Source organism: Pseudomonas sp. NFACC24-1, assembly GCF_900115235.1.
Taxonomy (GTDB): domain Bacteria; phylum Pseudomonadota; class Gammaproteobacteria; order Pseudomonadales; family Pseudomonadaceae; genus Aquipseudomonas; species Aquipseudomonas fluorescens_AA.
Genome location: NZ_FOVS01000025.1, coordinates 54,184 through 95,559 on the forward strand (window position 1 = coordinate 54,184; position 41,376 = coordinate 95,559).

Sequence of the window (41,376 nt, forward strand, 5' to 3'; positions counted from 1 at the left end):
AAGCTCGCCATGAGCCTGGATGGCCGCACCGCCATGGAAAGCGGCGAAAGCCAGTGGATCACCGGCCCGGCCGCACGTTCGGCGGTCCAACGCCTGCGCGCCCAGGCCAGTGTGGTGCTGACCGGTGCCGATACGGTACTGGCGGACAACGCCCGGCTGACCGTGCGCGCCGATGAACTCGGGCTGGATGCCGAGCAGACTGCGTTGGTCATGAGCCGTCCGCCGCTGCGGGTACTGGTGGACGGACGCCTGCGGGTGCCACTGGATGCGCCGTTCTTCAAGGCCGGCCCGGCGCTGGTCGCTACCTGCATGGCGGTGGAAGAACAATACGCCAACGGTCCCGAATGCATGATCGTGGCGGGCGATGACGGTCAGGTCGATCTGCGTCGGCTGCTGGTGGCGCTGGCTGCCCGGGATGTCAATGAAGTACTGGTGGAGGCCGGTCCGCGCCTGGCGGGGGCTTTCGCCCGACTGGGGTTGGTGGACGAGTTCCAGATTTTCATCGCCGGCAAGTTCCTCGGTTCTTCGGCGCGGCCACTGCTGGACTGGCCGCTGGCGCAGATGAAGGACGCTCCCCAGCTGAAAATCACCGAAATCCGCGCCGTGGGCGATGACTGGCGAGTCATCGCCGTTCCCGTGCCACCGGCCAGCGTATAATTCCCGGCTTTCGCTCACGCGGCGGCCCGTTCTCGAGGAGGACTCCATGTTTACCGGCATCATCGAATCCATCGGCAGCATCCGTGCACTCACCCCCAAGGGCGGCGATGTGCGGGTCTATGTCGAAACCGGCAAGCTCGACCTGAGCGACGTCAAGCTGGGCGACAGCATCGCGGTAAACGGCGTTTGCCTGACCGCCGTTGAACTGCCAGGCAACGGCTTCCTGGCGGACGTCAGCCGCGAAACCCTCGACTGCACGGCCATGAACGACCTCAAGAGCGGCAGCCCGGTCAACCTGGAAAAAGCCCTGACCCCCACCACTCGCCTGGGCGGGCATCTGGTCAGCGGCCACGTGGACGGCGTCGGCGAAGTGGTTTCGCGCACGGATAACGCCCGGGCCGTGGAGTTTCGTATCCGCGCCCCGAAGGAGCTGGCCAAGTACATCGCCCATAAAGGCTCGATCACTGTCGACGGCACCAGCCTGACGGTCAACGCGGTGGATGGCGCCGAATTCCTGCTGACGATCATTCCCCACACGTTGAGCGAAACCATCATGGCTTCGTACCGGCCAGGTCGCCGGGTCAACCTGGAAGTCGACTTGCTGGCCCGTTACCTGGAACGCCTGCTTATGGGAGACAAGGCCGCAGAGCCTGACTCTTCACAGCGGCGGGCCGGTAACATCACCGAAAGTTTTCTGGCCGCCAACGGCTACCTCAAATCCTGACCCAAGGGGGTGCCGCGTGGCGCTCAATAGCATCGAAGAACTGGTTGAAGACATCCGCCAAGGCAAGATGGTCATCCTCATGGATGACGAAGACCGCGAGAATGAAGGCGACCTGATCATGGCCGCCGAGTGCTGCAAGGCCGAACACATCAACTTCATGGCCAAGCACGCCCGTGGGCTGATCTGCATGCCGATGACCCGCGAGCGCTGCGAACTGCTGAAGCTGCCGCTGATGGCGCCACGCAACGGTTCGGGCTTCGGCACCAAGTTCACCGTGTCCATCGAGGCCGCCGAAGGCGTGACCACCGGGATCTCCGCCGCTGATCGCGCGCGCACCGTACAGGCTGCCGCCGCCCGGGACGCCAAGGCCGAAGATATCGTCAGCCCCGGCCACATCTTCCCGCTGATGGCCCAGGCCGGTGGCACCCTGGCCCGCGCCGGCCACACCGAAGCGGCGTGCGACCTGGCACGCATGGCCGGCTTCGAACCCAGTGGCGTGATCTGCGAAGTGATGAACGACGACGGCACCATGTCCCGTCGCGCGGAGCTGGAAACCTTCGCCGCCGAACACAACATCAAGATCGGCACCATCGCCGACCTGATCCACTACCGGATGATCCACGAACGTACCGTTCAGCGGATTGCCGAGCAGCCGCTGGACAGCGAACTGGGCCAGTTCAACCTGGTGACCTACCGCGACTCGGTGGAAGGCGACGTGCACATGGCGCTGACCCTGGGCACCGTATGCGCCGAAGAGCCGACCCTGGTGCGCGTGCACAACATGGACCCGCTGCGCGACCTGCTGATGGTCAAGCAACCCGGCCGCTGGAGCCTGCGGGCCGCCATGGCCGCGGTGGCTGAGGCCGGCAGCGGCGTGGTGTTGTTGCTCGGTCACCCACTCGATGGCGACGTGCTGCTGGCGCACATTCGTGAAACCGGCGATCAGGCAGTGGTGAAAAAACCGACCACCTACAGCATCGTCGGTGCCGGTTCGCAGATCCTTCGTGACCTGGGCGTGCGTAAAATGCGCCTGATGAGCGCGCCGATGAAATTTAATGCGATATCCGGTTTCGATCTGGAAGTTGTAGAATACGTGCCCTCCGAATAATGGCCCGGGGTTCCGGCATTATTGTTCACTTGAGGGATTCATGTGTGGCGAGGGGATTTATCCCCGCTGGACTGCGCAGCAGTCCCAAAAAAGGGGCCGCTTCGCAGCCCAGCGGGGATAAATCCCCTCACCACAAAGATGCGCAAGTGAGCGGCAATGCGGGATCTGCGAGTGCTGTAATTCGTGGCTAATATCACTGAAGGAGCGCGTATAGAACGCGCTCTGGCTCTTTAAGAGATCTGACGAATGACCCTGAAGACCATCGAAGGTACCTTCATCGCCCCTAAAGGCCGCTACGCTCTGGTAGTGGGCCGTTTCAACAGTTTCGTGGTCGAGAGCCTGGTTGGCGGTGCGGTCGATGCCCTGGTTCGCCATGGCGTGAGCGAAAGCGACATCACCATCATCCGTGCCCCTGGCGCCTTCGAAATTCCGCTGGTTGCGCAGAAAGTCGCTCAAAAGGGCGAATATGCGGCGATCATCGCCCTGGGCGCGGTCATTCGTGGCGGTACTCCGCACTTCGAATACGTGGCTGGCGAATGCACCAAGGGCCTGGCCCAGGTGTCCATGGAATTCGGCGTGCCGGTCGCTTTTGGCGTGCTGACCGTTGATTCCATCGAACAAGCCATCGAGCGTTCCGGCACCAAGGCCGGTAACAAAGGTGCCGAAGCTGCCCTGTCCGCCCTGGAAATGGTCAGCCTGCTGGCGCAGTTGGAGGCCAAGTGATTAGCGACGAAAGCGATCGTTTCAACCCGCGCGATCCAAAGCCTGCGGACGCCGGCAAGCCGTCGAAAAGCGCCAAGCGTCGCGAAGCCCGTCAGCTCGCGACCCAGGCGCTGTATCAATGGCACATGGCCAAGCAATCGCTGAACGAGATCGAAGCGCAGTTTCGGGTCGATAACGATTTCAGTGATGTCGACGGTGCTTATTTCCGCGAGATCCTGCACGGGGTCCCGCAGTTCAAGACCGAAATCGACACCGCGCTCACGCCTTGCCTGGACTTGACCATCGAAGAGCTGGATCCGGTTGAACTGGCGGTTCTGCGTCTGTCCACCTGGGAACTGCTCAAGCGCGTCGACGTGCCGTACCGCGTGGTGATCAACGAAGGGATCGAACTGGCGAAAGTCTTCGGTTCCACCGATGGCCACAAGTTCGTCAACGGTGTGCTCGACAAGCTCGCCCCGCGCCTGCGTGAAGCTGAAGTGAAGGCGTTCAAGCGCTGATTGGCGCTTGTTATCCCAATGGGTGAGTTTGAGCTGATCCGTAACTACTTCGCCGCCGCGCCTTGCGCGCAGGGCGGCGAGGGCGTTGCGCTGGGGATCGGCGACGACTGCGCCTTGCTGGCCGTTCCTCCCGGGGAACAGCTGGCGGTCTCCACCGACACGCTCGTGGCCGGTGTGCATTTTCCAGACTCTTGCGAGCCATTCCTGCTCGGCCAGCGCTCGCTGGCCGTGGCGGTCAGCGACCTGGCCGCCATGGGCGCCAAGCCTTTGGCCTTTACCCTTGCCCTGACCTTGCCGACGGTGACCACCGATTGGCTGCAAGCCTATGCCCGCGGTTTGAACCAGATGGCCCTGGCCTGTGGCGTGGCGCTGGTGGGAGGGGACACCACGCGTGGGCCGTTGAGCCTGACCATGACCGTGTTCGGCCACGTGCCTTCCGGCCAGGCCCTGACCCGCAGCGGCGCGCGGCCCGGCGACCTGCTGTGTGTCGGCGGCGAACTGGGCAATGCCGCCGGCGCCTTGCCGTTGGTGCTTGGCCAGCGTCGCGCCGAGCCTGTGATTGCCGAGCCACTGCTGGCTCATTATTGGTCGCCCCGACCGCAGATCGACTTGGGCCTGGCGTTGCGGGGAAAGGCCAGCGCGGCGATGGATATTTCCGATGGCCTGCTGGCCGATTGCGGGCATATCGCCCTGGCGTCCGGGGTAGCCTTGCAGGTTGAACGGGACCGACTGCCGCTGTCCAACGCTCTGGTAGCGTTTCTTGGTGGAGCCGATGCCGCGCAGGCCGCCCTGAGTGGCGGTGACGATTATGTGCTGCTGTTCGCCCTGCCACCGGGCCGATTGCCGGCGTTGCAGGCCGCAGGCTGGCCGATCCATGTGATCGGCAGCGTCCTGGCCGGGCAAGGCGTCACGCTGGTGGACAGCGACGGGCACGACATCACCCCGCACGTACGGGGCTATCAACATTTTCGGGAGACACCGTGACAGATCATCCCAACCAGGTCCCGGCAGAGTTCGTTCCGCCTTCGGTCTGGCGCAATCCCTGGCATTTCCTCGCATTTGGCTTTGGATCGGGCACTTTACCCAAGGCGCCGGGCACCTGGGGCTCGCTGGTTGCGCTACCCTTCATACCGTTGTGGCAGATGTTGCCGGACTGGGGCTACTGGTTGATGCTCGGCATCACCATGCTGTTTGGCTTCTGGCTGTGTGGCAAGGTGGCGGACGACCTGCGGGTGCACGACCATGAAGGCATCGTCTGGGACGAAATGGTCGGCATGTGGATCACCTTGTGGCTCGTGCCGGAAGGCTGGTATTGGTTGCTGACGGGATTTCTGGTGTTCCGCTTCTTCGATATCCTCAAGCCGTGGCCGATCCGCTGGATCGATCGACATGTGCACGGAGGCGTCGGGATCATGCTCGACGATGTATTGGCCGGGGTTTTCGCCTGGCTGGCAATGCAAGGATTGGTGTGGTGTTTCACCTGAAGGAGCCAGGCATGGGCGTAAGCCGCGCACTACTGCTGTTGCTGTGTCTAGGCGCCTGTGCGGGTGTGAGGGTGGCCGAGTCGGCACCGCTGCCTGACAAGGTCCGCGCGGCCAGCGAGGAGTGGGCCGATTACACCCAGGCCGATGGCCAGGGCATGGGCTGGGACATCTTGCGCGCGGTGTTCGAACCTGAAGGCGTCAAGCTGGAAATCCGCAGCGTGCCCTACACCCGTTCGATAGGGCTGGTGCAGCGCGGCGAGGTCGATGTGCAGGTCGGCGCCTATCGGGATGAATCCGAAGGCGTGCTTTACCCGAAGTGGCACTACGACGTCGATCACATCTATGCCTTGGGGTTGGCCTCCAAGCCGACGCCCACCCTGGCGACGATTGGCAACTATCGGCTGGTATGGATGCGCGGGTACGAATACAACAACTACCTGCCCAACATCCGGCGTTTCAATGAGATCCACCGGGCGGTGGGTATCTTGCCGATGCTGATCCATGAGCGAGCGGATTTTTACATCGATGCGTCGATGGAAATCGAAGAAGTGCTCGCCAAGGCCGATAACCCGAAGCAGTTCAAACGCTCGCCGCTGATCAATTTGCCCCTCTACCTGGGCTTTGCCAACAACGCCAATGGACGAGCATTGAGCGAGCTGTTCGACCGGCGGATGGAAGTGCTGGTGAAAACCGGCCAGCTCAAGCCGATTTTCGAACATTGGAAGCAACCTTATCCTTTCGACGAGAATGGCAAGCCACCGAAGCCGTAATCAAACTTTTCGATGGTTATGGGCGACAATTCAGCCTAAGCGTCGGTCGGGACGTGCTGTTACAATGCCCGCCTCTGCGAAACTCCAGTACTAGATCAGGAGCACACCGGTGCCTGTCGTTTTTGTTGCCGCTTCCAAGCTGCCAACGCCCTTTGCGCAATTCACCATGCATGGTTTTCTCGATGAAGCCACCGGCCGCGAGCATGTCGTGCTCAGCCTGGGTGATTTCGCCGACGGTTCTGCGGTGCTGGGTCGCCTGCATTCCGAATGCCTGACCGGCGACGCCCTGTTCAGCCAGCGCTGCGATTGCGGTTCGCAACTCGAGGCCGCGCTGCAGGCCATCGCCCGCGAAGGCCGTGGCGTGCTGCTGTACCTGCGCCAGGAAGGCCGTGGCATTGGCCTGTTGAACAAGATCCGCGCCTATGAACTGCAAGATGGCGGCGCCGATACCGTGGAAGCCAACGAGCGCCTGGGCTTTGCCGCCGACATGCGCGACTACAGCATCTGCCTGCCGATGCTGGAGCATCTGGGCGTGAAGTCGCTGCGCTTGATGACCAACAACCCGCGCAAGGTCAAGGCATTGACCGACATGGGCATCGTGGTGGCCGAGCGTGTGCCGCTGCACACCGGTCACAATCCCCACAACAAGCTCTACCTGGCAACCAAGGCCAGCAAGCTCGACCACATGATGGGCAACGAGCACCAAGGCGAGGTTGACCGGGCGTGACGCGCGGTCAGGTTCGGCGGCGGCTGTCGGTCAATTGGTGGAAATACCTGGCCCTGGCCTTGCTGCCACTGTTTGTGATCAATGCGGTGTTCGGCCAGGGCGAAGGGATTCTGCCGGTGCTGGCGATGCCGTTGTTCATTGCCGGCCTGGCGTCGATGTTTGTCAGCCTGCGATTCTTCGGGCCGTACAAGCAAGCCCTGGTCGCCACCCAGAAAGCCCTCGACACACCCGAAGAGCCCCAGGCCTGGATCGACCTGGCGGCCCGTCGCCGCGCCGCCTTCCTGGTGGCCGGGCTACCGGCCTGGATCGGCGCCCTGGCGGTGTTCGTGGGCCTGGAAGCGGTGCCGCTGATGCTGCTGGCCTTGTCGACCGCCGTGTTGTTCTACCTGTACCGCATCCCGCGTCAACTCGGCTGATGAGCCGCTGGCTGGCGGTGTTGCTGCTGGCCGTCAGCGCCTCGACGATGGCTGCCTCGCGGGTCGTCAGCCTGGCGCCATCGCTGTCGGAAATCGTCGTTGAACTGGGCTCCGCCGACCTGTTGGTGGGCGTGCTGGATGGCGGGGATCGCCCGCCGGCGCTCAAGGACGTGCCCTCGGTAGGCCGTTACGGGCAACTGGACATGGAGCGCTTGCTCAGCCTCAAGCCCGATCTGCTCCTGCTCTGGCCTGGCAGTGTCGGCCCGGCCCAGCGCGAGCAGCTCAAGGGCCTGGGCATCCCCATCCATGTCGCCGAGCCCCGCAGCCTCGACCAACTCATCACGCAAATCGAAGTCATCGCCCAGCAGATCGGCCGCCCGGAGCGGGGTGTGCAGCGGGCAGCGCAGTTGCGCGTGCGTCTCGAGGCGCTACGCCAGCGCTATCGACGAGACCCGCCGTTGCCGGTGTTCTACCAGGTCTGGGACCGGCCGCTGTACACCGTTGGTGGCGGGCAGATCATCAGTGATGCGCTGAGCGTATGCGGTGCCCACAACGTTTTTGCCGAGCTGAGCGTGCCGGCGCCGCAGGTGAGTGTGGAAGCGGTGCTGCAACGTAATCCGCAAGTCATCCTGGCCACGGAACAGACGCAGCTCGATGCCTGGAAAACCTGGCCGGTGGTGGCGCAGGGGCGGTTGTTGTTGGTCAATGACAAAGGCCTGGAACGGCCCAGTGGGCAGATGATCGAGGCGACGGCGCGGCTATGTGAGTTGATTGCGCCAGACCGATAGACCGCGGCGCGGCCTTCGCGAGCAAGCCCGCTCCCACAGTTGACCGCGTCCTAGCCGGCAACATCGATCAACTGTGGGAGCGGGCTTGCCCGCGAAGAGGCCAGTCCAAGCACCACAAGCTCTGGATCAGAGTGACGGTGTCCACGTCACCCCAAACAACCACGCCCGACCGTCCTCCCGATACCCATACTGCCCCCCATCGTGGCTATACAGCGCCCGGCTGTAACCCTTGTCCAGCAGGTTATCCACCTTCATCTCCAGCTTCACCTCCCGGGTCAGCGCCCAACTGCCGCGCAACCCGAGCAGGGCATAGCCGCCCAGGGCGTTGCGGTTGTCTTCATCGTCATAGCTGCCGCTCACCGCTTGCCAGGTGGCGCCCAGGCCGAGGCGGTCGAATTGCCGGTCCAGGTCCAGGCTCAAGGTCCGTCGAGCGCGGCGAGCCAGGGTGTGACCGCTGTCGCGGTCGCGCGGGTCGATGATGGCCAGGGCCAGATTGCCCTGCCAGCCGAATACATCCTGCAGATAGGCCATTTCAAAGCCGTTGATCCGCGCCGAGGCGACGTTCTGCGGGCGTGAGTCGCGACCAAAAATGATCGCGTCTTCCAGGTCGGTGCGGTACAGCGAGGTTTCCAGGCGGGCGCTGTCGCTCAGTTGGCTGCGCCATTGCAGCTCGTAGCTCTTGGCCGTCTCGGGCTTCAGGCCGGGGTTGCTGAAGTCTGGGTAGTAGAGGTCGTTGAAGGTTGGTGCGCGGAAGCTCTCGCTGTAGGTCAGCAACAGGTCGTTGGCCGGATCGACCGGCAGGGTGAAGGTGCCGCTCCAACTGTTCTGGCCGCCAAACTGTTGGTTCTGGTCGCGACGCAGGCCCAGTTCAGTCGAGAACGTTTCGGCCTGGAAGCGGTGCTGGATGAACGCTGCGCGGTTCCAGCGGCTGTCTTCGTCGAACGGCGTGCTGCTGTTGACCCGGTCCTGATACCAGTCGCCGCCGACGATCAGGCTGTTGCGCTCGTCCAGCGTCACATCGTTCTGCCAGGTCACCGAATCGCGGTAGGTGTTGAAGACTTCGCGGACATCGCTGAGCTTGTCGAAGGTCTTTTCGCGGTTCTCGCTGTGGCCCAGTTCCAGGCGGGATTTCCAGGCGTCGTTGATGCGCCCGTCCACATAGGTGCTGAAGCTGCTCACCGCGAACTCGCTGTAGGGTTGTTGGGGCAGGGACTCGAACGTGCTCGGGTCGAAGCGGCCGAACGGGTTGTCGTATTCGCTTTTGCCGCGGTTATCCAGCAGGTTCAGGCCAACTTCCAGGTCATCGCTGGCCGCATGGCTCAGGCTCAGGCTGAAGGACTGGTTGCGGTTGGCATCGTCGTCGCGGTCGCTGGCGTAGGACTCGTGGGTCCGGTTGCTACCGTCACTGTCGTCGAGGCTGGCACCGAGGTTGAAACGGGTTTGCTCGTCGCCGCCGGACAGGCCCAGGCTGCGCTCCCAGGTCTGGTGGCTGCCGACCCCCATATGCAGGCGCGGTTGCAGGCCTTGAGTGTTGCCGCGCCGGGTGAAAATCTGGATCACCCCGCCCACCGCGTCGGCGCCGTAGATCACCGAACGCGAACCGCGCAGCACTTCCACGCGCTCGATCTGGTTGATGTTCAGGCGTTGCAGGTTGCTGTCACCGGAGGTGGCGTTGCCGATGCGCTGGCCGTCCACCAGCACCAGGCTCTGGGCCGATTTGGTCCCGCGGATGTAAATCCCCGGCAGGCTGCCGCGCCCACCCAGCGGCGCCACTTGCACCCCCGGCACGCGGCTGAGCAAGTCCGTGACACTGGCCGGTTGCAAGCGCTCGATGTCGTCGCGGGTGAACACGGTGTTGGCGGCACTGCTGTCGTTGCGGGCCTCGACCTGGCGGTTGGCGCTGATCACGATGTCGGGCAGCTTCAAGGCCTGGTCGCGTTCGAAGGTGTCGGCCAGCAGGTCTGGGGTTGGCAGTAGGGACAGGGTTAGGGCGAGGCGGAGTTTCATGGGGGTTCCGATCATGTGTGCTTCACGCAAGCCAATGTGGGAGCGGGCTTGCTCGCGAAAGCCCGCTCCCACAGGGTTCTGTATTGTTTGAAAGTTACAGGCCCAACAGCTGCAACCGCTGGCGCACCGCCGCTTCGATCCCCGCCTCGTCCAGCCCGCATTCGGCGAGCATCTGCGCCGGCTTGGCGTGTTCGACGTAGCTGTCCGGCAGGCCCAGGTGCAGCACCGACTTGAGGATGTTCTCCCGGGCCAGGAACTCGCTGACCGCCGCGCCGGCACCGCCCATGATGGCGTTTTCCTCGATGGTCACCAGCAGGTCATGGCTGCCGGCCATTTCGCGCACCAGGGCTTCATCCAGGGGTTTGACGAAACGCATGTCCACCACGGTAGCGTCCAAGGTCTCGGCGACTTTCAAGGCCTCGGCCAGTTGCACGCCGAACACCAGCAGGGCGGTTTGCTTGCCCTGGCGACGAATCACGCCCTTGCCGATCTCGATGGGTTCGAGGTCGGTCGAGAGGGTCGCGTTCGGGCCGGTGCCACGAGGGTAGCGCACCGCCGCCGGGCCATCGAACAGGTGGCCGGTGGTGAGCATCTTGCGCAGCTCGTTTTCATCGCTCGGGGTCATCACCAGCATGCCGGGGATGCAGCGCAGGAACGACAGGTCGAAGCTGCCGGCGTGGGTCGGGCCGTCTTCGCCCACCAGGCCGGCACGGTCGATGGCGAACAGCACGTCGAGGTTCTGCACCGCGACGTCATGAATCAACTGGTCGTAGGCCCGTTGCAGGAAGGTCGAATAGATCGCCACCACCGGCTTGGCGCCTTCGCAGGCCATGCCGGCGGCGAGGGTCACGGCGTGCTGCTCGGCAATCGCCACGTCGAAATAGCGCTGTGGGTAGCGTTCGCTGAACGCCACCAGGTCCGAGCCTTCCTTCATCGCCGGGGTGATGCCCACCAGGCGTGGATCGGCGGCGGCCATGTCGCACAGCCATTGGCCGAAAACGCTGGAGTACTTCGGTCCACTGGCTTTTTTCGGCGCGGCGGCCGGGGCGTCCAGGGGTTCGAGCTTGGTGATGGCGTGGTAGCCGATCGGGTCGACTTCCGCCGGGGCGAAGCCTTTGCCTTTCTTGGTGACCACGTGCAGGAACTGCGGGCCCTTGAGGTCGCGCATGTTGCGCAGGGTGGCGATCAGGGTGGGCAGGTCGTGGCCGTCGATGGGGCCGATGTAGTTCCAGCCCAGTTCTTCGAACAGCGTGCCGGGCACCAGCATGCCCTTGGCGTATTCTTCGGTGCGGCGGGCGATTTCCCAGGCACCGGGCAGGCGCGACAAGACCTTCTTGCTGCCTTCGCGCATGCTGGCGTAGGTGCGGCTGGAGAGGATCTTCGCCAGGTAGTTGGACAACCCGCCGACATTGCGCGAGATCGACATGTCGTTGTCGTTGAGGATCACCAGCATGTTGGCGTTGACTTCCGGCGCATGGTTCAGCGCCTCGAAAGCCATGCCCGCGGTCAGTGCGCCGTCGCCGATCACGGCAATGGCCTTGCGCTCGCTGTTTTGCAGGCGGGCGGCAATCGCCATGCCCAGGGCGGCGCTGATGGACGTGCTGGAATGGCCGACGCCAAAGGTGTCGTATTCGCTCTCGGAACGGCGCGGGAAGGCGGCGATGCCGTCCTTCTGGCGCAGCGTGCCCATGCGCTCGCGACGGCCGGTCAGGATCTTGTGCGGATAGGCCTGGTGCCCGACGTCCCACACCAGCCGGTCGTCCGGGGTGTCGAACACGTAATGCAGCGCGATCGTCAGCTCGATGACGCCCAGGCCGGCACCGAAGTGCCCACCGGTCTGGCCGACTGTATAGAGCAGTTCCAGGCGCAACTCATCGGCCAGGGTTTCCAGCTCGGCTTCACCCAGGCGACGCAGGCCGTCCGGCGTGTTGGCGCGGTCCAGCAGGGGCGTGGTCGGGCGCTTGCGGGGAATCTCTTGAAACGTCGTGGGCATCAGGCGAATCGTTATAGGTATAGAAAGAGGCGGCAGTTTACCTTATGCATCGCAAGCTGCCCACGCGTAGGCCGGAACTTGGCCGATACGCACTTATGAATGGGTTGACCCTGTATCAGCTGCGTCGTTCGACGATATAGCGCGCCAAGTCGCGCAACGGCTCGGCCGCCGCGTCAAAGGGTCGCAGCGCGGCCAAGGCCTGGTCGCGCAACTCCAGGGCGTAGACCTTGGCCGCGTCGAGGCCGAGCAGGGCCGGGTAGGTCGGCTTGTCCCGGGCGATATCGGCGCCCTGGCGTTTGCCGAGGGTCTGGGTATCGCTTTCAACGTCGAGGATGTCGTCCTGCACCTGGAACGCCAGGCCAATGGCCCGGGCGTAGGTCTGCAAGGCTTGCAACTGCTCGGGGATGGCCCGGCCGCTGGCCAGGGCACCGAGCTGGACGCTGGCCTCGATCAGCGCGCCGGTCTTGTGCCGGTGCATGTATTCCAGGGCGCTCTGGTCCAGCTTCAGGCCCACCGAACCCAAGTCGATGGCCTGGCCGCCGACCATTCCTGCGGGGCCCGCCGCCAGCGCCAAGGCGCTGACCATGTCCAGGCGAATCTGCGCCGGGCAGTCGCTCAGGGCCGGGTCCAGCAGGGCGCTGAACGCCAGGCTCTGCAAGCCGTCGCCGGCCAGGATCGCGCAGGCTTCGTCGAATTGCTTGTGGGTGGTCGGCTGGCCGCGGCGCAGGTCATCATCGTCCATGGCCGGCAAGTCGTCGTGCACCAGCGAATACGCGTGGATCAGCTCCACCGCGCAGGCCGCGCCATTGGCCTGTTCGGCCTGGCCGCCCAAGGCTTCGCACGCGGCATAGGCCAACAGCGGCCGCACACGCTTGCCGCCGTTCATCACGCTGTAGCGCATGGCTTCGTACAGGCGCGCCAGTTCCGGGCTCGGGGCGCTGAACAACGTATCCAGTGCAGCATTGACCCGGGCCTGGCTGCTGGCCTGATAGGCACCGATCATTCAGGTTGTTCCGCGTCGAAAGGCTCTTCGGTCAGCTCACCGTCGCGCTCGAGCAGCAATTGCACCTTCTGCTCGGCCTGGGCCAGCGCCGCCTGGCAGTCGCGAGTCAAGCCGATACCCTGCTCGAAGGCGGTCAGCGAGTCTTCCAGCGACAATTCGCCGTTCTCCAGCCGTTCCACCAGCGTTTGCAGGTCGGCCAGAGATTGTTCGAAATCCAGTGCAGCTTTTTTGCGGGCCATGGCGGCTATTCCGGTTGACTGTTAAACCGGCGCGACACTAGCAGACATGGGGTTTTGGGGCAAATCAGGGCAGGCGGGCTGGCCTTATATCGGCTAGGAAGGCAGAACCGCTTGGACGGGGCATGATGGACCTGTGGCGAGGGGATTTATCCCCGCTGGGTTGCGAAGCGACCCCCTCGCTCATCTGCCTCGATGCTTCAGGCGAACTTTCTTCAAGCTTTATTGGGGCTGCTTCGCAACCCAACGGGGATAAATCCCCTCGCCACAGGTGATCTTATGTGTCTGGATAACTGACCCGATACCGGGTACTGCGTCCACCGCCAGGCATTCGTTCCAGGCAGCCTTTCTCCAGCAGTTCGGCGAGATGGCGGGTCGCCGTCGCCTTGGAAACCTTCGCCACCGCTTGGTATTGGGCTGCGCTGATTCCGCCCTCGAAGCCTTTTTCACCGCCATCGAGCATTCGGTTGAGTACCTTGATCTGCTCAGGCGTAAGCGCGCTATTGCGATGAACTTGCCAGAATCTCGCTTTGCAAAACACGCTGTCGATCTGCTTCATCGCCTGCTGGAGGCTGCGCAGCAACGTCTGCAGAAACCAGGTCAGCCAGGCGGTGATATCCAGTGTGGCCTTCTGGCTGTTCTCCAGGATCCGGTAATAACCGGCGCGGTCGTCGAGGATGCTCACGGACATGGCGTAGAAACGGATTGCCTGGGCCTCGCCCTGGGCCAGTGCCAGGTCGGTCAGGGTGCGGGTCAGGCGGCCATTGCCATCGTCGAATGGATGCAGGGTGACGAACCAGAAATGAGCGATGCCAGCCCGCAACAACGGATCGAGGTCGGCCTGATGACGACTGGTCTCGAACCAGTCGATGAACGTTTGCAATTGCTGCTCAAGACCCTGGCGAGGAGGCGCCTCGAAGTGAACGGTGGGGCGGTCCAACCTGCCTGAGACTACTTGCATCGGTTCGTCACCGCGCAGCGTACCTATGCGGATCTGTCGGTGGGCAAAGTCGCTGGTTTGATCAGGGAACAACCACTCATGCCATTCCAGCAAGCGTTCGACAGTCAGGGGCTGGTTGAAATGCCGGGTCGCGTCCAGCAAGAGGTTCGCCAAGCCTTCGCTGCGTTGGCTGACCGGCGTGTCGTCGCCTTGTTCCAGGCCGAGGCGGCGAGCCAGGGACGAGCGCACCGAGCCGACATTCAATTGCTCTCCTTCGATAGCCGAAGAGGTCACGATGTTTTGCAGCAAGGCATCCAGTTCGCTCTGGGCACTGAGCGAAGCCGTGATCGCGCCCGTCATGCCGAGCAACTGGCCTTGGGTCTGCACACATTCGCGAAGCAGCGGTGCCAATGCTTCAGCTTGCCAGCGGAAGCCGGGCCAGTCGGGCTGTTGCCAGATCCAATGGGGTGCCATGCGCCTGTCCAAAGATGAATGAGCCGAATAATAGTCTTATTCGGCTCATTTCGTGAGCCGAATAAGACTATTATTCGGCTCATTCACCTCTCAGTACGTGATTTCCCACACAGAATCGCGCGTTCCCCGATTGTGGAAAATCCGCCGAATAGCTACTCTTCGCGCCATCTACGGCCCCTTGTAACGGGGCCTCCAGACGAAACCCGAATAATGACAAGCAGCGCCGAGGAAGGGCGCCGGGTTGCGTTGTGCATGGCAGGAGGCATACGTGCGTTTTCTTTCTTTATTGATCGTGTTGCTCGGTGCGCCGTTGGCGTGGGCCGAGCCTTCGGCCGAGCTGTCGGAGCCGGTCGGGGGCTGGCGCTACAGTGGCCTGCTCGATCGCACGGAAAACCCCCAGGTCGCCTATCCCACCCCGCCCATCGACCGAGGCGTGCAGCGCAACCGCACGATGATCGAGGGCCGGATAAAGGACATGGGCACGGCTCGCCAGCCCCATAGCCTGGCGGTCAACGGCAATCCACTGAATCTCTATACCGACGACGAGGGGCGTTTCGCCCGGCCGTATGCGTTCGGCGCCGGTTCCAACAGCGTCGAGGTGCGCAGCTCCGAAGGCCGCTCCCTCAAGCGCGTGCAATTCTATGAAGCCAACAACCTGCGCACCCCGGCGCAGATCCGTGTGGTGCTGGGCTGGGACGATCCCAAGGCCGAACTGGACCTGCACATCGTGACGCCCGACGGCCAGCATGCGTTCTTCGGTCGACCGGCGCTGACCAACGGCGGCGGCCTCGACCCGGATGGCGTCGATGGCCCCGGCCCTGAAATGTTCACCATGACCGCGCCGATGCACGGCACCTACCTGGTCTACGTGAACTATTGGGGCAACTACGGCAACGGCGGCTACAACTTTGATGAGGCCAGCAACCAGAACGAGGTGATCACCTCGCAGATCAACCTGGTGCTCAACGAAAACACCGTCGATGAAAAACGCGAGACCTTTGTCGTGCCCCTGCGCGCCATTGGCGATCTGTTGCTGGTCAAGACTTTCAACTACTAAGTATCCGCTCCACGGATGAACAGGCCCTTGTGAATATGAGCGACAACACTGCTTCCCCGACCACGCCGACCCCTGTCGCCAAACCTGTGCGCCGCTGGCCGGCGATACTGATCGGGCTGTGCCTGGTAGCAGGTGTGGCCGCCGGGTTGGGCTGGTTCATGACCAAGCCCAAGGCGCCGCCCATGGAGTTGGCGTTGGAAAAACTCGGCCTGAGCCGCCCCGACGGCTTGCTCGAGGCGCACTCCCTGAGCCAGTTGCCCAAGGACCTGTTGGCGGTGCCGTTCCTCAAGGCCACGCTCACCGAGGACTTCGTCTTCTATTACGAAGCCCACGCTGACCGCCTCGGGCTGATCGGCAGCCTGCGCCGGATCATCTACGAGCATGACCTCAAGCTGCAGGACAGCCTGATCGAAGAGCTTTTCGACCAGCCAGCCGACGTCGCGTTGTGGCGCGGTGCGGACGGTCGCCTCAAGGATTTCCTGTTGGTGATGGATCGCGGTGGCCTGGCGAAGGTGCTGGAGCCGTTGGCGAAGGTCGCACTGGATGACGCGCAACTGAGCAAGCTCAGCGACCTGAAGGTCGGCGGTGACGACGTTGCGCTCTACCAGCTCAGCTACAACGCCAGCAAATCCCTGCTCTTCGCCTCCCATGGCGACAAGCTGGTGGTGCTGTCCAACCCGACCAAGCTGTACGACCCGGCCAGCGGCTCCGCGGTTGAACCGGGCAGTGTTTCGACCACCGCCCTGGCCGCCTTGCTCAACGGCGACAAACTGTTCCCCGAAGCCTTCGGCCTGCCGCCCAAGGCGCCGGAGGTCAAGCAACGCATCTCGGTCAACGCCAGCGTGCTCGCCATGGGCTACCAGCGTTTCATCCCGAACTTTGCCGGTTTGCGTTTCGACATGGACGACAAGGGCTGGCACAGCTTCCTGGCCATGGACGAGCTGGAAAACCAGCCGGACTTCGACTTCAAGCCGATCTGGCAAGCCATGCCCATGGGCGCCAGCGCCTGCGTAGCCTTGCCCCTGGCCGCCGAGCAACAGAAACCGTTGCTGGTCAAACTCGGCGCCGACGAAAAAGCCGCCCAGGCCATGGTCGATCATGTGGCCGGCGCCGCAGGCCTGTGCTGGTACGCCGATTCGCGCCTGTACACGCCGCTGTTGGTGGCGAGCCTGAATGAAGACGATGGCAAGCTCGATGCCGACCTGGGCAACCTGTTCGGTTCGATGGTCGGCGCCTACGAAAACAATGTCGCCGAACATGCCTTCCCGGTCGTCGAGAAACAACAAGGCTCGACACACCAGTGGCTGCGTCAGGTCAGCTCCAATTTCGGCCCTTACCTGGCCAAGGAAGCGGAGCAGCCCGAGGCGATTACCGGCAAGGCGTTCCTGCGGGTCAGCCTGGCACGCCACGGTTCGACCTTGCTGTTCTCCCTCGATGACAAACTCGTGGACAAGGCCCTCGGCACCCTCGACAAACGCTTCCCGCCCATGGCCGACGTCGTGCCCAAGGACCTGCTGATGCCGGTCTACTTCGGCCCGGATTCCATGGCGCAACTGATGCAGCGTGAAACCCTCGACAGCTTGCCCCAGGACATGGAGCCGGTGTTCTACAACGCCGCGCAAACCTACCTGATCCCGAAACTGCGCACCCTCGGTGGCTATGGCAAGTACGCGCTGACCTTGCCTGCAGGCAGCGAGCCGGATGGCCACTGGCAGTGGCTGCCGCTGGAATGGAAAGCGCTGTGACGGCACTGATCCGCAACCCCGCGTTGACGTTGCTGCTGGCGTTGCTGCTCGGCGGGCCGGCGCTTGCCGTCGAGGCGCCGGCGCTGGATGTGCAGCAATCCCAGGTCTTTCGCGCCTGGTTCGTGCGCATTGCCCAGGAACAGCTGAGCAGAGGCCCGAGCCCGCGCTGGTATCAGCAGGATTGCGCCGGCCTGGTGCGTTTCGCCGCCAACGAAGCGCTCAAGGTCCACGATGAAAAATGGCTGCGCAGCAATGGCCTGTCCAATCGCTACCTGCCGCCGGAACTGCCGCTCAGCGATGCGCAACGGCGCCTCGCCCAGCAATGGCAGCAGGGCGGCGGCAAGGTCGGGCCCTACGTCAACGCCATCAAGCTGATCCAGTTCAACAGTCGCCTGGTGGGCCGCGATGTCGCCCAGGCCCGCCCCGGCGACCTGATGTTCTTCGACCAGGGCGACGACCAGCACCTGATGATCTGGATGGGCCGCTACATCGCCTATCACACCGGCACCACAACCCCTACCGACAACGGCATGCGCTCCGCAAGCCTGCAACAACTCATGAACTGGAAGGACACCCGATGGATACCCGACGCAGCCAACCCCAACTTCATCGGCGTCTATCGACTCAACTTTCTCTCCCAATGACCGGTGCCCGCATGCTGCGCTTGTGTTCAAAATTGCCCCTGCTGTTCGCCCTGTTGCTGGCACCTGTCGTGAATGCCGAAGACACGGTGGAGCCCAGCGGCTACACGCCGGTGGCCGGTGAAAGTTTCTTCCTGCTGGCCGACAGCAGCTTCGCCAGCGACGAACAGGCCATGGTTCGCCTCGAAGCGCCGGGCCGCGACTACCGTCGGTTCCGCATGGAGCCCTACGGCGGCGCCGACATTCGCGTCTATCGCATCGACAAGCCGCTGGATTTCCTCAAGCGCCAGAAGAACCTGCACCGCGTGGTCAGCGACGGCCAGTTCAAGGGCGAAGGCCTGTCGAACACCCTCGCGTACCTGTGGGACAACTGGTACCGCAAGTCCCGTCGGGTGATGCAGCGGGCGTTCTCCTACGAGTCCCGCCAGCAAGTCACCGAAGAAGTGCCGGAATTGAAGATTGGCGACGCCCTGGTCGCGCCGACGCCGTATGAAGCGCCGACACAGTTCGCCTTGATCCCGGGCTTGCCAGTGGTCAGCCAGTTCCGTTATCCTCTGTGGCAGGCCAAGCCGATCCAGCCGCCAGCCGGGGTCAACCTGGCCGGTTCGTCCAGTGAGTTCGTCAGCGTCGCGCCGGGCAACGTCTATGTGCCGCTGGGCCAGTTGAAGCCGGGCCTGTACCTGGTGGAAGCGCTGATCGGCAAATACCGCGCGACCACCATGGTCTTCGTTTCCAACACCGTGGCCGTGAGCAAGATTGCCGGCGACGAATTGCTGGTCTGGGCCGCGCGCAAGCATGAAGGGCGTTCGGTGCCCAAGGTCAATGTGCTATGGACCGACGGCCTGGGCGTGATGAGCAGCGGTGCCACCGATGAAGACGGTTTACTGCGCCTCAAGCACGTCAGCCCGGAACGTTCGTTCGTCATTGGCGAAGACGAGGAGGGCGGGGTATTCGTCTCGGAAAATTTCTATTACGACAGCGAAATCTACGACACCAAGCTCTATGCCTTCACCGACCGGCCGCTGTACCGCCCGGGGGACTGGGTGTCGCTGAAAATCGTCGGCCGTGAGTTCAAGAATGCCCGTGATTCGGTGCAACCGGCGGCCGCCGACGTGAATGTCAGCGTGCTGGACGCCACCGGCACCGCGCTGCAAACCCTGGCCCTGAAGCTGGACTCCAAGGCCGGCACCCAAGGCCGTTTCCAACTGCCGGAAAACGCCGTGGCCGGCGGTTATGAACTGCGCTTCAGCTACAAGGACCAGCTCTACAGCAGTGCCTTTCGCGTGGCCGAATACATCAAGCCGCACTTCGAGATCGCCCTGAACCTGGCCAAGCAGGATTACCGGACCGGCGAGCCGGTCAAGGGCAACCTCGTGTTGCTGTACCCGGACGGCAAGCCCGTGGTGAATGCCAAGGTGAGCCTGAGCCTGCGCGCCCAGCAACTGTCGATGGTGGATAACGAGCTGCAATACCTGGGGCAATTCCCGGTGGAACTGACCAGCAGCGAAGTGACCACCGACGCCAAGGGCAACGCGACCCTCGACCTGCCCGCCGCCGACAAGCCGAGCCGCTACACCCTCACCGTGTTCGCCAGCGATGGCGCGGCGTATCGGGTCAAGACCACCAAGGAAATCCTCATCGACCGTGGCGCGGCGAATTTCCGCCTGAGCGCACCCCAGCGCTTCAGCGCCGTCGGCCAGAAAGTGGCGTTCAGCTACGCCAACGAAGGCGGCAACGAGCAAGCCAAAGCCGTGACACCCGGCAGCTACGCTTGGGTGCGCCTGGAAGACCAGAGCACCGGCGAAGGCAAGCTGGCGGCCAAGGACAAGGGCTTCAGCCTGACCTTCGAGCGCCCGGGCACCTACAACCTGACGCTCAAGGACGACCATGGCCGGGTCATCGGCGCCGCCGCCCATGCGGTGACCGGTGAAGGTATCAAGGCCGTGCCAGGCACGGTCGAGATCGTCTTCGACAAACCTGAATACAAGACCGGTGACGAAGCGCTGGCGCTGATCACCTTCCCGGAACCGGTCAGCGATGCGTTGCTGTCGCTGGAGCGGGACAAGGTCGAGGCCACGGCGCTGCTGTCCAAGGGCGGCGACTGGCTGAAGATGGAAAAACTCAGCGACACCCAATACCGCGCGCGCATTCCGGTGAAGGACGCCTTCGCGCCGAACCTGACCTTCTCGGTGCTCTACACCAAGGGCGGCCAGTACAGCTTCCAGAACGCCGGCATCAAGGTGGTCACGCCGCAGATCGACGTTGCCGTCGTCACCGACAAGGCGACTTACCGCCCCGGCGACACGGTGACCGTGGACCTGAGCACCCAGTTCGCCGGCAAGGCGATCCCGGCGCACCTGACGGTCAGCGTGGTGGACGAAATGGTCTATGCCCTGCAACCGGAAGTCGCGCCGACCATCGACCAGTTCTTCTATCACCCGCGCCGTAATAACGTGCGCACCAGTGCCAGCCTGTCGTTCATCAGCTACGACGTGGCGCTGCCTGGCAGCCCCGGCGCGCCGGGCAAGGCCAACCGCAGCGAACGTGGGGTCAAGGTGCTGGAGCGGCCGCGGCGTGAAGACGTCGACACCGCCGCGTGGCAACCGGAGCTAGTCACCGACGCCAACGGCAAGGCGCGCTTCACCTTCAAGATGCCGGACTCCCTGACCCGCTGGCGCATCACGGCCAAGGCGATCGCTGACGATGGCCAGGTGGGGCAGAAGAAGCAGTTCATCGCCTCGGAAAAACCGCTGTACCTGAAGTGGAGCGGCCCGACCCGTTTCCGCACGGGCGACAAGCCGCAACTGGGCCTGTTCGCGTTCAGCCAAGCGGAAAAACCACTGAAGGCCGAACTGCTGATTCGTTACGCCGGTGCTGAACAGCGTGTGGCGGCGGAGCTGAAAAACGGCATCAACTACGTGGCGCTGCCGGCCATGGAACTGAGCAGTGGCGACTTGAGCGTGCAGTTGCAGTTGAACGGCGAAACCCAGGACGCCCTGGCCATGCACTTGAACGCCATTGGTAACGGCTGGCAAGTCACCCAGAGCCAGCGCGTTGACGTGGCAGGCGCCGACACCCCGCTGAGCCTGCCGGCCGACGCCAGCGATGTTCGCCTGCGCCTGGATGACAGCCCGCAAGCGTTGTTCCGTTCGGCCCTGGACGACCTGCTGAGCTACCCGTACGGAGGCGTCGAGCAGACCGCCAGCCGTCTGCTGCCGTTGAGCATCGCCTATCCGACCCTGGCGTCGAACCCGCAGATCCGCGACCGCTTGCGGTTGATCATGCAAAACAGCCGCTTGCGCCTGGTGCAGATGGCCGGACCGTCGGCGAGCTTCACCTGGTGGGGCCAGGACGGTGAGCCGGATGCCTTCCTCACCGCCTATGCCTATTACGCCGACTGGCACGCCAGCCAGGCCCTGGCCCTGAGCCTGCCGCCGGAACACTGGCAGCGGGTGCTGGAGGTCTACGCCAAGCAGGCCGGTGATACGCCGCTGCTGCAACGGGCGTTGATCCTGTCGTTCGCCAAGCAGATGCAACTGCCGGTGAACACCTTGCTCAGCGGCCTGATGGATGATCTGGCGAAGGCCAGTGAAGACAGTAGCGAGAGCGTGCTGGACAGCGGCGAAGACAGCCTGGTCATGTACGCGCCGGATTCGGCCCTTGGCTTGGCCAGTGCCCGTGTCCTGACCGCGTCCCTGGCGAAACAGGCCAAGGTGCCGTTGCCGGCGGCCTTCAGCCGTCAAGCCGATGCGGCTCAACAGCAACTGGAACTCAGCTCCCAGCCGTTCGTCGAGGCCCTGGTGCTGTCGTTGCAGAGCTTCGATCAGGCCCGCGCCACCGCGCTGCTGGAGCGCGTGTTGCCACAGCAGTCCACCCTGGAACGGGCCCTGGCCCTGACCTGGTTGCAGCGCAGCATCGAACAGGCAGCGCCGGCCGTGGCCTTGGCACCGGGCGAAGGCTGGGCCGCCAGGCAGGGCGCGACCGGTGAAACCTACTGGCAGTGGCAGGGCGCGCAGCTTCCAACGACGCTGACCCTGACCGGTGCCCAGGAGCGCCCATTGCAAGCGGCACTGAGCTTCCAGAGCCAGCAACCACCAGTAGCGCCAATGGCGGTGTCCATCACCCGGCGCCTGTCGCGCCTGGTGCCAGGGGACGAGGCCTTCACCTTCAAGCTCGAAGCCGTGGGCAACAAACCGTTGTCCAGCGACAGCCTCTACCTGGATGAAGTGATCATCAACAGCAAGGCCTCGACGCCGCTGCGCTACGGCATGCTCGAAGTGCCGCTGCCGCCGGGCGCCGATGTGGAGCGCACCACGTGGGGCATCCAGTTGATGGGCAAGGCCGACAGCGAACCGACGTCCCTGGAAAAGGCCCGCTTCGAGCCCGGCCAGATGGCGTACGCGGTACCGGTGGACGCCCTCAGTGGCGAGCTGCGCCTGCGGCACTTGGTGCGCTTCTCCCAGAAAGGCCAGTTCACCTTGCCACCAGTGCGCTTCACCCAGGTCTACGCGCCGCAGAATCAGGCTCGTGAACAGAAACCGGCGCTTGGTCAGGTCACGGTCAACTGACATGCGCAGGCGGTGGGCTGGGTGGTTGTTGTGCTTGATCCCTGCGCTGGCAACGGCGCAGGACGAGCCGTTGCGCCTGGCCTTCGACGGTCAATTGCTGCGAGTGAGCCAGGCCCAGGTGCTGGATCGCCAGCCGCTGCCCGCTTCCTTGCAGGCGCCACTGGGCAGTCTGTGGAAACTGTTTGTCTACGCCTGGTTGGTGGACACCGACGCTCGCGAGCCGGTCTATGAGTGCCGCGGCGAGTCGAAGGAAGAGGTCTATTGCTGCAATGCCGGACAGAGCATCGGTCGCGATCAGGCGCTGGTGAAGTCCTGTGGCTTGTACTTCGAGCCGCAGCGGCTTGGGCTTTCGGCCTCGAACTGGCGCGATTACTGGCAGGCCCGCCAGGCGCCGGCCTGGTTGTTGGACCTGCCGGCCTTGCAGCCCCAGACGCAGGTGTCGGTCGCGGAACTGCTCAAGGCCCTGGCCATGCTGCCGGCCCAGGACCAGGCCCGTCGGGTGCTGCTGGATGTGGTGCTCGGCGCGGCGGACGGGCGGCTGGTCGGCGAGTTGGGCAGTCGCCTGCGGGTCAAGACCTGGAGCTGGCTGGGTGACCAGGGGCCTTCCTCCCGACAAGGCGGTTTCGCCGGTTGGCTGGCCGACGGCACTCCGGTGTGGGCCGGGGGGCGTGGCACCAGCCAGCAGGTCCTGAAGGTTTACGGTGAAGGTTTGGCGGCGGCATTGCCGTCCCGCTGGCCGGCGGAAACCGGGCGTTGCGTGGAAGTCGGCCTGTTCGCCCGCTATCCCTGGCAGCGGGTGATGGCCGGTGACCGGCCTGCCGCGCCGGGTCAATTGCGCGGTGACTACCGCGTCGAATTCACCAACGGCAACCAATTGGACATCCACAGTGATGGCGAGCTGTTCCTGATGCCCGGCAAGTTGGTGGCGCGCCTGGACCGGGAGGAATACGTCGCCCGGGTCCTGCAGCGCGAAGCCAAGGCCGAGCCCGCCGAAGCCGCCAAGGCACTGGCCGTGGCGATCCGCACCTATCTGCTGCAGAACGCCCAACGCAACGGTGATTGCTTGAGCATCGACGACAGCAGCCATCGCCAGCGCGTCGCGCCACGTCCGGCGGCGCCTGAAACCCGTGCCATTGCCGCCTGGACCAGCGACCTGGTCCTGGCCGGTACCGACGTCACCTACCACTCCGACCAGCCCGGCCCGGACAAACTGTCCTGGGCGCAAGCCGTAGAACAAGCCAACGCCGGCCAACGCTACGACGCCATCCTGCTGCACGCCTATCCGCGTGCCAGCCTCAGCCGCTGGGACAATCCGGTGGCGTCCTGCGAGGCGCTGCCCGCGGCCCAGGACTGGCTGCTCAAGCAGCGCCGGGGCTGGCGTGAGCGGCTGGAAGGTGAAGTGGGCTACAACGAAATCAGCACTTTCGCCGTCTGCCGCGTTGCCTTTGGCCGGCCTTATGTCGACCGCGAGCGCCAGCGCATCTATGTGCGCGGCGTGCTGTCGCTGCAAGACCGTCTCGACCTGACCCATGAATATCTGCACCTGGCCTTCGAAGCTCACCCCAACGGCCAGGACGAAACCTATATCGAAGGGCTCGCCCGTCACCTCTTGCTGGAATAGACCATGACACTCCGTTATCCACAGGTCTTGCTGTTGCTCTGCGCCCTGACCGCGTTGCCACCGGCCATGGCCGCTGACGCCATCAAGCTCGACAGCCCCATTGGCGGCTGGCGCAGCGGGGCGCCGGGCGGTGAAGGCGAAAGCTTCAGCCAGACGGTCAACTACCCGGCCTCGTCGGTCAACACGCCCCCAGGCCAGGCCAACACCGCCCGCATTACCGGGCAGATCAAAGGCGCGCCCAAGGACAGCAATGCGCCGGGCCAGTTGATCGTCAACGGCGTCAGCCTGCCGCTGAAGCTGGATGAGGAGGGGCGCTTCGACCGGCCGTTCTCGTTCCCCAACGGCAGCAACAGCGTGGAAGTGCGCAGCGCCGATGGCCAACAGCGCCACCGCACGCAATTTCTCAACACCAGCGGCGGCGCCACGCCGGCCAAGCTGCGGGTGTTGCTGACCTGGGACAGCGACGGCACCGACCTGGACCTGCACCTGGTCACCCCCGATGGTGCGCATATCTGGTACGGCGACCGTGCCGTCGCCAACGGCGCCGCCCTCGACGTCGACGTCACCACCGGCTACGGCCCGGAAATCTTCGCCATGCCCGCGCCGATCAAAGGCCAGTACCTGGTGTACGTGAACTACTACGGCGGCGGTTATCGCAGTGAGGAGGACGGCGAAGAGCAAGCGCAACAAGCCCTGACCACCGCACAAGTCACCGTGATCACGGAGGAAGGCACGCCGAACGAGAAGATGGAAACCTTCGTCGTGCCGATGCGGGCGGTGGGCGAGCTGACGTTGGTCAAGAGTTTCAGCTATCCGTAAGCCGCCATCAGCAGCGACAACTGATGCTGCAGCCTGTGGAGATCCCCCTGTGGGAGCTGAGGATCGATGGTGGATGCCCGATCTGTGAACGCTCAAAAAACTGTGGGAGCCGAGCTTGCTCGCGATGGCGTCGGTAAATCCAGCCTCTCTGCAAACTGATACACCGCTATCGCGAGCAAGCTCGCTCCCACAAGGTTCATCAGCCATTTGTGACAAATAAAAATCTCACGCGTGAGCTATTGTGGGCTTTTGAAACTACCTGTAGTGTTTCTCACGCGTGAGTTTTTCACAGTGGGGTCAGTACCATGCCAACCAGCGCTCCATCAGATCCGCCTGACGGGTCTGTGACCGATTCAGCGAGCCGCACGGGAGAGCGCGCCAAGCCCTCCGCGAAAAAACCGTCGAGCTTCTACATGAAGCAGATGCGCGCGGGCCTGAGTGCCGCCGGGTATGTGAAACACGAGACTTGGGTGCTTCCCGAAAACCGAAGCCTGCTCAAGCAAATGGAGAAACAGCTACGCCAACCGATTCTGGCTGGCTCATTCATGTCGGAGGATTACATGAGCGCAGGTAATAACTGGAACATCGATCGCCTCTACAGCGCCCTTCAGGCCCTGGATGAAGTGGTCGCGAACGACATCACCCTCTCCCTCGTCCAAGGCTCCGAGTCCAGCATCAAGCTGGAAATGAATGACTTCGGTGGCTTGCCGATCTACATCGCAGTCGTGGGCGACCAGATCATCGTCGATACCGTCCTGGTGGATGTCGAGTCGATCAGCGACGTGGCGGCCTTCAACGACGCCGTGTTGCGCAGCCGGGAAATGTTCCCGCTGTCGTCCATCGGCATCGAGACCATGCCCAACGGACAGGTCGTCTACAACATGTTCGGCGCGCTGAGCTCCGACTCCAGCCTGACCAACGTCGTGACCGAGGTGAAAACCCTCGTCGACAACGTCCAGCGCGCCAGCGAAGCGTTCGAACGCTTCTTCATTTAATTCACCGAACAGGAACTATCCAATGACTCAGTCCATCTGGAGCAAATTGTTCACCGCACTGCGTGGCGGTGCCAGCGAAGTCGGTGAATCGATCGTCGACCAACAGGCCCTGCGCATCCTCGACCAGGAAATCCGCGATGCCGACAGCGCGCTGGCCAACGCCAAGCGTGAGCTGGTCACCATCATGGCCAAGCACAAGCTGGCGACCGATCGCGTCGGCGAATACAACGCCAAGATCAAGGACCTGGAAGCCAAGGCCCTGGCCGCGATCCAGGCCAACCGCGAAGACCTGGCGCTGGAAGTGGCCGAAGCCATTTCGACCCTGACCAACGAACTGGACGCCGAGCAAAAGCACGCGACCGAATTCGGCGGCTACGCGGACAATATGCGCAAGGACATCACCAAGGCCGAAAGCCGCATCAAGAGCCTGCGTCAGCAAGTGGACATGGCCAAGGCCCGCGAAAGCGTGCAGAAGGCCCAGGTCAGTGCCTCGATCGCCAGCGGTGGCGCCAATGGCAAGCTGGAAACCGCCGTCGGTACGCTCAACCGCCTGCAGGCCAAGCAACAGCAACGTGCCGCTGAACTGCAGGCCCAGGACGAACTGGCCGAGGCTTCGACCGGCTCCGACCTGGAACGCAAGCTGCGCGATGCCGGCATCACGCCGAACGAAGGCAGCGCCAATGCGATCCTGGAACGCCTGAAGAAAAAATCGGCTGAGTAACGGGCTGGGCCTTGCCTTGGTAAAGACCAGCCAAGGCAAGCCAGGCACATACCTTGTGGCGAGGGGATTTATCCCCACTGGGCTGCGCAGCAGCCCTAGAACCTGACACCTCAGTGTGTCAGTTGGATGGTGTTCGCTGCTTTGGGGCTGCTACGCAGCCCAACGGGGCGGTGCGACGTTTCGCTAAATCCCCTCGCCACAGGTTTGTGCTCGGCATCAGGGTTTTGTGCTTGAGTTCTGCTTTCCTGGAAATCACCGGGTTTATTGTCACCGAAGTACTTTTATCCAAGCCCGGCAACAGGTTTAATGCTGTCCGGTCACTAAGTTCGGCATTCACATGCCAGAGCGATGATCCCGCCAGGAACGAAGCCCCACGGAGTCAGGGACGAAATGTCGATTTTCCTTTTGTTGCGCACCTACGCATCGTCCTTCTTCCATCGGTTCGGCTGGGCCGGCCTGGCCATTGCGTTGGGCGTGCACCTGTCCACGGCCTGGATCGGCCTGGTGCTGCTGGGCGAGCAACACCTCATCACCGCCGCCACGTTTATCTACTTCTATCTCACCACCACGCTCACCGTCGGTTATGGCGATCTGTTGCCACAGACATCCGCCGGGCGAATTTTCGTGGCGACCTGGATCATGCTCGGGGGCATTGCCCTGTTGACGACGGTCATCGGCAAAACCACCAGCAGCGTCATCGATGTTTGGAGAAAAGGCATGAAGGGCAAAGGCGATTTCACCGGCAAGGTCGGCCACACGGTTCTCATCGGCTGGGAGGGCGCCTCCAGCGAACGGGTCATCGACCTGCTGCTGCAGGACGAAACCTCCAATGACAACCTGATCGTCATCTGCGATTGCGATCTCGAAGAAAACCCTATGCCCGGCAAGGCGTCATTCATCAAGGGCGACAGCCTGTCCTCCGTCGCACTGCTGCAGCGCGCTGGCGTGCCGGGTGCAGAACGCGTGCTGGTGCGCACCCATTCCGACGACCTGACCCTGGCCACCGTGCTGGCGGTCAATCAACTGGGGCCTGCCGGGCATGTGGTCGCCCACTTCAATGACAGCGAAATCGCCGCCCTCGCCAGCGCCTATGCCCCAAGCCTGGAATGCACCTCCAGCATGGCCATTGAAATGCTGGTGCGGGCCTCCCAGGATCCGGGCTCGTCAGTGGTCATCAATGAGTTGCTCTGTGTGGGGGAAGGCGCCACCCAGTACCTGATGAAACTGCCCGAGGCGTTTGAAGCGACGTTCGGCGAGCTCTACACCCGGATGAAAGAGCAGCATAACGCTACGCTGATCGGCTACCGCGCCCAGGGCGCCCGCCACCCAGCGATCAACCCGCCCGGCACCACGCGCGTTGTGGGCGGAGAACTCTTCTACATCGCCTCCACGCGACTCAAGGAAATTTCCCATGGGGTGGTTTAAACAGTTGATGGGGCTCGAGGCTCCGAACGCGAAGACGACAGCCAGCCATGGCGCCCCCGTCACCGGGCCGTTGGGCCTGGCCTCCGGCAAGCAGGTCATGTTCGATGCCACGCTCAAGTTGCTGCTCGACGGCAACAGCACCGTGGTCATCCCGGGTTCCCAGCAGATCTGGAGCCTGGGCATCGTCGACCTCGGGCAGTCGAACTGGCTGTCGCGCTGCTACATGAACGACGAAGACTACTGGCTGCAAGTGCACACCAGCGGTGACATCGCCGGGCAGGTCGAGTCGGTGATCCTGTTCAACTACCTCAGCTACGTCACGATCAACAGCGAAGCGGAGTTGCGTCGCCTGGCCGGCCCTGAAAGCCTGATCGGCCTGCCGACCTACACCCACGACGGCGTCGAGTACAGCCGCGAATGGGGCACCGAGGCGGGCCAGACAGAATTGGTGACATTGAGCGAGCGCGTGAGCAATCCGGATGAGTCCTACAGCGTCGAGCACCGTTCGATGCTGTACGCCCGCGACACCGGCCTGACGGATCGCCGGGAGTTCCTGTTGTTCTCCGTCGAAGAGGACGCCGAAGGCACCGTCAGCCTGAGCACTTCGCTGGGTATTTCGCTGTACACCACTGACCTGAACACTCTTTGAATAAGGAAGAAGTCCATGCTTGAAGCGCTCTCCATTTCCCTGAACAAGGCCGCCGTGTTCGGCTTCGCCCTGTACATCCTCGGCGCCGCCGTGCTGTTCGCGCTGTTCCAGTTCATCTACATCCATGTCACGCCGCACAAAGAGTTCGAACTGATCCGCTCGGGCAACGTGGCGGCGGCGATCGCCCTGAGCGGTGCCCTCATTGGTTTCGCCATCCCGGCCAGCAACGTGATTGCCTACTCGATCAGCATGCTGGATTTCGTCGTCTGGACGGTGATCGCCGCTGTCGTCCAGTTGCTGGCGTTCCTGGTGACCAGCCTGGTGCTCAAGGGCGCTTCGGCGCGCATCAAGCAGGGTGAAATCGCCGCCGGTATCTACATCGCCGCCGTGGCCATCAGCGTCGGCCTGTTGAACGCCGCGTGCATGACGCCGTCCACGAACTGATTGCGCCACGGAGAACCCGATGAAACGAAGCAAGTATGTCCAGCTTTCGCTGGCCGCGTCGGTCGCCCTGGCGATCTCCGGTTGCGGGCCTGCGGAAAAAACCTACAAGTTGCAGAAGAAGTACAACTTCCAGTCCGTCCAGGAATGTGTCGATGAAAAGCTGCCGGTGGACATTTGCTCCACCGCCTACATGACCGCCATGGGTGAGCATCGTCGCATCGCGCCGGTATACGATAGCAAGGCCGATTGCGATGCCGACTTCGTGCCCGATTGGTGCCAGCAGGACTCGGCCGGCAAGTTCCTGCCCAAGCTGGGTGGTTTCGAGCTGAACGCCGATGGCGAAGTCACGCAGTCCGAGGTCGATGCCGCCCGGGCCCAGTTGCCGGCTTCGGAAGCGAACGTCGGTGGATCAGGCTTTGGCAACCTGTTGACCGGCCTGTTGATCGGCAACATGTTGAGCGGCAACCGCAGCAGTTATTACTCCGAGCCGGTCTACCGCTACCGCGATGACCGCGGCAACTTCGGGTCCTCGACGCTGAGCCAGCGGGTTTCCAGCGGCTCGACCTTTACCAAGTCCAATCAGGCGCGGTATGGCAGCTACACCGACTCCATCAAGACCAGCAAGGCGATGTCGGTCGCTTCGTCCACGTCTCGCGGTGGCTTCGGCAGCAAGTCCAGCGCCCGCAGCGGTTGGGGCGGTTCGAGCAGCTCCGGCGGTTGAGGAACCAGCGCCATGAAGAAGATCCATTGCGCAGAGCGTCCTGACTGGAAGCAGACCGCCGAGCAGCTCGGCTTTCTGTTCCACACCATCGACGACGAACCCTATTGGGACGAAAGCGCGTACTACCAGTTCACCCTCAAGCAGATCGAGGACGACCTGGAAGACCCGACCACCGAGATCCATGACATGTGCATGGACCTGGTGGCCCGGGTGGTCCAGAGCGAAGAATTGCTGGAGCGCCTGAGCATTCCCGCGCCGTTCTTCGACCTGGTGCGCACTTCATGGCTTGAAGGCCACCCGCACCTGTATGGGCGCATGGATTTCTCCTACAACGGCAGCGGCCCGGCCAAGCTGTTGGAGCTCAACTACGACACGCCGACCAGCCTCTACGAAGCGGCGGCGTTCCAGTGGGGCTGGTTGGAGCAATGCATCGAGCGCGGCACGCTGCCGGCCCATGCCGACCAGTTCAACAGCATCGACACCAAGCTGCACCAGGCCTTCGCCCAGTTGCAGCTCACCCAGCCGTTTTATTTCGCCTCGATGAAAGACTCAATCGAAGACAAAGGCACCACGGACTACCTGCGTCTGATCGCGGAAAAAGTCGGCATCGAGTCGCGGCACATCGATATCGAAGACATCGGCCTCAACAGTGACGGGCGTTTCGTCGACCTGGAAGAGCGCTGGATTCCACACCTGTTCAAGCTGCATGCCTGGGAGTTCATCTTTCACGAGCCCTTTGGTGCGGCAATTGCCCAATGCGATACGCAGTTTTTCGAGCCGGCCTGGAAGTCGATCATCTCCAACAAAGGCATCCTGCCGTTGCTGTGGGAGTTCAACAAAGGCCACCCGAACCTGCTGGCGGCTCACCTGGATACCGATACCAGCAAAGCCGTGCCCAAGGGCTGGGTGCGCAAGCCGTTCTTTTCCCGGGAAGGTGCCAACATCGAGCTGCAGACGGCTGACGGCTTGATCGTAAAAGAGGACGGCCCGTACACCGACGCGCCGTTCATCCTCCAGGAATTCGCGCCGCTGCCGAAGTTTGACGACAGCTACACCCTGATCGGCTCCTGGGTCATTGGCGACCAGGCGGCCGGCATTGGCGTGCGGGAAGACAACAGCCTGATCACCAAGGATTCGAGCCGGTTCCTGCCGCACCTGATCCTCGACTGACCGATTGCCATCCGCTCTTGTGGCGAGGGGTTTATCTGTGGCGAGGGGATTTATCCCCGCTGGGCTGCGAAGCAGCCCCACGAGAACTCAACTCAATCTGTCTGCAGTACCGAGGTATGGCTTTTTAGGGCTGCTTCGCAGCCCATCGGGGATAAATCCCCTCGCCACAAGAGCGCTTGGCAGTGGGCCAGTGAAGAAGCAAGCGACGCCCCCTGTGGGAGCTCGCCTAAGACTTTCCTCAGGTCCACCAGTACCGCACCAGGTGGAAGAAGATCGGTGCCGCAAAGCACACCGAATCCAACCGATCAAGCATGCCGCCGTGGCCTTCGATCATGTGGCCCCAGTCCTTGACGCCGCGGTCGCGTTTGATCGCCGACATGACGATGCCGCCGGCAAAGCCCAGCAGGTTGATCAGCAAGGCGATGAGGAATGACTGCCACGGATTGAACGGCGTGATCCACCACAACGCGCCACCGATCAGCGAGGCCAGGAAAATGCCGCCGACAAAGCCCTCGACGGTTTTCGAGGGCGACAGGTTCGGCGCGATCTTGTGTTTACCGAACAGCTTGCCGCACACGTACTGCAGCACATCCGACAGTTGCACCACGATCACCAGGTAGGCGATCAGCAACAGGTTGCGGCCTTCGAAACCGGCGATGTCCAGGGTCAGCAGGGCGGGCACGAAGGAGATGCAGAACACTGCGATCATCAAGCCCCACTGAACCTTCGAGGCGCGCTCGAGGAAGTGTGTGCTATCGCCGCCCAGGGACGCCAGGATCGGCAGCAGCAGGAACACATACACCGGGATGAAGATCGAAAACAGCCCGTACCAGTCGTAGTAGATCAACAGGTATTGCAGCGGCAGCGCCAGGTAGAACGCCGCCACCAGGGCCGGGTAGTCACTGCGCCGGGTCGGTGTCAGGGTGAGGAATTCCCGCAGGGCGTAGAACGACACGGCGTAGAACAACAGGATGACCGCCGCGTTGCCGAGCCAGAAGGCCACGCCGATCACCAGCACCATGATCCACCAGGCATTGATCCGGGCGTTGAGGTTATCGATCACCGAGTTCGGCGCGCCGCGGGTTTTCAGCCTGAGAATGAAACCGATCAACGAAGCCAGCACCAGGATGGCGCCAATCCCGCCAAACAACATCAGGGTATATCGATCCATGTCAGACGTGCTCCGGGGCCAGTGCCAGCAGCGCGGCGCGGCTGCGTTCAAGGAATTGTTCTTTGCTTTCGCCTTCTTCGATGCACAGCGGCGCGCCGAAACTGGTGGTGCACAACAACGGCAGCGGCAGCACACGACCCTTGGGCATGACGCGGTTGAGGTTGGCGATCCACACCGGGATCACTTCGACCTCGGGATGAGCCTTCATCAAGTGATAGATCCCGCTCTTGAAGGGCAACAGGTCTTCCTCCGGATTGCGCGTGCCTTCCGGGAAGATGATCAGCGAATCGCCGTTTTCCAGCGCATCGAGCATCGGCTGCAATGGGCTGTAGGAAGGATCCTTGCGCTCGCGGTCCACCAGCACGCCGTTGAACACCCGGTTGATGATGTAGCGACGCACCGGGCTGGTTTGCCAATAGTCGGCCCCGGCTACCGGGCGGGTGAGCTTGCGCAGCGCTGGCGGCAGCGAGGCCCAGAGCAACACGAAGTCACCGTGGCTGCTGTGGTTGGCGAAGTAGATCCGTTGCACCGGCGTCGGCGCGCAGCCGAGCCACAGGCTGCGAGCGCCCGTGACCATGCGGGCGGCGGAGGTGATGAGGTTGGCGACCACGGGTTCGAACATGAGGATTCCTTGTCCTGAGAAACGTAAGCATAACTGTGGCGAGGGAACACACCCTTTGTGGCGAGGGGATTTATCCCCGCTGGGCTGCGCAGCAGCCCTAAAGCAGTTAACTCAATCTTCTTGGCACACCGAGGTGCCTGGTTGGGGGCTGCTGCGCAGCCCAACGGGGATAAATCCCCTCGCCACAAAACGATTTAGATACTTGAAGCTAACCAGGGGCTGGCCAGGATGAAGCCCAGCACCAGGACGACTTGTACGGCCAATAAGCGTGACTGCCGACGCAGCAGCAACAATGCGCCATGCCGGCGTTCGGTCCAGAGACGCCCTGCACGTGCGGCCGGTTGCAGGCCCAGGGAGATGAGGGCCTGATCCAAGGTATAGGTGCGCTCGGCCAGGGATTGGCTGCTGTCAGCCATGCGCTGGAACAGATCGGCATCGAACGCCACGCGCAGCGCCCAGTATTTTTCCAGCACGCCGAGCACCAGTAGCGCCACACTCAACAGCAGCAACCACGGATCGATGACGCCCACCAGCCACTGCCCCAACCCCAGCAGCGCCCCAAGCAGCGTCAGCCCAGTGGACAGCTGGTCCAGTGAGTGACCCCGGCGCAACAGGCTCGCCACGGTGTGGAGCTCCATGTCACTGATCATGGACGTGCCCCCGTGCTATGGATAATTGCTCCAGCGCCCGACGGTGCGCCGCCTGCAAAACGATACGCGGACGGGCGCGCTGGATTTGCACGATCGCCGCATCGACGTTCGCCGCCCGGCCGCTGTGCAGCAACCAGGCCACCACCGCCGTGGCGCTGCGCGAATAACCCAAGGCGCAGCAGACCAGCACCGGCCCGTGCTGGCGCAGGCTTTCAATGGCTTCTGCCGCGTTCAGGCATTGTTCGGTGGTCGGTGCCGTGAGGTCGAGCACCGGCAATGAGCGATAGGCGACGCCCGTGCTGTCCATGGACAGTTCCGCGCAGAGGTCGAGCACGCCGGTAAACGCACTGTCCTTCAATTCCATCGGCGTGGGGATTCGCCCCAGCCAGACGTTATCCGCAACCTGGTCGGGCTGCGGATGCTGGCGCGTCCAGCCGCGAGAATTGATCCACGCCGCCGCCAGATAAGGCGCCAGCAACCAACGCGCTGCCGGACTCAAGCGACCATCGGCACGCTTCTGGAAACCGTCGGCACCGAACACCAGGTAATTCAGCGCCACCATGAGCACCGCGACCGCCGGCCAGATCAGCCAGAGCCACGCGCCGCCCAAGGCAAACGCCGGAACAAACAGCGCCGCCGCGCCCAGGCCATAACGCAAGGCCAGGCGTCGGCGAGCAGGATCCGCCGCCAGACGCGCACTCAGCAGCGGACTGGGTCGATCCAGCGGCCACAACCACACGCACAGCCAACCGGCCAACGCGCCCGTGGGCAGGTCAATGAAGTGATGTTGATAAGTGGTCAGCACCGACACGCCGATCAAGGCGAACCAACCGTGCATCACCCAGCGCCAGAAGCCCTGCAGATGCCGCTGATAGCAGACCCACAGCACCACCAGCAACGCGATGTGCAGCGACGGCGCCTGATTGAACGGCTTGTCGAAACCCGCCAGCACCTCGAACAACCAACCGAACACGCCATCCATCTCAGGCCGGGGGAAGGTGAAGCGCAACGGCCAGAGCAGGAAGCAACTGACCGCAATCACCTGCGCCGTCAGCAGGCGCAAGGCATGGCGCTTGAGTTCGTCGCGGCTGCTGGGCAATAGCAAGGACAGGCCGTACAACAGATCGATCGACCAGTAGGGCACGATGGTCCAGGCCATGAACGGCATGTGGCTTTCCCAGGCGAATACCAGCGTGCCAACGTCGTCACGCTGGGAGGTGACCCAGGTGGCGAAGCCGTAGGTGGTGAAGAACAGCGGCGCCAGCAATAGCAGCCACAGCACCGCCGGTTTCAGCAGTGCGGGTTCGCGGGCCGGAGCGATGACGGCGCTCATTACTGCACTCGCTGCGCCAGGGAAACGCTGAAAATGCCCCATTCATCGACCCGCAGGGTGATCTTGCGGAAGCCCGCCGCCTCAACCAATTGGTCCATTTCCGCCTGGGTGCGTCGACGCATCACCCAGGCCTGGCCGGCGCGGTGGCTGGTGAGGGCGCGGGCGATCAGTTCCAGCTGCGGGTGCCACGGCTGGCCGGTGTAGACCAGGAAACCGCCAGGCTCCACGGCTTCGGCCAGGCCCGCGAGGGAGCCGCCGACCAGTTGGTTGTCGGCGAACAGCTCGTACAGGCCCGACACCACGGCGAGGGTCGGCTTGGGTTCCAACGCCGCCAGGTCCTGGCGGTCGAAGGCATCACCTTTGACGAATCGAGCGATATCGCCCAAGCCTTTTTCAACGATCAGCGCACTGCCATCGCGCACGTTGATGTCGCTGTAGTCGCGCAGCAGGATCGACTCGGGCAACGGGCTGACGCCTTGCAGGGCTTCGAGAATGTAACGGCCATGGCCGGCGGCGATGTCGACGATGCGCACCTCGCGGTCCTGGGCGCGCAACTCGGCCATCGCCAGGCGCAGCAGCTCCTCGACGTTCAGCTTGCGCTGGCGAATGCCGCGCCAGCCGATGGAGTTCAGGTAGTTCTGGTCGATCATCTTGCCCAGCGCCGAGGTACCGGTGGGGCGGTTGCGGTAGACGTAATCCAGGGTGCTGCCGGAGTCGAACCCGGTGTCGAAACCCAGCTTCACCCCGGCCGACAACTTGCTGCCAAAGCGCATGCTGGCGCGGGTCATGCGCCAGTAGAGGTCGCGCAGCGAGTTGTGGGGCAGCGGCGTGGCCAGGGTTTCGGCTTCGGCGCAGGTCGCGCCCAGGCGATCGGCGTCCAGCAGGGAAGGGCGGTCCAGCGGTCGGGCGAAGTTTTGCAGGATGAAGCGGCGGGCACTGGCAACGGCGGGCGCACGGTTCTTCTCGCCGAGGGTGTCGTGGAAGAAGCCCGGCAGGATGTGCTTTTCCTTGTGCAGGCTGCCCAGGCGCTCGAAGAATTGCTCCTGGGGTTTGCGGTGTACCACGAAGTCCGAGCCGGAGATCAACAACTGCGTCGGCACCTGGATCGCCTGGGCATCGGCCACCACGCGGTCGGCGGCTTCGTACAGGCCCAGCAGCACGTTCACCGAAATGGCCTTGGTGATCAACGGATCGCTGTCGTAGGACGCCACCCGCTCCGGGTCATGGCTGAGGAATTTCGCCTTGACGTAGCTGTTGACGAAGAAATTGCCACGGAACTTGCGCATCAGCGCCAGGCCCGGACGGGCGAACGGCACGTAGAGCTTGACCTTGAACGCCGGCGACGCCAGCACCAGCGAGCGAATGCGCGGCGCGTAGTCGTGGACCCAGGTGGACACGATCACCGCGCCGACGCTTTGTGCGACCACGGCGATGTTCGCTTCGTCGATCTGATGCGCCGTGCCGATGTGATCGCAGAACGTCTGCACGTCCCGCGCACTGGTGGCGAAGCTCGGGCTGTCGCCCCGTTCGCCCGGCGACTGGCCATGGCCACGGGCGTCCCAGGCAAAGAAGTCGAACCCGGGCAGGTCCAGCTCATCCACCAGGTGCGCGATGCGCCCGGAGTGTTCATGACCACGATGAAACAACAACACAGCCTGGCGGGGTTCACCCGCTGCCGCGTCGACAGCCGGCCAGTGTTGGTAGAACAGTTCCACGCCATCGTGGGTGGTGAATGTCCGGTGTTGGGCTTCGCGCATTGCAAGTTCCTTTATGCTGAGGGAGCGTTTTCCTTCACCTGGCCCAGGCCATGACGCACCCGATTGACCAAGGTATAAACCAGCAGGGCGGCAACCACCGCCATCACACCATTTATCCACAGCGCCCCGAGCCAACCCAGGGCAATACCGGTCGCCAATACGCCAAACACAAAGGCCCGGTCACTCTTGCCCATCGGCCCGTCATACCGCCGCGAAGCCCCCACCATCGGCCCCAGCACGCCGGCGTATTCGCTGAACAGCGCCAACAGCGTGACCAACAACACGAGCAGGAGACTGGTATCGGCAAACAAGGCAAAAGGCAGGATCAGGGCAACGTCGGCGATGATATCGCATAGCTCATTGAGGTAGGCGCCCAGATGGGATTGTTGGCCAAACTCCCGCGCCAACATGCCATCCACCGCATTCAACGCCATGCGCAGGAACATCCAGACCGGAACCAGGACGAAAATCCACGGATGGCTGGCGAACCAGGCAATCACCGCCCCCACCAACACCGAGACGATACCCGCGAGCAGGGTGACCTGGTTGGCGGTGACCCCGTTGTTGTAGAGGCGTTGAACCATGGGGCGCAGCAGGTTTTGAAAGGCAGGCTTGAGTTGGTAGATGGAGGGCATCGGGGGAAGATCTCGGCCGGTTGCGGGGCTGGGGCTTATACAGATGCGAGATTACGATAGGTTGAAGGGTTGCTGGCGGGTATTTCTCGAGAATGCGCGCGGGTAGGCATCTATTCGCGCATTTATCTGCGCAAGACACTCCGGAATATTGAAAAAAAACACAGACCCATGGCGAGGGAGCTTGCTCCCGCTGGGCTGCGGTAGGAGCTGCCGAAGGCTGCGATCTTTTGATCTGATCTTTCGCTTGATACTCAATTGGTTTTGGAAAGATCGCAGCCTTGTTTCACTCGGCAGCTCCTACGGCGCAGCCGAGCGGGAGCAAGCTCCCTCGCCACAATGATTCATACAGCCTTAAGTTAACCAGCGCCTGTGAGAACAGCAGTCCGCGCATTCCCGACCCCACCACAAGTCCCCTGTGGGAGCGAGCTTGCTCGCGATGGCGGTAGATCAAACAAAAATATCTTCAGCCGGCTGGCACCGGCATCCACAATGGCGGTAAAACCGACTCAAACCCTCCCGCCGGGGCAAATAAACAAGGAGTGTTTCAAATGCTGCGAATCGATTGGCTCGCCAACCACATGGATAAATGCGACCAGATGGCCGAGTGGCTCCATCAGGAGTTCAGTTATGAATTTGCCCAGCAGTCCCTCGCCAGTTGGCAGCAGGAGTTCGCCGCGGGGCAGCAAGATGGCCGCTGGAAATGCCTGATCGCCACGGAGCACGGCCAGTTGCTCGGTGGTGCCTCACTTGCCAGCCACGACCTGCCTGACCGGCCAGACCTGGGTCCATGGCTGGCGTGTGTATTCGTCAGCCCAGACGCCCGACGCAGAGGGCTTGCGGCGCAGTTGATCGACGGCATCTGTAGCGATGCGCGAGCGGCGGGCCACACCACCTTGTTCTTGCACACCCACAGTCAGCGTGACTATTACACCAAGCTGGGTTGGGACGTGCTGGAGCGCTTTGAGGCTTGGGGGAAAGCGCAATGGCTGATGGTGCGGTGTTTATAGCTATCGGCAAGGCTTCCACGCCAAGCGTTTAAATTTAGCGAATCGCCCTACATCCCTTGTCCCCTTCCACTGACTTAATTCCCCTGTCATCCCCGGCAGAGTCTCGCGTTCGTCCCCGCACCGCGAGATTCCTGCATGTTTGCCCCCGACAAGCTCCTGGCCCTGAACAACACCATCGGTTCTTTGGTGATGGCGGCCATGGACCCCGAGCAGCCGGATGTCGAGGCGGTTTTCCAGGACTTTCGAAACTGCCTGAACGACTACGACGTCTGGGCTGAAAGCTTTTGGGCCGGCTGGGCGCTGGACCTTGAACAGGTATTCAAGGTCGGCACCGAGGTGTCCCTGGCGGCGCCGAAGAATCTCGATCAACCCATCAGTGCCACGGTGGTCGCGTGCCCGGCGAGTGGGCCGCTGACGCTGGTGCACATGTTCCAGGCGGCGCGTTTTGTGCCGATTGGCGATACCCCGGTGATGCTGGAGCCCGTCACCGGAGGCGAGCCCGGGAAGGAAACCTTTGGCGAGCCAGTGCATCACGTCATTGGCCCCAGCGGCATTCTGGAAATCCCCGAATGTTGGCGTGGCGGGCGCTACCGCATCACTTTTTTTCCCCAGGTGACGGCCGATCACGTCAAGGCGCTGTATGCGTCCTACCAAGGGGTGATGGACGAACTTGAGGGCTGGCTGAAGGCCGAGTGGGACGAGTTTCAACCCCTGTGGGCGGAATTTTCCGACGCCGGATTTCGCGAACGTTATGACTTGTTGCAGCAGGCCGATTGGCGCGGTTTTGAAAACGCCCTGCAGCAGCTATGGGATGACGTTAAACAGGTTTTCCAGCTGCTGGCCGATCTGCAGGCCAATAGCGAAAAGCTCCTGGAGTATCTGACCCAGGTTGAACTTGAGCAGTTACTGAAAACGTCATCCGCGGCCATCGCCAAAGGACTGATGGTGTTGAGCGACGAGCCGTTGCTCTTCGTTCACGTGGCCGCATTCACCAGTTGGCTGCGAATGTTGCCGCCTCAGTACATGGCCGAAGTCGTGGGCGAAATGCGCGCTTCGGTGCTGATCAACTTCCTGTTGATGCGCTTGACCGGCGCCCTGGGCATGGGCGTGCGAATGAGCAGCAAAGTACTTGGCCAGCTCCGCTCGGAGCGGGCTCGCGAATGGTTAACCGCATCAAGCCTCAGGCTGGCTCAACGCTCCACCGATCGGCTCGACCGGCATGCCGATGTGCTGAAGCCGTTGGTGGTCAGCGCCCAGCGCGCGCCCTTGAAGCCGACGCCTGTCGGACCTTTGCACATCACCCCTGAACACTCTGCGCCATTGTCTGTGAGCAATCCGGCCGCCGTGGCGCGGGAAAAATCCCACGGTTCGACCCGGCTAAGCAAACACGAACCCCACGACGACGCCCCGGCCCAATCGAAAAACCCCAACGGCGACAGCGCCGACACCGCGGCCCAGACCCAGACCAGCGGCTGCCCGGTGTCGATGGTCACCGGCGAAGAACTGCTGACCCTGGACGACGGCACCCTCGACGGGCGCTTGCCGTTCGTCTTCACCCGTTTGTACCGCACCAGCGCCGTCGCCCTGGACGTCGGCCTCGGGCGCGGCTGGAGCCATGCCCTGGCCCATCGCCTGGAGCTCAAAGACGAGCAGGTCACCTGGGTCGACCAGGAAAACCGCCGCACGATCTTTCCGTTGCCCACCACCCAGCGTCCGGCGATCCACAACAGCCTGGCCCGGGCGGCCATCTACCTGGGGGCTGCGCCGGACGAACTGATCATCGTCCAGCCCGGGGAAAACGCCCCGTTCCTGCACTTTCGCGACGGCCACCTGATCGCCCTCAGCGACCGCTACGACAACCGCCTGACAATCCAGCGCAACATCCACGGCGACATCAGCCGCCTGGACAACGGCGCCGGGCGTTCCCTGCGCCTGCGTTACGAACAGCGCCACCTGGTCGCCGTCGACTACCAGAGCTTCCACCCGGCCCTCACCCTCGACGAAGCCTGGCGGACCGAACAGACGCTGGTGTCCTACCGCTACGACGGACGTTTCCGACTGATCGAAGCGACCAATGCCGCCGGTGAAAGCGAACGCTACGACTACGACGACCAGCACGTCATCCTCCAGCGGCAACTGGCCGGCGGGGCGAGCTTCTACTGGGAGTGGCAAGGCGTCGGGGCGGCGTCCCGCTGCGTACGGCATTGGGCCTCCTTCGCGCAGATGGACAGCCGCTACACCTGGGGCGAGGACGGCCGTGTCACGGTCCGGCACCTGGACGGCAGCCAGGAAGTGTATGTCCACGACGACCGGGCGCGGTTGGTGCGCAAGGTCGAGCCCGACGGCGGCGAGCACCTCAAGGCCTACGACGAACAGGGCCGGTTGATCGCCGAACAGGACCCGCTGGGGGCGGTCAGCGAATACCGCTACGACGACGTCGGACGGCTGGTGGCGCTGATTCCGCCGGACGAAGCGCCGACGTCCTACGAATACCGCAACGGTTTCCTGCACACCCGGACCCGCGGCAAGGCCGTGTGGACCTACCGCCGCAATGCCCGGGGCGATGTGATCGCGAGCATCGATCCCGACGGCCAGCGCACGGAATATGCCTACGACGCCCATGGGCAACTGCTGGCCAGGTATGACCCGGACGGTGGCGAACATCGTTTCACCTGGAGTCGCCTGGGCCAACTGACCGAAGAGGTCCTGCCCGATGGCGGTCGGCGATGTTTTGCCTACGACGCCCTGGGGCGTTTGCTCAGTCGCCGGGACGAACACGGCGCCCTCACGCACTACCAATGGGACGCCGTCGGCCGCCTGCTGCAAGTCACCCTGCCCACCGGCGCCACCCGGGCCTGGAGCTACAACGCCTACGGCAAGGTCATCGCCGAGCGCGACGAGCAGGGCCGAACCACCCGCTACGAATACGCCGACGACCTGCACCTGGTCAGCCGCCGCCTGAACCCCGACGGCAGCGAGCTGAAGTACCGCTACGACTCGGCGCGGCTGTTGCTGACCGAGATCGAAAACGAATCCGGCGAACAATATCAGCTGGACTACACGCCCAACGGCTTGATC

General features: G+C 63.1%; 37 protein-coding genes (1 of these 37 only partly in view). 26 read left to right on the forward strand and 11 right to left on the reverse strand.

Translation table 11 applies throughout. From position 1 onward, the window contains the following. The 11 genes from ribD to BM317_RS21585 form a co-directional block, all read left to right on the forward strand. A protein-coding gene (ribD, locus tag BM317_RS21535; protein ID WP_092476118.1) for a bifunctional diaminohydroxyphosphoribosylaminopyrimidine deaminase/5-amino-6-(5-phosphoribosylamino)uracil reductase RibD crosses the window boundary here: on the forward strand, positions 1–657 show its 3' portion. It extends 477 nt beyond the left edge of the window; only the last 657 of its 1,134 coding nucleotides appear in the window; the start codon falls outside the window, past its left edge; it ends in the stop codon at positions 655–657. A gap of 46 nt (positions 658–703) precedes the next feature. Beyond that, positions 704–1,381, forward strand: a complete 678-nt coding sequence (locus tag BM317_RS21540; RefSeq protein WP_028237110.1) for a riboflavin synthase — start codon at positions 704–706, stop codon at positions 1,379–1,381. 16 nt (positions 1,382–1,397) lie between these two features. Continuing rightward, positions 1,398–2,489, forward strand: a complete 1,092-nt coding sequence (gene ribBA / locus BM317_RS21545) for a bifunctional 3,4-dihydroxy-2-butanone-4-phosphate synthase/GTP cyclohydrolase II (protein WP_024617563.1) — start codon at positions 1,398–1,400, stop codon at positions 2,487–2,489. Positions 2,490–2,735: 246 nt separating this feature from the next. Further along, complete coding sequence (gene ribE, locus BM317_RS21550; protein WP_003206025.1) at positions 2,736–3,212, forward strand: 6,7-dimethyl-8-ribityllumazine synthase; 477 nt, start codon at positions 2,736–2,738, stop codon at positions 3,210–3,212. Then, entirely contained in the window at positions 3,209–3,709 is a 501-nt protein-coding gene (nusB, locus tag BM317_RS21555; protein ID WP_057713127.1) for a transcription antitermination factor NusB, read from the forward strand. The genes ribE and nusB overlap by 4 nt, the downstream gene beginning before the upstream one ends. Positions 3,710–3,727: 18 nt before the next feature. Further along, positions 3,728–4,693 carry a thiamine-phosphate kinase gene (thiL, locus tag BM317_RS21560; protein ID WP_092476121.1) on the forward strand — a complete coding sequence of 322 codons (966 nt, stop codon included), beginning with the start codon at positions 3,728–3,730 and terminating at the stop codon, positions 4,691–4,693. Further along, positions 4,690–5,193 (forward strand): phosphatidylglycerophosphatase A family protein, encoded by a 504-nt coding sequence (locus BM317_RS21565; RefSeq protein WP_053125805.1) that lies wholly within the window; start codon positions 4,690–4,692, stop codon positions 5,191–5,193. Before thiL ends, BM317_RS21565 begins: the two co-directional genes overlap by 4 nt. Positions 5,194–5,204: 11 nt before the next feature. Further along, positions 5,205–5,963 carry a substrate-binding periplasmic protein gene (locus tag BM317_RS21570; RefSeq protein ID WP_092172798.1) on the forward strand — a complete coding sequence of 253 codons (759 nt, stop codon included), beginning with the start codon at positions 5,205–5,207 and terminating at the stop codon, positions 5,961–5,963. 109 nt (positions 5,964–6,072) lie between these two features. Beyond that, the gene (gene ribA, locus BM317_RS21575) at positions 6,073–6,690 is read left to right on the forward strand and encodes a GTP cyclohydrolase II (protein WP_092172801.1); all 618 of its coding nucleotides are present in this window, start codon (positions 6,073–6,075) and stop codon (positions 6,688–6,690) included. Then, positions 6,687–7,106, forward strand: coding sequence for an MFS transporter (locus tag BM317_RS21580; RefSeq protein WP_092172804.1), 420 nt, complete (start codon positions 6,687–6,689; stop codon positions 7,104–7,106). The genes ribA and BM317_RS21580 overlap by 4 nt, the downstream gene beginning before the upstream one ends. Next, positions 7,103–7,894 (forward strand): cobalamin-binding protein, encoded by a 792-nt coding sequence (locus BM317_RS21585; protein ID WP_170866275.1) that lies wholly within the window; start codon positions 7,103–7,105, stop codon positions 7,892–7,894. The genes BM317_RS21580 and BM317_RS21585 overlap by 4 nt, the downstream gene beginning before the upstream one ends. A gap of 126 nt (positions 7,895–8,020) precedes the next feature. Here BM317_RS21585 and BM317_RS21590 read toward each other — a convergent pair whose 3' ends face one another. From BM317_RS21590 to BM317_RS21610, 5 genes are all read right to left on the reverse strand, one after another. After that, complete coding sequence (locus BM317_RS21590) at positions 8,021–9,901, reverse strand: TonB-dependent receptor domain-containing protein (RefSeq protein WP_092476127.1); 1,881 nt, start codon at positions 9,899–9,901, stop codon at positions 8,021–8,023. Between the two features lie 94 nt (positions 9,902–9,995). Continuing rightward, positions 9,996–11,894: a 1-deoxy-D-xylulose-5-phosphate synthase gene (gene dxs / locus BM317_RS21595; RefSeq protein ID WP_092476130.1), complete on the reverse strand. Its 1,899-nt coding sequence runs from the start codon at positions 11,892–11,894 to the stop codon at positions 9,996–9,998. Positions 11,895–12,009: 115 nt separating this feature from the next. Next, positions 12,010–12,897 carry a polyprenyl synthetase family protein gene (locus tag BM317_RS21600; protein WP_092476133.1) on the reverse strand — a complete coding sequence of 296 codons (888 nt, stop codon included), beginning with the start codon at positions 12,895–12,897 and terminating at the stop codon, positions 12,010–12,012. After that, the gene (locus tag BM317_RS21605) at positions 12,894–13,136 is read right to left on the reverse strand and encodes an exodeoxyribonuclease VII small subunit (RefSeq protein WP_003185917.1); all 243 of its coding nucleotides are present in this window, start codon (positions 13,134–13,136) and stop codon (positions 12,894–12,896) included. Before BM317_RS21605 ends, BM317_RS21600 begins: the two co-directional genes overlap by 4 nt. A gap of 274 nt (positions 13,137–13,410) precedes the next feature. Then, positions 13,411–14,547 (reverse strand): Fic family protein, encoded by a 1,137-nt coding sequence (locus BM317_RS21610; RefSeq protein ID WP_092476135.1) that lies wholly within the window; start codon positions 14,545–14,547, stop codon positions 13,411–13,413. Positions 14,548–14,815: 268 nt separating this feature from the next. Between BM317_RS21610 and BM317_RS21615 the strand changes: the two genes are divergently transcribed. The 13 genes from BM317_RS21615 (at position 14,816) to BM317_RS21675 (ending at position 31,123) form a co-directional block, all read left to right on the forward strand. After that, positions 14,816–15,604 (forward strand): YfaP family protein, encoded by a 789-nt coding sequence (locus BM317_RS21615; RefSeq protein ID WP_092172822.1) that lies wholly within the window; start codon positions 14,816–14,818, stop codon positions 15,602–15,604. 35 nt (positions 15,605–15,639) lie between these two features. Beyond that, positions 15,640–17,349 (forward strand): DUF2138 domain-containing protein, encoded by a 1,710-nt coding sequence (locus tag BM317_RS21620; protein ID WP_060740428.1) that lies wholly within the window; start codon positions 15,640–15,642, stop codon positions 17,347–17,349. After that, positions 17,334–17,993 (forward strand): DUF1175 domain-containing protein, encoded by a 660-nt coding sequence (locus tag BM317_RS21625; RefSeq protein WP_060740429.1) that lies wholly within the window; start codon positions 17,334–17,336, stop codon positions 17,991–17,993. Before BM317_RS21620 ends, BM317_RS21625 begins: the two co-directional genes overlap by 16 nt. Continuing rightward, complete coding sequence (locus tag BM317_RS21630; RefSeq protein WP_092476138.1) at positions 17,990–22,558, forward strand: alpha-2-macroglobulin family protein; 4,569 nt, start codon at positions 17,990–17,992, stop codon at positions 22,556–22,558. Before BM317_RS21625 ends, BM317_RS21630 begins: the two co-directional genes overlap by 4 nt. 1 nt (position 22,559) lies before the next feature. Then, positions 22,560–24,179: a DUF2300 domain-containing protein gene (locus BM317_RS21635; protein ID WP_092476140.1), complete on the forward strand. Its 1,620-nt coding sequence runs from the start codon at positions 22,560–22,562 to the stop codon at positions 24,177–24,179. Positions 24,180–24,182: 3 nt separating this feature from the next. Continuing rightward, positions 24,183–24,998: a YfaP family protein gene (locus BM317_RS21640; RefSeq protein ID WP_092476143.1), complete on the forward strand. Its 816-nt coding sequence runs from the start codon at positions 24,183–24,185 to the stop codon at positions 24,996–24,998. 413 nt (positions 24,999–25,411) lie between these two features. Then, on the forward strand, positions 25,412–25,993 hold the full coding sequence (locus BM317_RS21645; protein ID WP_003205989.1) for a YjfI family protein: 582 nt from the start codon (positions 25,412–25,414) through the stop codon (positions 25,991–25,993). A gap of 22 nt (positions 25,994–26,015) precedes the next feature. Beyond that, entirely contained in the window at positions 26,016–26,714 is a 699-nt protein-coding gene (locus tag BM317_RS21650) for a PspA/IM30 family protein (protein WP_003205987.1), read from the forward strand. A gap of 390 nt (positions 26,715–27,104) precedes the next feature. Further along, positions 27,105–28,139 carry an ion channel gene (locus BM317_RS21655; RefSeq protein WP_092172840.1) on the forward strand — a complete coding sequence of 345 codons (1,035 nt, stop codon included), beginning with the start codon at positions 27,105–27,107 and terminating at the stop codon, positions 28,137–28,139. After that, positions 28,126–28,788, forward strand: a complete 663-nt coding sequence (locus BM317_RS21660; protein ID WP_092476146.1) for a DUF2491 family protein — start codon at positions 28,126–28,128, stop codon at positions 28,786–28,788. Before BM317_RS21655 ends, BM317_RS21660 begins: the two co-directional genes overlap by 14 nt. A gap of 15 nt (positions 28,789–28,803) precedes the next feature. After that, on the forward strand, positions 28,804–29,232 hold the full coding sequence (locus BM317_RS21665) for a DUF350 domain-containing protein (RefSeq protein ID WP_060740436.1): 429 nt from the start codon (positions 28,804–28,806) through the stop codon (positions 29,230–29,232). Positions 29,233–29,251: 19 nt separating this feature from the next. Next, a complete protein-coding gene (locus BM317_RS21670) occupies positions 29,252–29,953 on the forward strand; it encodes a DUF1190 domain-containing protein (RefSeq protein WP_092172846.1) in 702 nt (233 codons plus the stop codon). 12 nt (positions 29,954–29,965) lie between these two features. Continuing rightward, positions 29,966–31,123, forward strand: a complete 1,158-nt coding sequence (locus BM317_RS21675) for a glutathionylspermidine synthase family protein (RefSeq protein ID WP_092172849.1) — start codon at positions 29,966–29,968, stop codon at positions 31,121–31,123. Positions 31,124–31,361: 238 nt separating this feature from the next. Here the strand turns inward: BM317_RS21675 and BM317_RS21680 are convergent, their stop codons facing one another. From BM317_RS21680 to BM317_RS21705, 6 genes are all read right to left on the reverse strand, one after another. Next, positions 31,362–32,294: a phosphatidate cytidylyltransferase gene (locus BM317_RS21680; RefSeq protein WP_060740439.1), complete on the reverse strand. Its 933-nt coding sequence runs from the start codon at positions 32,292–32,294 to the stop codon at positions 31,362–31,364. A gap of 1 nt (position 32,295) precedes the next feature. After that, positions 32,296–32,916, reverse strand: a complete 621-nt coding sequence (locus tag BM317_RS21685) for a lysophospholipid acyltransferase family protein (protein WP_092476150.1) — start codon at positions 32,914–32,916, stop codon at positions 32,296–32,298. Between the two features lie 194 nt (positions 32,917–33,110). Further along, a complete protein-coding gene (locus BM317_RS21690) occupies positions 33,111–33,566 on the reverse strand; it encodes a hypothetical protein (protein ID WP_092476153.1) in 456 nt (151 codons plus the stop codon). Then, positions 33,556–34,899, reverse strand: a complete 1,344-nt coding sequence (locus tag BM317_RS21695) for a phosphatase PAP2/dual specificity phosphatase family protein (RefSeq protein WP_092476156.1) — start codon at positions 34,897–34,899, stop codon at positions 33,556–33,558. Before BM317_RS21695 ends, BM317_RS21690 begins: the two co-directional genes overlap by 11 nt. Further along, positions 34,899–36,656: a bifunctional alpha/beta hydrolase/class I SAM-dependent methyltransferase gene (locus tag BM317_RS21700; RefSeq protein ID WP_060740442.1), complete on the reverse strand. Its 1,758-nt coding sequence runs from the start codon at positions 36,654–36,656 to the stop codon at positions 34,899–34,901. The genes BM317_RS21695 and BM317_RS21700 overlap by 1 nt, the downstream gene beginning before the upstream one ends. An 11-nt stretch (positions 36,657–36,667) precedes the next feature. Then, on the reverse strand, positions 36,668–37,291 hold the full coding sequence (locus BM317_RS21705; RefSeq protein ID WP_092476158.1) for a CDP-alcohol phosphatidyltransferase family protein: 624 nt from the start codon (positions 37,289–37,291) through the stop codon (positions 36,668–36,670). 548 nt (positions 37,292–37,839) lie between these two features. Here BM317_RS21705 and BM317_RS21710 point away from each other — a divergent pair. Together BM317_RS21710 and BM317_RS21715 are read left to right on the forward strand one after the other, a co-directional pair. Continuing rightward, positions 37,840–38,298, forward strand: coding sequence for a GNAT family N-acetyltransferase (locus BM317_RS21710; protein WP_092476161.1), 459 nt, complete (start codon positions 37,840–37,842; stop codon positions 38,296–38,298). Between the two features lie 135 nt (positions 38,299–38,433). Continuing rightward, on the forward strand, positions 38,434–41,376 hold a 2,943-nt coding region (locus tag BM317_RS21715), incomplete at its 3' end, for a DUF6531 domain-containing protein (RefSeq protein ID WP_139236054.1).

Bases quoted from the DNA above. Each gene is read 5' to 3' on its own strand.
- BM317_RS21570 (WP_092172798.1), top strand. From the start codon at position 5,205: ATGGGCGTAAGCCGCGCACTACTGCTGTTGCTGTGTCTAGGCGCCTGT.
- BM317_RS21650 (WP_003205987.1), top strand. From the start codon at position 26,016: ATGACTCAGTCCATCTGGAGCAAATTGTTCACCGCACTGCGTGGCGGT.
- BM317_RS21625 (WP_060740429.1), top strand. From the start codon at position 17,334: ATGGAAAGCGCTGTGACGGCACTGATCCGCAACCCCGCGTTGACGTTG.
- BM317_RS21655 (WP_092172840.1), top strand. From the start codon at position 27,105: ATGTCGATTTTCCTTTTGTTGCGCACCTACGCATCGTCCTTCTTCCAT.
- BM317_RS21645 (WP_003205989.1), top strand. From the start codon at position 25,412: ATGAAGCAGATGCGCGCGGGCCTGAGTGCCGCCGGGTATGTGAAACAC.
- BM317_RS21620 (WP_060740428.1), top strand. From the start codon at position 15,640: ATGAGCGACAACACTGCTTCCCCGACCACGCCGACCCCTGTCGCCAAA.
- BM317_RS21590 (WP_092476127.1), bottom strand. From the start codon at position 9,901: ATGAAACTCCGCCTCGCCCTAACCCTGTCCCTACTGCCAACCCCAGAC.
- BM317_RS21680 (WP_060740439.1), bottom strand. From the start codon at position 32,294: ATGGATCGATATACCCTGATGTTGTTTGGCGGGATTGGCGCCATCCTG.
- BM317_RS21665 (WP_060740436.1), top strand. From the start codon at position 28,804: ATGCTTGAAGCGCTCTCCATTTCCCTGAACAAGGCCGCCGTGTTCGGC.
- BM317_RS21675 (WP_092172849.1), top strand. From the start codon at position 29,966: ATGAAGAAGATCCATTGCGCAGAGCGTCCTGACTGGAAGCAGACCGCC.
- BM317_RS21695 (WP_092476156.1), bottom strand. From the start codon at position 34,899: ATGAGCGCCGTCATCGCTCCGGCCCGCGAACCCGCACTGCTGAAACCG.
- BM317_RS21605 (WP_003185917.1), bottom strand. From the start codon at position 13,136: ATGGCCCGCAAAAAAGCTGCACTGGATTTCGAACAATCTCTGGCCGAC.
- BM317_RS21635 (WP_092476140.1), top strand. From the start codon at position 22,560: ATGCGCAGGCGGTGGGCTGGGTGGTTGTTGTGCTTGATCCCTGCGCTG.
- BM317_RS21685 (WP_092476150.1), bottom strand. From the start codon at position 32,916: ATGTTCGAACCCGTGGTCGCCAACCTCATCACCTCCGCCGCCCGCATG.
- BM317_RS21630 (WP_092476138.1), top strand. From the start codon at position 17,990: ATGACCGGTGCCCGCATGCTGCGCTTGTGTTCAAAATTGCCCCTGCTG.
- BM317_RS21640 (WP_092476143.1), top strand. From the start codon at position 24,183: ATGACACTCCGTTATCCACAGGTCTTGCTGTTGCTCTGCGCCCTGACC.
- thiL (WP_092476121.1), top strand. From the start codon at position 3,728: ATGGGTGAGTTTGAGCTGATCCGTAACTACTTCGCCGCCGCGCCTTGC.
- BM317_RS21710 (WP_092476161.1), top strand. From the start codon at position 37,840: ATGCTGCGAATCGATTGGCTCGCCAACCACATGGATAAATGCGACCAG.
- BM317_RS21660 (WP_092476146.1), top strand. From the start codon at position 28,126: ATGGGGTGGTTTAAACAGTTGATGGGGCTCGAGGCTCCGAACGCGAAG.
- BM317_RS21540 (WP_028237110.1), top strand. From the start codon at position 704: ATGTTTACCGGCATCATCGAATCCATCGGCAGCATCCGTGCACTCACC.
- ribE (WP_003206025.1), top strand. From the start codon at position 2,736: ATGACCCTGAAGACCATCGAAGGTACCTTCATCGCCCCTAAAGGCCGC.
- BM317_RS21610 (WP_092476135.1), bottom strand. From the start codon at position 14,547: ATGGCACCCCATTGGATCTGGCAACAGCCCGACTGGCCCGGCTTCCGC.
- BM317_RS21700 (WP_060740442.1), bottom strand. From the start codon at position 36,656: ATGCGCGAAGCCCAACACCGGACATTCACCACCCACGATGGCGTGGAA.
- dxs (WP_092476130.1), bottom strand. From the start codon at position 11,894: ATGCCCACGACGTTTCAAGAGATTCCCCGCAAGCGCCCGACCACGCCC.
- BM317_RS21600 (WP_092476133.1), bottom strand. From the start codon at position 12,897: ATGATCGGTGCCTATCAGGCCAGCAGCCAGGCCCGGGTCAATGCTGCA.
- BM317_RS21690 (WP_092476153.1), bottom strand. From the start codon at position 33,566: ATGATCAGTGACATGGAGCTCCACACCGTGGCGAGCCTGTTGCGCCGG.
- BM317_RS21670 (WP_092172846.1), top strand. From the start codon at position 29,252: ATGAAACGAAGCAAGTATGTCCAGCTTTCGCTGGCCGCGTCGGTCGCC.
- BM317_RS21705 (WP_092476158.1), bottom strand. From the start codon at position 37,291: ATGCCCTCCATCTACCAACTCAAGCCTGCCTTTCAAAACCTGCTGCGC.